Raw genomic sequence first — 57,461 nt, 5'->3', positions numbered from 1 at the left:
TGGGTGACTCGAGCACCACGCGGTCGCCGTACCGAACGATCTGTTCGAGGGTCCGGGTCACGGCGTCGGTGGCGCCGTCGACGACGGTGAGGGCTTCGGCGGGGTAGGGCCACGAGGCGGCCAGCACCGCGCGCAGCTCCGGGAGCACGGGCTCGTCCTGGTAGGTCAGCGTCCCGGCGCGTTGCGACACCCGCTGCAGGGCGGGCCCGATCGAGGGCAGCAAGCGGGGATCGGGCGTCCCGCGGGACAGGTCGAGGCGCAGGCCGTCGGGGCCGGCGCCGACCAGCTCACGTTGGCGCGGGGAGAGCCAGGGCGTCGGGGTGTCCTGGACGAACGTGCCGGACCGTCCGCGCGACACCACCGCTCCGGTACGACGCAGCGCCTGCCACGCCGCGGACACGGTGGCCGGTGACACGCCCAGCTCGGCGGCCACCGCACGCACCGTCGGGAGTCGGTCGCCGGGGAGTAGCTCACCGGCCCGGATGGCCCGGCTGAAGGCGCCAGCGATCCCGGACGGGGTGCGGTCCGTGAGGGAGGCGAGGTCGGGCGCGTGACCCATCCGGCGACCTCCTCGACCAAGTGGTTTGCCCGAGAACCTTGACAGAAAGGAAATCGAAGCGAAATGTTCAACCCGAAGGATAACGAAACATCCGGAACCGTGCTTGCCTCATCCGACCCCCGTGGAGGTGGACGTTGACCATCGTGCGTGCAGCCATCAGCCAGACGACCTGGACCGGCGACAAGGACTCGATGCTGGACCGGCACGAGCAGTTCGCACGAGAAGCCGCCGCGCAAGGGGCCCAGGTGATGTGCTTCCAGGAGCTCTTCTACGGGCCGTACTTCGGGATCACCCAGGACCAGAAGTACTACCGCTATGCCGAGTCCGCCGAAGGCCCGATCGTGCAGCGCTTCGCCGCGCTCGCCAAGGAGCTCGGCATGGTGACCATCCTCCCGATCTACGAGGAGGAACAGACCGGCGTCTACTACAACACCACGGTCACGGTCGACGCCGACGGCACCATCCTCGGGAAGTACCGCAAGCACCACATCCCGCACCTCGACCGGTTCTGGGAGAAGTTCTACTTCCGCCCGGGCAATGTCGGCTACCCGGTCTTCGACACCGCGGTCGGCAAGGTCGGCACGTACATCTGTTACGACCGGCACTTCCCCGAGGGCTGGCGCGAGCTCGGCCTCAACGGCGCGCACATCGTCTTCAACCCGAACGCCACCAAGCCGGGTCTGAGCAACCGGCTCTGGGAGGTCGAGGGTCCGTGCGCGGCCGTCGCCAACGGCTACTTCGTGCTGCAGCCCAACCGGGTCGGCCGCGAGGACAACGAGTACGGCGACCTCGCCGTCGACTTCTACGGCACCAGCCAGGTGATCGATCCGCGCGGCAACTTCGTCGGCGAGCGGGGCTCGGCCGAGAAGGAGGAACTGCTCGTACGCGACCTCGACCTCGGCATGGTCCAGCAGATGCGCGACGACTGGCAGTTCTATCGCGACCGCAGGCCCGACTCCTACACCCACATCGCGCAGGCCTGACGATGACGATCCTGATCCAGGGCGGCACCGTCGTGAACGCGACCGGCACCGTTGCGGCCGACGTCCTTGTCGACGGCGAGAAGATCGTGGCCCTGCTGACGCCCGGCACCTCGCCGCTCGGCAGCATCAACGCCGACCAGGTGATCGACGCGACCGGGAAGTACGTCATCCCGGGCGGCATCGACGCCCACACGCACATGCAGTTGCCGTTCGGCGGCACCGAGGCGAGCGACACCTTCGAGTCCGGCACCACCGCGGCGGCCTGGGGCGGCACCACGTCGATCATCGACTTCGCCGTCCAGAAGTACGGCGAGCGCGTCGAGGACGGCCTCGCGGCGTGGCACGAGAAGGCGCGCGGCAACTGCGCGATCGACTACGGCTTCCACCAGATCATCGGCGGCGTCGACGAGGAGTCCCTGAAGGCGATGGAGAGCCTGGTCGACGAGGGCATCACGTCGTACAAGCTCTTCATGGCCTACCCCGGCGTCTTCTACAGCGACGACGCGCAGATCCTGCGCGCGATGCAGAAAGCCCGAGAACTCGGGCTCCTGACGATGATGCACGCCGAGAACGGTCCGGCGATCGATGTCCTGGCGGCGCAGCTGGCGGAGGCCGGGAAGACCGGGCCGTACTTCCACGGCATCGCGCGGGCCTGGCAGATGGAGGAGGAGGCCACCCACCGGGCGATCATGCTCAGCGACCTCACCGGGGCGCCGCTCTACATCGTGCACATGAGTGCGAAGCAGGCCGTCGAGCAGGTGGCGTGGGCGCGCGACAAGGGCCGCAATGTCTTCGGCGAGACCTGTCCGCAGTACCTCTACCTCTCGCTGGAGAAGCAGCTCGGTGCCCGCAGCGAGGAGTGGGGCGACTTCGAGGGCGCGAAGTGGGTCTGCTCGACGCCGCTGCGTTCCGAGGAGGAAGGCCACCTCGAGGCGATGTGGCAGGGCCTGCGCACCAACGACCTGCAGATGGTGTCGACCGATCACTGCCCGTTCTGCATGAAGGACCAGAAGGAACTCGGCAAGGACGACTTCCGGGCCATCCCCAACGGCATCGGCTCGATCGAGCACCGCGTCGACCTGCTTTACCAGGGCGTCGTCGACGGCCGGATCACCCTGTCGCGGTGGGTGGAGCTGATCGCCACGACGCCGGCGCGGATGTTCGGGCTGTACGGCCGGAAGGGCGTGATCCAGCCGGGTGCGGACGCCGACATCGTCGTCTACGACCCTTCTGGCCACACGTCCATCGGCGTCGGCAAGACCCACCACATGAACATGGACCACTCCGCGTGGGAGGGCTTCGAGATCGACGGCCACGTCGACGTCACGATCTCCCGCGGCACGGTCCTCGTCGAGAACGGTGAGTTCAAGGGGACCAAGGGCCACGGCCGGTTCCTCAAGCGCGACCTGACGCAGTACCTGGTGTAGCCGGGGGTTTCGAGGCTCGTCGCTGACGCTCCTCGCACCTCAACCACCGGCACGACGAAAGGAAGACCATGGATTTTGGAGTCGTACTGCAGACCAACCCGCCGGCCTGGCGGACCGTCGGTCTCGCGAAGCAGGCCGAGGAGCACGGGTTCGACTACGTGTGGACCTTCGACTCGCACCTGCTCTGGCAGGAGCCCTATGTCATCTACTCGGCGATCCTGGCCGAGACGAACCGGATCATCGTCGGGCCGATGGTGACCAACCCGGCGACCCGCGACTGGACCGTCACGGCGTCCGTCTTCGCGACCCTCAACGAGATGTACGGCAACCGCACCGTCGTCGGCATGGGTCGCGGCGACTCCGCCGTACGCGTGCTCAACGGCAAGCCGTGCACGTTGCAGGAGGTGCGCGACGCGACCCACGTGATCCGCGAGCTCGGCAACTGCCGGCCCGTCGAGCACAACGGCGCGACCCTGCAGTTCCCGTGGGCGCGGTCCTCTGCGCTCGAGGTGTGGATCGCGGCGTACGGACCGCTCGCGCTGAAGGCGGCAGGGGAGGCCGGCGACGGATTCATCCTGCAGCTCGGTGACATCGACATCGCGAAGTGGATGATCGAGCAGGTCCGGACGGCGGCGTCGAACGCCGGCCGCGATCCCGATGCGCTGACCTTCTGCGTGGCCGCGCCGGCGTACGTCGGCAGCGAGGACCAGATCGACCACATGCGCTCGCAGACGCGGTGGTTCGGCGGCATGGTGGGCAACCACATCGCCGACATCGTCAACAAGTACGGCGAGGACGCGGACTTCCCGAAGGTGCTCGTCGACTACATCAAGGGCCGCACCGGCTACGACTACAACAGCCACGGCAAGGCCGACAACGACCACGTGGACTTCGTGCCCGACGAGATCGTCGACCGGTTCTGCATCCTCGGCACCCCTGAGCAGCACATCGCGAAGCTCAAGGAGCTCAAGGACATCGGCGTCGACCAGTTCGCGATCTACCTCCAGCACGACAACAAGGAGGAGACCCTCCGGGTCTACGGCGAATCGATCATCCCCGAACTGCGTGACCACGTCACGGCGAAGGCGTAGGGCGTCGCGTTGGTTCATCTTTGGAGGCGCTTCCGCGCCGTGATCCTCGGCGTCCTCGGCGTCGCCGCCGTCGTTGCGGCCTGGGACCTCTACAAGGCGCTCGGACCGGAGCAGGGGGTGCTGCTCGGCGACACCCGGATCCTGCCGCGCACGACCGATCTGGCCATGCCGCACTCGTGGGAGATGCTGCAGCGCTTCGGAGAGCCGGTGACCTCGCTCGCCGGAGCGCCCGATGCCCTGAGTGCCGTGTACGACGCCAGCCTGTTCTCGCTCGGACTGGCCGCCCGTGGCTGGCTGATCGGCGTGGTGGTCGGTCTCCTGCTTGCGCTGGTGATGAGCCGCTTCCGGATCATCGAGTCGGCGCTCCTGCCCTGGGTGGTGCTGAGCCAGACGGTCCCGCTGATCGCGATCGCACCACTCGTCCGGCGCTGGGGCTCGGCCGTCGAGATCGGCGGACACGTGTGGACGAGCGAGGACTCGGTGGCCGTGATCGCCGCGTACCTCGCCTTCTTCCCGGTGGCGGTCGGTGCGCTGCGCGGGCTGAAGTCGCCCGAGGCGACCCACCTGGACCTGATGCGTGCCTTCGGGATCGGATGGTGGCGCACGTTGCTGACCCTGCGGATCCCGGCGAGCGTTCCGTACCTGCTGCCGGCGCTGCGCCTCGGAGCCGCGAGTGCGGTGATCGGGGCGGTCGTGGCCGAGGTCTCGATCGGCCTCAAGGGCGGTCTGGGCCGGATGGTCATCGACTACGCCGTCGCTGCCAGTGGTGACCCGGCCAAGCCCTGGGCCCCGATCTTCGGTGCCGTCGCCATCGGCCTGGTGGCTGCCGGAGCCGTCGGCCTGCTGGGCCTGGCCCTCCGACCGTTCCGACTGACAGGAGTCGCCCCATGAACCCTCCGGTGAACGACCCGGCGATCGAGGCGCGTGGCGTCCACCGCATCTTCGGCAAGGGGCGCAAGCAGGTCGACGCGCTCACCGATGTGGACCTCACCGTGGCGGACGGGGAGTTCGTCTCCCTGATCGGCCCCAGCGGCTGCGGCAAGAGCACCTTGTTGCGACTCGTCGCGGACCTCGACGCAGCGACGTCGGGGACGATCACGGTCTTCGGCAAGACCGCCCGTCAGGCACGGCTGGACCAGGAATACGGCATCGCCTTCCAGCAGTCCGGCCTGCTGCCGTGGCGCACCGTGGCCAGCAACGTCGAGCTTCCCCTCAAGCTGCACGGCGTCCCCGCCGACGTACGACGGCAACGGGTGGCCGAGTTGCTCGAGCTGATCGGCCTCACCGACTTCGCGAAGAGCCACCCCGACCAGCTCTCCGGCGGGATGCAGCAGCGCGTTGCGATTGCGCGGGCGCTGGCGGAGAGCCCGCGCCTGTTGCTGATGGACGAACCGTTCGGCGCGCTCGACGAGATCACCCGCGAGCGGATGCAGAACGAGCTGGTCCGGATCTGCGCGGAGACCGGCGCAGCCGTGCTCTTCGTGACGCACTCGATCCCCGAGGCGGTGTTCCTCTCCGACCGGGTGGTGGTGATGTCTCCGCGTCCTGGCCGGATCACCGGCGTCGTCGACGTCCGCGCCGATGGCATGGTCCCCGCCCACGACCGATCGGCCGGCGCCCGCGACGAGGAGGGCTTCTTCCGTGCGGTGGGCGAGGTCCGCAGCCTGCTGCACGGCATCCCGGAGCAGGCCGTCTCTGCACGCGGGGTCGACACCCGATGACGACGGTTGCGGACGCGTCGCCCGCCAAGGACACCCGCGCCCGGCTGCCCATCGCCGAGCTGCGGTGGAGCACGGTCCTGGCGCCGCTGGTCGTCGGCGTCCTGGCGATCGCGGCGTGGGAGTGGCTGGTCGATTCCCTCGAGATCGAGCCCTTCGTCCTGCCCGCCCCCAGCGCGATCTGGGACCAGATCACCCTCAACTTCGACAGCATCGTCAAGGGCGCCACGGTCACCGGTCGCAACGCGCTCATCGGCACCGTGGCGGGTGCGGTGATCGGGGTCGGCGGCGCGATGCTGGCCGGGACCTTCCGCTTCCTGGACCAGATGGCCGCGCCCGTGGTCGCCGCCCTCGCGGTGATCCCGATCGTCGCCCTGGCTCCGGTGCTCTACTCGATGTACGGCGCCGCGGTCGACACCGGCCGGATCATCGTGGCCGGCCTGTCGGTGTCGATCCCCGTCTACCTCAACACCCTGCGCGGGCTGCGTCAGGTGAAGGCCGTGCATCGCGACCTGATGACCGCCTACGCCGCCGGGCCGTTGCAGGTGATCCGGAGCGTCACGTTGCCGACGGCGACGCCGTACGTCTTCACGGGATTGCGGGTGGCGTCCTCGCTGGCCGTGATCGCAGCGCTGATCGCCGAGTACTTCGGTGGCCCGATCGGCGGGCTGGGCAAGTCGATCACCTCCTCGGCGGCGAGCAGCAACTACCCGCTGGCGTGGGCCTATGTCTCCGGAGCGATCGTGCTCGGCCTGTTGTTCTACGTCGTCACCCTGCTCGTCGAGCTGTGGTTCTCACGGCACCACCGGCCCTAGGCCACCCCCGAGTCTCGGAACCCCCTGAGGAAACAGGAGATCCAATGAAAACAACACTGAAGCTGGGCGCCGCCGCTGCCGTCCTCGCACTGGTCACTTCCGGATGTGGAAGTGACGACGGGAAGAACTCCTCGGAGGTCGACGTCGCGGCCAACAAGGACTGCGCCGAACGCACCCAGGAAGCACGGGACGCCGGTGAACTGGACGAGGTTTCGCTCCAGCTCCAGTGGGTTTCGCAGGCGCAGTTCGCGGGGTACTACGCCGCGGTCGCCGAGTGCTTCTATGTCGACGAAGGTCTCGACGTGAAGATCGTCGAGGGCGGTGTCGACATCGTTCCGCAGGACGTACTGGCGTCGGGCGACGTCGACTACGCGATCTCGTGGGTGCCGAAGGTGCTCGGCTCGATCGAACAGGGCGCGAAGATCACGAACGTCGCGCAGATCTTCGAGCGCAGCGCAACGACCCAGATCTCGTTCAAGGACAAGAACATCACCAAGCCCGCGGACCTGAAGGGCAAGGCGGTCGGCAGCTGGGGCTTCGGCAACGAGTGGGAGCTCTTCGCCGGCATGCAGGAGTCCGGGGTGGGTGTCGGTGACATCAACCTGGTGCAGCAGGCCTTCGACATGAACGCGTTCCTCGCCGGCGACATCGACGCCGCGCAGGCGATGACCTACAACGAGTACGCCCAGGTGCTGGAGACGGTGAACCCGGACACGGGCAAGCTCTACCAGCCCGAAGACCTCAACGTCATCGACTGGAACGACGTCGGCTCCGCGATGCTCCAGGACGCCATCTGGGCGCAGACCGAGAAGCTCTCCGACGCCGCCTACGAGGCGCAGACCGTTGCGTTCATCAAGGCGTCCATCAAGGGCTGGGCATTCGTCCGCGACAACCCCGAGGACGGCGCGAAGATCGTGGCGGAGTCGGGCTCCGAGCTCGGCACCAGCCACCAGCTCTGGATGACCAACGAGGTCAACAAACTGCTCTGGCCCTCCACCAACGGCGTGGGGATGATCGATGACGCCGCCTGGAAGCAGACCGTCGACATCGCGCTCAACACGAAGAACGAGACGGGCGCATCGATCATCAGCAAGGAACCGCCGGCCTCGGCCCACACCAACGAGTACGTCGAGAAGGCACTCGCCGAGCTCGAGGCGGACGGCGTGGACACCAAGGGCGCCGGCTTCGAGCCGATCACCGTCGAGCTCAAGGAAGGCGGCAAGTAACCATGGATGACCGGGACACCCTCGCGACGGAGCTCGATCGAGAGCACGTCTTCCACTCGTGGAGTGCGCAGGCGGCGCTCGCGCCCCTCGTCGTCGCGGGGGGTCTCGGTACCCGCGTCTGGGACCACGCGGGCCGGAGCTACCTCGACTTCGCCAGCCAGCTCGTCAACGTCAACATCGGCCACCAGCACCCGGCGGTCGTCGCCGGCATCCAGGAGCAGGCGGCCACCCTGGCGACGATCGGGCCGGCCACGGCCAACCTCACCCGGGGCGAGGCTGCCCGGAGGATCGCAGCACGCGCCCCCGAGGGCATGAACAAGGTGTTCTTCACCAACGGCGGTGCGGACGCCAACGAGAACGCCATCCGGATGGCCCGGCTGCACACGGGTCGCGACAAGGTCGTGTCGACGTACCGGAGCTATCACGGCAACACCGGGGCGGCGATCGTCTCCACGGGTGACTGGCGACGGCTGCCGAACGAATACGCCCGGGGCCACGTTCACGTGTTCGGTCCCTATCTCTACCGCTCGGAGTTCTGGTCCACCACGCCCGAGGAGGAGGCGGAGCGGGCGCTGCGACACCTGCGCCGGGTGGTCGAGTGCGAGGGGCCGCAGAGTGTGGCCGCGATCCTGCTGGAGACGATCCCGGGTACGGCGGGCGTGCTGGTGCCGCCGCCCGGCTACCTCGCCGGCGTACGGGCCCTGGCCGACGAGCACGGGATCATGCTCATCCTCGACGAGGTGATGGCCGGCTTCGGTCGGGCGGGGGAGTGGTTCGCCTTCGACGCCTTCGACGTCACCCCGGACCTCGTCGTGTTCGCGAAGGGGGTCAACTCCGGCTACGTCCCCGTCGGCGGCGTGGTGCTGAGCGATGCCGTCGCTAAGACCTTCGACGACCGGGTCTTCCCCGGCGGGCTCACCTACAGCGGCCACCCGCTCGCGGCCGCATCCATCGTCGCCTCGATCGACGCCATGGAGGACGAGGGCATCGTCGAGCACGCGAAGAAGATCGGTGCCGAAGTGATCGGCCCCGGTCTCGACGCCCTGGCGGACAAGCACCCGGTCGTCGGGGAGGTCCGTGGCACCGGCGTCTTCTGGGCCGTGGAGCTGGTCGCCGACCGCGCGACCCGCGTGCCCCTGTCCGCCGCACTGATGGGACGGGCCAAGGCCGAACTGCTCGGCCGCGGCCTGATCCCGTTCACCGCCGACAATCGCATCCATGTCGTCCCGCCCTGTGTCGTGACCGCCGATGAGGTGGCCGAGGCCCTGGCGACGTACGACGCCGTACTCACCCTGCTCGACGAGGAGCTCTGACCCTGATGACTGAAACCACGCAACTGCCCGTGCTCGACCACTGGATCGCCGGCGGACCCGACACCGGCGTCTCTCCGCGCACCGGGGAGGTGTTCGACCCGGCCCTCGGTCAGGTGTCGAAGCATGTCCGCTACGGCAGCGCCGAGGACATCGCGCACGCCGTCGCGGTGGCGAAGGAAGCGTTCGCGACCTGGGGGCAGGTGTCGATCACCCGCCGCCAGCAGGTGCTCTTCGGCTTCCGCGAGCTGCTCAACTCCCGCAAGGACGAGCTCGCCGCGATCCTCACCTCCGAGCACGGCAAGGTGCTGTCGGACGCCGCGGGTGAGGTCGCCCGGGGGCTCGAGGTCGTGGAGTTCGCCTGCGCGATGCCGCAACTCGCGAAGGGCGCGTTCTCGCAGAACGTCTCGACCGACGTCGACGTCTACTCCCTCAAAGAGCCGCTGGGCGTCGTCGGCATCATCAGCCCGTTCAACTTCCCGGCGATGGTCCCGCTGTGGTTCTTCCCGATCGCCATCGCGACCGGCAACACCGTGGTCCTGAAGCCCAGCGAGAAGGACCCGAGCGTCGCGAACTGGATGGCCGAGCTCCTCAAGGAGGCCGGTCTGCCCGACGGTGTCTTCAACATCGTGCACGGCGATAAGGAGGCCGTCGACGCACTGCTCACCCACCCCGACGTCGCCTCGATCTCGTTCGTCGGGTCGACCCCGATCGCGCGCTACGTCTACGAGACCGCGACCTCGCACGGCAAGCGGGTCCAGGCTCTCGGCGGCGCGAAGAACCACATGCTGGTGCTGCCCGACGCCGACCTCGACCTGGTCGCCGACTCGGCAGTCAACGCCGGATTCGGCTCGGCCGGCGAGCGCTGCATGGCGATCTCCGTCGTGGTCGCCGTCGAGCCGATCGCGGACGACCTGATCAGCCGGATCAGCGACCGGATGGGCAAGTTGGTCATCGGCGACGGCCGCCGCTCCTGCGACATGGGCCCCCTGATCACCCGCGAGCACCGCGACAAGGTCGCGGGCTACCTCGACGTCGCCACGGCCGACGGAGCCACGGTTGTCGTCGACGGGCGCGAGGTCCAGATCGACGGAGCGGCCGAGGGCTTCTGGCTCGGCCCCACGCTGATCGACAAGGTACCGACGACCTCCACCGTCTACATCGACGAGATCTTCGGTCCGGTCCTGTCCGTGGTGCGGGTGGCGTCGTACGCCGACGGGGTGGCGTTGATCAATGCCGGGCCCTACGGCAACGGCACCGCCATCTTCACCAACGACGGCGGCGCGGCCCGACGCTTCCAGCGGGAGGTCGAGGTCGGCATGGTCGGCATCAACGTGCCCATCCCGGTGCCGGTCGCCTATCACTCGTTCGGCGGCTGGAAGGCCTCGCTCTTCGGCGATGCCAAGGCGTACGGCCCGCAGGGCGTGGAGTTCTTCACCCGGGAGAAGGCGGTCACCTCGCGCTGGCTGGACCCGTCGCACGGCGGCCTGAACCTCGGGTTCCCGCAACACACCTGAGCCTGAGACCACCCGAAAGGACTAGTCCTTCGGCGCCGCCTGACCGTTGGCCTTTCCGGGCAAACAGGTCAGGATGTGATGGTGATGGGGAGGGAAACCCAGACCGCAATTGAAGTGTCCGGCCTTCGGGTGCAATTCGGCACGGTAGAAGCGGTGACTGGAGTAGATCTGCGAGTCGAGCCCGGCCAGGCCATGGCCCTGCTGGGACGCAACGGCGCGGGCAAGTCCACGACGATGCGGGTGCTGGCCGGCGTGGTGCCGCCGACCGAGGGCACGGCCTTCGTCGGTGGGTACGACGTCCGCGACGCCACGCTCGAAGCGAAGCGTGTCGTCGGGTACTGCCCGGATGTCGGCGGCCTGGTGCCGCGCGCGACGCCGTGGGAGCACCTGCAGCTCAGCGCGCGACTGCGCAACCTCGAGGGTTGGGAGACCCGTGCCAGGGCGCTGCTCGAGCGTTTCGACCTCGGTCTCGTCGCCCACCGGGTGACCGCGGGCTTCAGCCACGGGATGTCGCGGCGCCTGAGCGTGGTCCTCGCGGCCCTGCACGAGCCGGCCGTCCTCTTGCTCGACGAGCCCTTCGACGGGGTCGACCCGGTCGGTGTCGAGGCCACGTTCGAGGTCATTGAGGACGCCCGCGCCCGAGGTGCCGGTGTGCTCGTCTCCACCCACTTGCGCGACCTTGCGGTCCAGGTGTGCGGCGAGGTCGCCGTACTCCGTGGCGGGACCCGGATGGCCACCATTTCGTCCGGCTTCATGGCGGGCGAGGATGGGGCGCGTGCCTACCGCGCACTTCTCGCCTGAACCGGCCGCGGCCGATCGTGCCAGCGAGATGCGCCGCGCCGTCGCGGACCTCCGGCACCTGCTGTGGTTCCGTGCCGCGACCCTGAAGCGGCCGCGGGCCGTCGTCGTGGCGCTTGCGATCTTCGGTGTGGTGACGGTGCTGGCGGCGACCGTGCCGGCCTGGGTCGACGTCGCCCCGGGCGCCCTCAGCCGCACGACGCGTGCGTTGCCCGCAGCCCTGGCCGCGGTCGCGGCGATCAGCGTGGCGAGTGCCATCGCCGGTGGCGGAGGCCGGGAGTTGCTGGCTCGCGACCCCGCGTCGATCCATCCGATCAGCCCGGTCACCGACCATCTCGGTGCGCTGGTGCTGGCTCCCCTCAACACGGGGTGGTTGCTGCAGACCTGGCTGCTGCTGGGCTTCACGGCCCTGGTGGCCGGCCCGGAACGACTGTTCGGCGTCCAGCTGCTCACCCTGGCCTGGGTGGTGGCCGCCACGGTCCTCGGTCAGGCGGTGGCCTGGGGCGTCGAGTGGATCCGGCGCGGCCCGCGCGGTGTGCGGGTCGTGCGGATCGCGATCACGGTCGCGCTCGCGCTGTTGGCAGCGATCGGCGCGACCCCGGATGTGCGTTCGGTGCTCGTTGCCGGCCCGGCCCGCATCTCCGCCACCGCGATCGAACGCGGGAGTGCGGGCTCCGTCGCGCTGATCACGATCGTGCTGATGGCTGTTGCCGTGGCGTTCATCGGCCTCGGTGCGCGACTCGCGACCCTCGCGGCGACCCGGCAGCCGCGGGACGAGGGCCGGCAGGAGACGCGCACCCATGCCGCCCGGCCCACACCCGCTTCCGGTCGCGCGATGCTGATCCGGACCGACCGGGCCTCGGTGTGGCGCAGCGTCCCGCTCCGGCGCGGCACCCTGCTGCTCGCCATCGCGCCCGGCCTCGTTGCTCTCGCCGGTGGACTCCTGTGGGAGACGCTGATCTTGTTGCCCGGACTGGTTGCGTCCGGTTGCGTGCTGCTCTTCGGGGTGAACCTGTGGTGCCTCGACGGCCGCGGCATGCTGTGGCGCGAGACGCTGCCGGTGGCGCCGCGGACGGTGGTGGTCGCGCGCGCCTGGGTGCTCGCCGAGGTGCTGCTCGGCGCCGCGCTGATCACGATCGCGCTCGGCGCGATCCGGGCCGGCGTACCGACGCCGTCCGAGGCACTGGCCGTCGTTCTCGCGCTGTTCACGGTCGTCGGCCAGGCCGTCTCGGCCGGCCTGCGGTGGTCGGAGAAGTCGCCGTACGCGGTTGACCTCCGCTCGGCGCGCGCGACGCCTGCCCCGCCGCTCACGATGGTTGGCTACTCGCTCCGCCTCGCCCTGACCACCACGTTCACGGGCCTGTTCTTCGCCACCCTGGCCGCCGTGGAGCGCCCGCGTCCGATGATCGCGGTCGCCGTCGTGCTGCTGGTGATCTCCGCTGTCCGGATCGCGCGGGCTGCCAGCCGCTGGTCGGATCCGGTACGCCGGGCCGCCGTGGTGGCCGTCGTCTCCGCCTGACCTCCTCGGCGATGTGATGTAGGCTTACATCATGAGCCACCGCACCCAGATCACCCTCGAGGACGAGCAGTACGCCCGTCTGCGAGCGGAGTCTGCGCATACCGGCCTGGGACTGGCCGAGCTCGTTCGTCGGGCCATCGACGAGGTCTATGGGTCCAGCACCGTCACCGAAAGGCAGTTGCGGCTGGAGGCATCCTTTGGCGCATGGGCGATCGTCGAGATGGGTGATGACGTCGACGGTGCGGAGTACGTCGAGAAACTGCGCGGCGGACTCGGCTCACGGTTGGCCCGCCAGTGACCGTGGTCGTCGACACTTCGGTGCTGATCGATCACCTTCGGGGAAAGTCGGAGGCGCGCGTCGCGCTGTCAGCGTTGGTTGAATCCGGCGAAGCGATGGTGGGCACGGTGCTGACCCGCACCGAGATCCTTGCGGGCATGCGGAGCAGTGAGGAAGCCGGCACCCTGGCGCTCCTCGACACCTTCGAGTGGGTTCCGGTGACGGTGGACATTGCCGATCGGGCCGGTCGCTTCGCGCAGACGTACCTTCGATCTCACGCTGGCGTCGACACCGTCGACTACGTGATCGCGGCGACGGTCGAGGCCGTCGGCGGGCGGCTCTGGACGCGGAACGTGAAGCACTTTCCGATGTTCGATGGCCTCGCGGCGCCGTACTGACGCCTGACCTCCCGCCTGGCCTCTGCCGCGAGTCGGACACGAAAACCCCTGGTCACGATTCGAGTCGTCCTGTCCCGGACCCTTGACGCGGCGGATCTTCGCCGGTTGGGTGACGGAGGCGGAACGATCTCCGCCTCACGGCAGGACCCCCACCCTGTCGCATCCCTCTCGGACCCGGAGGACCCCCATGCATGTCCCGCGCACGCGCGATCGCGCCCGTCGGCTTCCCGCACTCCTCGTGTTCGCCCTCGCGGCGACGCTCGGACTCACTGTCGCCCTCGGCGCACCGGCACTGGCCGATCCCAGTGACCCGGGCCCCGGTGCCGCCGACGGCGAGGGCCAGTCGGCCGTCAAGGCCGACCTGACCCGCTACAAGGCCGGTCGCTACGTCGTGATGCTGGCGGCACCGCCCGCCTCCACGGCCAACCCGACCCGCGCGGCCGCGGGCGAACAGTTCGACGCGAAGGGCGCCGCCGTGGCGCCGTACACGAAGAAGCTGCGCGCCAGCCACGACAAGCTGGGCACCGATCTCGGCTTCGACGTGAAGGTGCACTACACGATCTCGGCCAACGGCTTCGTCGCGGACCTGACCGCCAAGCAGGCCACGGAACTGGCCACCGACCGCCGCGTGCTCACGGTCCAGAAGGACTCGATCGTCTACGCCGACACGTGGAACACCCCTGACTTCCTCGGCCTCTCCGGCAAGAAGGGCGTCTGGAACCAGACCGGCGGCCAGGACAAGGCGGGCGACGGTGTCGTCGTCGGTGTCATCGACAGCGGTATCTGGCCCGAGTCGCAGTCCTTCAAGGGCGCCAAGCTGACCTCGAAGCCGCAGGGCAAGTGGGGCACCCGGATCAGCGGATCGATCACGTCGATGAAGAAGTCCGACGGCAACCTGTTCCGTGGCGAGTGCGAGACCGGCGAGGAGTTCACCCTCGCCCACTGCAACACGAAGCTGATCTCGGCGCGCTCCTTCGTCGATGGGTACGGCGAGAGCCGCACCATCCCGGAGGACTTCATCTCGGCCCGGGACGGCAACGGCCACGGCTCGCACACCGCCTCGACCTCCGCCGGCAACCCGGTCAAGGACGTCTCCACCGAGGGCGTGAACTTCGGCAACATCAGCGGGGTCGCCCCGGCCGCGAAGATCGCCGTCTACAAGGCCCTGTGGGCCACCCCCGACGGTCGCGCCTCCGGTACGACGTCCGACCTCGTGGCTGCGATCGAGCAGGCCGTGACCGACGGTGTCGACGTCCTCAACTACTCGATCTCGGGCCCGACCGACACCGTCCTGGAAGCTGCCGAGATCGCCTTCGAAGGTGCGGCCGAGGCCGGCGTCTTCGTGGCTGCCTCCGCGGGCAACGAGGGTCCGGGTGCCTCGACCGTCGCGCACAACAGCCCGTGGGTGACCACTGTCGCGGCGAGCACGCACACGAGTTTCGAGAACACCGTCGTCCTCGGCGACGGCCAGAAGATCGTCGGCGCCTCGATCAGCCGGACGGCGCTGCCGGACACCCACCTGGTCGACGCGGCGGAATCCGGCAACGGCTCGGCCCCTGCCGGCGACACGGCCCTCTGTGCGCCGAACAGCCTGGACCCGACGAAGGTGGCCGGCGCGATCGTGGTCTGCCAGCGCGGCGTCTACGACCGGGTGGTCAAGAGCGAGGAGGTCGAGCGCGCCGGTGGCGTGGGCGTCGTCCTCGCGAACATCACCGAAGGCAGCCTGGACGCGGACTTCCACGCCGTGCCGACGATCCACGTCTCGCACGTCGACTCCCCGAAGGTCTACGACTACCTTGAGGCCGCCGGTGCCGGTGCGACCGCACGCTTCGAGCTCGGCAACCTGACGGGCACGGTGACCCCCGTCCCGCAGATCGCCGGCTTCTCCTCGCGTGGCCCCGCCGCATCCGACGACAGCGACCTGCTGAAGCCGGACATCTCGGCGCCCGGTGTCAGCGTGCTGGCGGCCGTTGCGCCGCCGTCCAACCACGGCCGCGACTACGACCTCTACTCCGGTACGTCGATGTCGGCTCCGCACATCGCCGGTCTCGCTGCGCTCATCCAGGGCGAGCACCCGAAGTGGTCGCCGATGCAGATCAAGTCGGCCATGATGACGACCGCGACGGACCTCAAGACGGCCACGGGCGGCAAGTCGAACGACCTGTTCGCGCAGGGCGCCGGCCACGTCAACGCCAAGGCGTTCCTCGACCCCGGCCTGTTCGTCCTCTCGGACTGGGAGCAGTGGTACGGCTACATCACCGGACTGGGCCTCGACACCGGCGTCCCGGCGATCGAGCCGAACGCCGTCAACGTGCCGTCGCTGGCCGAGGGCCACGTGATGACCGAGGTGACCCTGAACCGCACCTTCACGGCCGCCCGCAAGGGCACCTGGAGGGTGAAGGTCGAGGTGCCCGGCTTCAAGAGCACCGCGAGCAAGTCTTCGGTGAACGCGAAGAAGGCCGGCCAGGAGACCACGGTCGGATTCACCTTCGAGCGCACCACCGCGCCGCTCAGTCAGTGGGCGTTCGGTCACGTGACGCTGACCGGTCCGACGACGGTGCGCCTGCCTGTCGCGCTGCGTCCGGTGTCGGTGAAGGCGCCGAACTCGATCGACGGCACGGGCGTCGACGGCTCGACCAACGTGCCGATCACCGGTGGCTTCACCGGTGACCTGCAGGTCTCCACGGCCGGCCTCGTGAAGGGCCAGGTCGCCGAGGGCGCCCTGCTCGTCGGGGACTACGCCCTGGAGTGCGTCACGATCGGCGAGGGCAACGACCTGGCCCAGTTCGACCTGGTCGCGCCGGACCCGACGAGCGACCTGGACATGTTCGTGTACGCCGCGACGACCTGCGACCCGGGCACGATCTTCGCGGTCGCAGGCGAGGTGGCCACGCCGTCCCCGGGCGAGACATTCTCGCTCGAGGGCGCACCGGCCGGCACCTACATCGTCGAGGTCGACGCCTTCGCGGCCGGCGACCAGGGCGCCCCGGTGCCCTACTCGCTGCGGGTCTACGACCTCGGCGGCACCCCGTCGGTCGGCAACCTGGCCGTCGACCCCAACCCGGTGCCGGTCACGACCGGTGGCGACACGAGCTTCGACGTGTCGTGGACCGGCCTCGACCCGGATGCCCACTACTTCGGGTTGCTCGGGTACGACGGCGCACCGAACTCGACGTTCGTCTACGTCGACACGGCGACGCCGTAGCGGTCTCGAGACGGTTGCTGAGCAGCCTCCTCGACCAACGATGAGGGTCGGTCCCGCACGGGGCCGACCCTTCGTCGTACGGAGGTGACATTCTGAGGCGCATGAGCTTCGACGCAGGTGATCAGGCCGATGTCGCCGAGGTGGTCCGTGTCGCCCACGCGGCCGGTGATCGCTGGGCGGCGACGTCCGTGGCCGAGAGGGTCCGGGTGCTCCGTGCCTGGCGCGGCCGGTTGTGGCGCGCTTCCAACGATCTCGCCGGAGCGCTCCACGAGGGCGGGCTGTCGATCGACGAAGCGATGCTCGAGGTGCTCCAGAGCATCGAGCACCTGAAGTGGGTCGAGGCGAATGCGGCCCGGGTGCTGAATGCGACGGCGCAGGGAGCCGGACTGCTGAACCCGGAGTTGGCCACCCGCACCAGCTACGGGGCCGAGGGTGTCGTCGCGGTCATCGCGTCGGGGTATGCCCCGCTCTACGGTCCGTCGAGCGCGGTGGTCAGCGCCCTGGCCTCGGGCAACGCGGTCGTGCTCAAGCCGGCTGCCGGGCACGAGGCCGCGCTGCTCGCCTACGCCGAACTCCTCCGCGCCGACGTCCCCCTGCTCCAGGTGGTGACGGGCGACGAGGCCACGACGGAGGCACTCGCGGCCGCCCCCGTGGACCGCGTGTGTGTCTTCGGTTCCGCTGCGGCGGCAGCGCGGATCAGCGCGGTGAGCGCACGTTCGCTGGTGCCCGTCACGGTCGTTCCGGTGGGACCCGCGGTCACGATCGTGGCCCCCGACGCTGACCTGCGGGCGGCCGCGGCCAGCGTCGCCCGCACCGTCGGACGTGCCGGGACGGGCGAGACCGGTGCCGTTCCGGAGGTGTTCGTCGCGCCGGACGTCAGCGCCGACTTCGACGTCGAACTGCAGGAAGCCCTCGCGGCGGACGGCCCGGCCCCGCTGAGCCTCGGGAGTGGGCTGGCGCGAGTGCTGGGCGTACGACGACCGCGACCAACCCACGAACTGGCCGCCGGCCCGACCGACGCGGACCCGCGGTTGCGGGTGCACGGACAGGCGGAGTTCGGCGACGTCCTCGCGCGCCTTCGCGATCGGCCCTACGCCCACGTGGCCGTCTTCTCCCGCGAGAAGGGAGCGCAGATCGGTGAGGCGCTGCGGGCCGCCCAGGTGAGTGTCAACGTGGGTGTCGGCTCGGTGGCCGGAGCTCTGCCGCGCCAGGTGCTCGGTGCTCGCGGATACGGGCCCCTCTCGGGTGATCACGGACTGCGCACCTTCGGGCGCGCGGTGTCGCTGACCAGCCGGCGCCGGCTCGCGGTGCCGTTGCCGGGCAATCCCGCCGACGTACTCCTGGCGACGCCGGCCGGCAAGATCGCGGCCCGGCTGGCGTTCCACCTGCGCCACTCGTTGACCTGACGGACGACGTCGGGCCTCGACACCTCGTTGCATATCGGGTATACATGACCATACCGAGTATGTAAGCCACCCGAAGGGGCGCGAGATGTCCGTCAAGCACGCATTGCTGGCACTGCTGGAGACCGAGCCGATGTACGGCTACCAGTTGCGCGCCGAGTTCGAACAGCGCACCGGGGAGACCTGGCCGCTGAACGTCGGGCAGGTCTACACGACGCTCACCCGCCTCGAGCGCGACGGCTTCGCGACGGGCGAGGCCGAGAACGCCGAGGGCCACGTGATCTACCGGATCACCGAGGCCGGGCGCGACGAGGTGGCGGCATGGTTCACGACACCGGTGGCGCGCACCCAGCCGCCGCGTGACGAACTCGCGATCAAGCTGGCGCTCGCCGTCACGGTGCCCGGCGTCGACGTCGGTACGGTCATCCAGCAGCAGCGCAGCGCCACGATGGCCGCGCTCCAGGACTACACCCGGTTGAAGCGCCGAGCCGTCGGCGCCGACCCGCGCGAGCTGGCGTGGAGCCTGGTGCTCGACTCACTCGTCTTCGGAGCCGAGGCGGAGATCCGCTGGCTCGACCACTGCGAGGCGCGGCTGCGACGGGCCTCCCGCGAGCAGGCGTCAGGTACGACGACGCCGAACGCGCAGCCGGTTCACGAACGGGCCGCGGACGAGAGGACGCCGCGATGAGCGACACCGGCAAGCACAGCGTGCACGACCACGCGAGCCGGCTGGCCCGCGCCGAGCGGCGCTGGCTGCTCGATGCCCGGGCCCGGCTGCGGAGCACCGCCACGGCGCGACCCGCCCCTGCCCCCACGACGCCGGACCCGACCGAGGAAGCCCGATGAACGCCATCCTGAAGCTCACCGACGTGACCCGGGTCCACGGTGACGGCGCCACCCAGGTCCACGCGCTCCGTGGCGTCTCGTTCACCGCACACGCCGGCGAACTCGTCGCCGTGATGGGCCCGTCCGGCTCCGGCAAGTCCACCCTGCTGACCATCGCCGGTGGCCTCGACCAGCCGACCGGCGGCACGGTCGCGGTCGAAGGCACCGACCTGGGCCGCCTCGACCTGCAGGGTCGGGCGCACATGCGTCGTACGTCGATCGGCTACGTCTTCCAGGGCTTCAACCTGATCCCGGCACTCACCGCCGCGGAGAACGTCGCGCTGCCGCGCGAGCTCGACGGCGTCAGTGCCCGGGCAGCGAGCAAGGAGGCCCGGGCCGCACTGGAGGAGGTCGGGATCGGCGAGCTCGCGGACCGCTTCCCTGACGACATGTCGGGTGGACAGCAGCAGCGGGTCGCGATCGCTCGCGCCATCATCGGTGAACGTCGGCTGATCCTTGCCGACGAACCGACCGGCGCCCTCGACACCGAGACCGGTGAGGAGATCCTGCAGTTGCTGCGCGCCCGCTGCGACGCCGGCGCGGCCGGCGTCCTGGTCACCCATGAGGCGCGGCACGCGGCTTGGGCGGACCGGGTCGTGTTCCTCCGCGACGGAGTCGTCGTCGACGAGACCGGTGCCGACCGGGTCGACGTCCTCACCGAGCACGCTGCGCGATGAGCCAGAACCTGTCGACCAGCGGCGGCTGGCGGGTGGCGCTGCGCCTGGCTCGCCGCGAGGCGCTGCGCCGCAAGGGCCAGACCGCGCTGATGCTGGTGCTGATCTGCCTGCCCGTGCTCGCCGTCAGCGCCGCCGCGATCGTGTGGCGCACCGCCGACGTGTCGGGCGTCGAGGGCATCGACCGCCGGATCGGCTCGGCCGAGGCGCTCATCGAGACGAGCTGGAGCGACAACATCGTCCAGAGCCCCGACCCGGAGGCCGGCGGCTACGGCAACGCCGAGAACGAGATCGACGAGGACGCCGTCCTCGACGGAACCGACCTTGCTGCAGTTCGCAAGGCCGTGGGCCCCGACCGCCCGATCACCGTCTTCGGCCACGACTCGATCGGGTTCCAGACCGACAAGGGCATCGGCGACTTCGAAGCCTTCACCACCGACCTCGCGAACCCCGTCACGGACGGGTTGTTCGAACCGGTCAGCGGTGAGTACCCGCCCGGACCCGGCGAGGTGGTGGTCAACCAGGCCCTCGCCGACCGTGGACCCGGTGTCGGCGACACCCTGACCGCGGTCCGCAAGTCCCTGGACGGGACCGAGCAGAAGTTCGAGCTCAAGGTCGTCGGCATCGCCGAGAGCGCCGGGTCGCGCGGATATCCCCTGGCCGCTGCCCTCCCCGGAGCGTTCGGAACGGGCGACAGCACGATGGGTCGCTGGTTGGTGGGCGGTGGCCCGGTCACCTGGGACGACGTCAAGGAACTCAACAGGATCGGCCTGTTGATCACCTCCCGAGCGGTCCTGACCGACCCGCCGGAGTTCACCGACTACGACGGCATCCCGGCAGGGGACGGCGTCGACGACATCACCATGACCGTGCTCGCGCTGGTCGCCGCGATGGTGCTCCTCGAGGTCGTCCTGCTCGCGGGACCCGCGTTCGCCGTACGGGCCAAGGCGCAGGCGCACACGCTGGCTCTCGTCGCTGCGGCCGGCGGTACGCCGCGCCAGGCCCGGCGGACCGTCCTCGCCTCGGGGGTGGTGATCGGTTCGATCGGCGGCGTCCTCGGCGTCGTGCTCGGCGTGCTCGTCGGCGCGGCCGCGGTACCCATCGCTCAGCGCTTCGACACGAGTCGCTTCGGCCCGTTCGAGATCCCGTGGCTGTTGCTGGTCGTCGTTGCTGCCTTCGGACTGGTCTCGGCCCTGCTCGCCGCCGTCGTACCCGCCTTCTCGGCGTCGCGGCACGACGTCGTGGCCGTACTGGCCGGGCGCCGCGGTGAGGGCAGCCCGTCGGCGCGCTCGCCGATCCTCGGACTCGTGCTGCTCGGCGGCGGCATCGTCAGCGCCGTCCTGGGCTCCGGTGGCGGGCGGGACACCGCTCCGCTGCTGATCGCGGGATCCGCGATCGTGTCCGTGTTCGGGATGATCCTGCTGGTGCCGATGGTCGTCGTGCTGATGGCCCGCCTGTCCGCGCGATGGCCGCTCGCGCTGCGGTTCGCCGCCCGCGACGCTGCCCGGCACCGCACCCGCACCGTGCCTGCGGTGGCCGCCGTCGGCGCCACCGTCGCCGGCGTGGTGGCGCTCGGGATCGCCGTCAGCAGCCAGGAGGCGTCCAACGAAGCGGGCTACATGCCGCAACTTCCCGTTGGCCAGGCCTCGATTGCCTTCCCCCACGACATGGACCGGGCCAGCGTGGACGAGACCCTCGCGCGCTACCTGCCCGGCCAGAGTGCCGAACAGGTCCAGGGCCTGCAGTCCTCGACCGACACCGGTGAACTGGAGATCGAGTTCAGTGCCGCCGGCGAGGCGATGATGCTCGAGTACTGGTCCTCGATCGGCTCGCCGTACCTCGTCGGCACGGAGGTCCCGGACTACATCGAGATGGACGCCGACGACAGGGAACGAGCCGACGCCGTGCTCGCCGACGGCGGGCTCGTCCTGCTCCGCGGCTCCGACGACGACGGACGCGACGCGAGCGAGGTGCGCGTCGACGTACGCCGCTACGTCCCGACCGAGGAACTCCCGCAGGACCTCGCATCGGCGACCGCGAAGGCGGGTGTCGTCCACGTGGCGCAGCGGACACCGCCGGCCCCGGCGCTGATGTCGCCCGAGGTCGTCAAGGAGCTCGGCCTCGAGGTCGACACCGTCGGCGTGATCCTGCCCGGTCCGATCAGCGAGAGCGTGGAGAAGGACATCCAGGAGGTGCTCGGGGCGCTCCCGATCCAGCCGTACCTCTACGTCGAGCGCGGCTACCAGGCCGATTCGGCGGTGCGGATCATCCAGTTCGTGCTCGGCGCACTCGGCGGGATCCTGATGCTCGGCGGCACCCTCACGGCGACCTTCCTGGCCCTGTCCGATGCCCGCCCCGACCTCGCCACGATGGCGGCCGTGGGCGCTCGTCCCCGCGAACGGCGGCGCGTCGCGGCGGGCTATGCGCTGTTCGTCGGCGGCATCGGTGCCCTGTTGGGAGCGCCGGTCGGCTTCATCCCGGGACTGGCGATCAGCCAGCCGCTGACCCGCGACTTCGACACCGGACTCTCCAGCATGAACGTGCCGTGGTTGCTCATCGGACTGGTCGTGGTGGGTCTGCCCCTGCTCACGGCGGCGGCCGTCGGGGCGTGTGCGCGCGGTCGGTTGCCGCTGACCGCCCGGGTGGAGTGAACACCCGGGCGGGCCAGCGGGCCGGCTACTTGCTGGTGGTGAGGCGGTACTGCCGCACGGCGAGCGGGGCGAAGATGACCAGGATGATCCCGACCCAGATCAGCGTGTAGAGGACCGGGTTCTGCATCGACCACGCGTCGGTGGGCTCGAACCCGCCGGTGTTGCCGAACAGTTCGCGTGAGGACTGGGTCAGTGTCGACACCGGGTTCCACTCGACGATGGTGCGCAGCACGCCGTCGAAGGACTCGGTCGGGACGAAGGCGTTCGAGACGAACGTCAGCGGCATGATCACGATGAACGACGCGTTGTTGATGACCTCGACGCTCGGCACCAGCATGCCGACGAACGCCATCACCCAGCTGACGGCGTAGGCGAAGAGCAGCAACAGGGCGAAGCCGAGGATCGCGTCGACGAAGCCCTCGCGGATCCGCCAGCCGACCAGCAGGCCGGTCAGCGCCATGATGATCAGCGACAGAATGTTGTAGACGACGTCGGAGGTCGTACGACCGACGAGGACCGCCGAGCTCGACATGGGCAGCGACCGGAAGCGGTCGATGATGCCCTTCTGCATGTCCTCGGCCAGACCGGCGCCGGTGAACGTGGCACCGAAGACGACCGTCTGGGCGAAGATGCCCGCGATCAGCCACTCCTTGTAGTTGACCGATCCCGGCGGATCGATCGCTCCGCCGAACACGAACGCGAACAGCAGCACGAACATGATCGGGCTGATCAGCACGAACACGAGCACTTCGGGCACGCGCTTGATCTTGATCAGGTTGCGCTGGGCGACGACCCAGCCGTCGGTGAGGGCCTGGACTGCGGTGCTCACTTCGCCAGCTCCTTGGCATCGGTGTCGGTCGCGGCGTCGGCTTCTTCAGCCGCGTGACCGGTGAGGGAGAGGAACACGTCGTCGAGGGTCGGCCGTCGCAGGCCCACATCGAGGACGGTGACGGAATCGCGCTCGAAGCCCTGCAGGACGTGCAGCAGGTGGCCCGCGCCGCGCCCGGAGACGGCAGCGCTGAGCTCGCGCCCGTTGTCACTGACCCGGACGTCGCCGACCGCGACCTCCGCGACGGTGCGGACGGCGGCGTCGCGGTCCTCGGCGTCGGCGAGGACCACCTCGATCCGCTCGCCACCGGTCGTGGCCTTGAGCTCGTCCGCGGTGCCGTGCGCGATCGCCTTGCCGTGGTCGATGACGACGATGTCGTCGGCGAGGCGGTCGGCCTCCTCGAGGTACTGCGTCGTCAGCAGCAGCGTCGCCCCACTGGCGACGAGCTCGCGGATGACGTCCCACATCTGCTGGCGGCTGCGCACGTCGAGCCCGGTGGTGGGCTCGTCGAGGATCAGCACGGGCGGCTCGGCGACCAGCGCTCCGGCAAGGTCGAGCCGGCGGCGCATGCCGCCGGAGTACGTCTTGGAGGGACGGTCGCCCGCTTCGGTGAGGTCGAAGCGCTCGAGCAGTTCGCGGGCGCGGGCCTGCGCCCGAGTCTTCCCGAGGTGGTAGAGCCGGCCGACCATGACGAGGTTCTCGTAGCCGGTCAGGTGTTCATCGACAGCGGCGTACTGCCCCGACAGTCCGATCTTGGCGCGTGCTCCGGCCGGGTCGGTCAGTACGTCGACGCCGGCGACCGTCGCCGAACCGGAGTCCGGCTTCAGCAGCGTTGTCAGGCAGCGGACCGCGGTCGTCTTGCCGGCGCCGTTGGGGCCGAGCAGCGCGAGGACCTTGCCCTCGGGGACGGCCAGGTCGAGCCCGGCCAACGCCTGCACCGCCTTGTAGCTCTTCGTCAGTCCGCTGGCGCGGATCATTGCTTCGCTCATGGTTTGCGTGTTCTCTCTCGTTGTTGCGGGTGCCCTACCTCGAACACTAGAGACCCGCACCGACATCCGGACTCATCGCAGGGAGCACTGGACATATCTGTCAATGTGTCTCATTCTGGATACATGTCAACTCAGACGTCCCGTGACTTCTATCGCCCGGGCGGCGGCGAAGCGTGGCGCGACCCGTGGTCGTCGTACGCCGTGCTGCGGGAGCAGGATCCGGTGCACCACGTCGTTCCCGTGGGCCGCCCCGACGCGGACCACTACGTGCTGTCCCGCCATGCCGATGTCCTGGCGGCCGCTGTCGACGTGGCCACGTTCTCCAGCGGGCAGGGCCTGACCGTCGAGTACGACGAGCTCGAACGGATCGGGCTCGTCGACAACCCGCCGTTCGTGATGACCGACCCGCCCGTCCACACCGCCTTCCGGCGGCTGGTCGCACGCGGCTTCACGCCCCGCCAGGTGCGCGACATCGAGCCGGCCGTGCGGTCGTTCGTCGTCGAGCGGGTGGAGCGGCTGCGGGAAGTGGGCGGCGGTGACGTCGTCGCTGAACTGTTCAAGCCGTTGCCGAGCCTGGTGGTCGGCCACTACCTCGGGGTCCCCGAAGCAGACCGGGCCCGGTTCGACGAGTGGAGCACCGCGATCGTGGGCGCCAACGTCGGCGCGGGAGACGTGAGCGGGACGGATGCTGCGAGCGCAACCGTCGAACTGATGGGCTACTTCACCGACCTGATCGAGCGCCGACGTCGGGAACCGGGCGACGACACCGTCTCCCAGCTGGTCGCGGCCGGCGTGGCCGACGGACCGGAAGCGGATGCCGGCCTGCTGTCGATCCTGGCGTTCGTGTTCACGATGGTGGCCGGCGGCAACGACACGACCACCGGGGCGCTGGGCGGAGCGGTCCAGTTGCTGTCGTCGCGTCCGGACCAGCGGGCCCTGCTCGTCGCCGACCCGTCGCTGTTGCCCGACGCGGTCGAGGAGTTCCTGCGGTTGACCTCGCCGGTCCAGGCCCTGGCGCGCACGGCGGTGCGCGACGTCGTACTGCACGACAAGCTGATCCCGGCTGGCCGCAAGGTGCTCCTGCTCTACGGCGCCGCGAACCGCGACCCGCGTCGCTACGGGCCGGACGCCGAGGAACTCGATGTACGGCGGCGGCCCAGTCAGATCCTCAGCTTCAGCCAGGGCCACCACCACTGTCTCGGTGCCGCCGCTGCGCGGATGCAGATCCTGGTGGCGCTCGAGGAACTGCTGGCGCGGATCCCCGACTTTCGTGTCGACGACGCGGCCATCACCTGGGCCCCCGGTCCCTACGTACGACGTCCGCTGGGTGTCCCGTTGGTGTCGGGATGAGCGACTGGGTGGATCGGCGTGCACCCGCCGTCGAACGGATCCTCGACGCGGCGGGTGGCCTGTTCGCGGCGAAGGGCGTTGACGTCGTGGGGATGTCCGACATCGCCGCCGCGGCGGGGTGTTCGCGCGCGACGCTCTACCGCTACTTCCCCGACCGTCCGGCGTTGCAGTCGGCGTTCGTGCAGCGGGAGGCGATCCGGGTGGGCGGGCTGGTGGCGGCCGACCTCGCCGCACTCCCTGGTGGGGCGGACCTGGTCACCGAGGCCGTGTTGTCGTCGCTGCGGCACGTGCGCGACGCACCCGCACTCGCTGCATGGTTCGGTGGCGGCGACGCCGGACGCACGGCCGATCGGGCCATCGAGTCCGAGGTGATCGAAGCGCTCGGCCTCAGCATGGCGCCCGACCCCGATGCCGCCCGCTGGCTGGTCCGCGCGATCGTCTCCCTGCTCACCGTCCCCGGCCGCGACGGTGAGGACGAGCGCAGGATGGTGGAGCGGTTCGTGGCGCCCGTGGTGGCAAGGGCCGTCTGGCACGCTTGAGCGATGCGCCTCGCCCTTCTTGCCCTGGCCCTTCCCGTGCTGGTGCTGGCGGGGTGCGCGGGCAACGATGACGCGGGCGCGACGGACGACGTGAGTGCTGTGACGTCGACGGCCCAGCAGGACACCGCGACGCCCACCCCGACCCCGTCGCCGACGGCATCGCCGCCCCGGAAGAGCTCTCCGGCGGAGGCCAGATCCGTCCGCGACGACGTCGAGACCGTCGCCGTCTCGCTGGAGAGCTTCTATCGAGGCGGCGAGTACCCGCGCGACCTCGCTGCGGTGAAGGCAACGCTGGACGACGCCGGCCTCGCGTTGTCGCCGGGCAACCGCCTGGGGAGCTACACCTACGACGCGGACCGCGTCGAGTTCACGTTGTGCGTCGAGCACCGGGGTGGCGCGTGGGCGTCGTACAACACGGCGCCGATGACGATCCAGGAATCGGGAGCGACCGGCGGCTGCCCGTGACGAAACCCGGTCGACGGCGCCGTCCGTGATGAGGTTCGATCAGGGCATGATCCTTTCCCACGACGACGAGGGCTCCGGTCCGGCGGTCGTCCTCCTGCATTCCGGTGTCTGCGATCGACGCATGTGGGACGAACAGGTCGCTGCCCTCGCGCCGTCGTACCGCGTGATCCGCGCGGACCTGCGGGGGTTCGGGGAGACGCCGATGCCGGGTGAGCGGTTCTCGTTCGCTGACGACGTGGTCGCGCTGCTCGACCATCTCCAGGTCGACCGTGCCGCGTTCGTCGGCTCCTCCTTCGGTGGACGGGTGGCACTGGAAGTGGCGGTCACCGCCGCCGAGCGGGTCGCGTCGCTGGCCCTGCTGTGCCCGGCGTTGCGGGGACTCCCGAGCACGCCTCAGGCGGATGCCTTCGACGAGGAGGAGGACCGACTGCTCACCAGCGGTGACGTGGCGGCGGCGGTGGAACTGAACGTGTCCACGTGGCTCGGCCCGGAGGCCTCTGCTGCGAGTCGTGACCTCGTCCGCGAGATGCAGGCGCACGCCTTCGCGGTCCAGTTGGCCGCCGAGGAGCAGGATCCCGAGCCCGAGGCGACGCGGGTCGACGTGGACCTGGCGCTGGTGTCCGTTCCGACGCTGGTCGTGAGCGGTGGTCTCGACGTCGACCACTTCCAGAACATCGCGCAACACATCGCCGACTCCGTGGCCGGGGCGCGCCTGGAGCATCTCCCGTGGGCCGGGCACCTGCCCAGCCTCGAGCGGCCCGCCGCGGTCAACGCGTTGCTGGCGGAGTTTCTCGCGTGATCCGGTAGCGAACGAACGACGGCACGGCGAACGCCGCCACCACGGTCAGCAGCACGACGAGCAGGCCACCTCCGGCAGCCGCGGTCGCCGTACCCACCATGGCGGCGGTGGCGCCGTGGGCGACGTCCGCGATGCGCGGACCACCCGCGACGACGACGATGAAGATGCCCTGCAGGCGGCCGCGCACCTCGTCGGCCGCGGCGCTCTGGAGCATGGACGAGCGGAAGGCAGCCGAGGCCATGTCGGCGGCGCCGCCGATGGCGAGCATCAGGACGGCGACCACCAGCCAGGCATGCGGGGACCCCGGCAGTTGGTCGGCGCCGAACACGGCCAGGCCGAACCCGACCATGGCCAGGCCCCACACCACGATGCACCAGATCACGGCGCGGCCCTGACGGGTGATGCGCGAGACCCAGCCGGAGAAGACGCCGCCGATCACCGCACCTGCGGGGATTCCGGCGAAGAGCAGGGCAAACGCCAGCCCGCCCTCCTCCGGACCGAGGAAGCTCTCGTGGGCGATCTGTGGGAACAGCGCACGCGGCATGCCGAAGACCATCGCGATGATGTCGACGACGAAGGACATCATCAGCACGGGCTGGGTGCGCAGGTAGGTGATGCCCTCGATGACCGAGCGCAGGCCGGGGGTGCCGGTCACGCCCTGGATGGGTAGCGGTGGCAGCCGGAGGACCGCGAACAGCGTCGCGAAGAGACACACCGCGTCAGCGAGGTAGAGCCACGAGAACCCGACGAACGGGATCAGGATGCCGGCGACCAGCGGCCCGCCGATCGCGCCGGCCATCATCACCGTCATGTTCAGCGAGTTGGCCGCGGGCAGTTCCTCGGGTTCGAGGAGGCGCGGAAGGATCGCCGACCGGGTCGGCTGGTTGACCGCGAAGAACGCCTGCTGCACCGCGAACAGGCACAGCAGCAACCAGACATTCTCCAGTCCCAGTGCGGCTTGCAGCCAGAACAGCACCGCCGTACCGATCAGTCCGGCCGTGGTCACCAGCAGCAGCGTGCGGCGGTCGAAGTGATCCGCCAGGGCCCCGCCCCAGAGGCCGAACACGACCAGCGGGACGAGGCCGAAGAGCCCGGTCAGGCCGACGTACGCCGACGAGCCGGTCTGCGCATAGATCTGCGCCGGGACTGCGACGACCGTCAGTTGCGCACCGACGACGGTGATGATGTTCGCGGTCCACAGCCGCCGGAAGTGCTGGTTGCGCAGGGGCCGGGTGTCGGCCAGCATCCCGCGCATCTTCACCCGGCAAGGCTACGGACGGCAGTTCCGCTGCGTGGCACCGGGAGCAGAGCGGGAAACGGGCGGCAGCGCGGCGAGAGCAGCGCCTTCTGGCAGCTTGCTGCCCGCGTCGCGGCGAAGACGCGCTCGCCCCATCAGGCTTGCACCGGCGGCCAGCAGTACCGGTAGTGCGGGATCTTGTCGAAGTCGGTGCTCTCCCAGCCGTAGCCGCTGACCACGTCGCCGACCGCCTCGGCGGTGCGGACCAGCGCGCCGAGGACCCCACGGTCCAGGGCGCTCTGCCTGTCGACAGGAGCCCGAACCGCCGTACCCACGGACAATTGGGCCTGCAGGACGTCGCGTTCGTACGACGCCCAGCGCTCCCGTCCGACGACGTACTCGGGTGCGTCGCGGTAGGCGACGACGACCCGGCTGCCACCGCGGAACCGCTTGCGCATCTCGCCGTCGGCCGCTGGTTCCTTGTCCGCGCCGGTGGAGACGGTGTGGGCGGTCCCGCCAATGATGTTGCCGGCCTGGTCCTGGGTGACCTGCGCGCTGTAGCAGTCGCGGGGCTTGATGCCGACGATCGACAGGTAGGCCTGGAGCAGCTCGGCCGCGGTGCCCGGCAGGTAGGGGAACGGCGACGGGACGAGCGGGCGCTTGTCGGTGCGGGGCATCACGACGCGGCGGATCTCCAGCCAGTTGAGCACCGCGACCTGCAGGTCGGGCGGCGGGATCACCTGCAGCGGTCGGGCCGCCCGCATCCGGTCGACGGCCCCCACGGCGAGGCCGGCCGGATGCAGGACCACGACACCCGTGACGCCGGCCAGGACGTACGGATCGCTGCCGCCACCGTCCTCGCCGCCGCTGCCTCCGCTGGCATCGACCGCCACGCGACGTGCGATGCCGAGGCACTGCTCGGGTCCGAGGTCCCCGGCCCGGAGGTACTCCACGCCGAGGTCCTCGTCGAGCACCGACGGCTCACCGGGACGTCGTGCGGCCCAGGTCTCGCGGGCATCGAAGGAGACGGCGGTCGGCGGCGGTGCGGGCGGCAGCGCGGCCAGCGAAGCGTGCGTGATCTCCCACTCGACGATCGCCGCCCGGCCGATCCCGAGCTTTCCGGGGACGTGGTCCGGGACCCGCGCGACGCCGTACACGAGGTCGGGACGGCCGGCGAGGCCCGACGTACCGAGCCAGGCGCACAGGTCGTCGAGGGGCTTCTTGCGGTCCGCGGGGATCCGCGTGAACACGACGGGGCTGCGGTCGGCGGCGAGGTACGGCGTCCGCGCCTCGTCGCGCATCGCCCGCTCGGAGGCGGACTGCTCCGCCGGGTTGTTGCTGACCGGGGGGAGGCGTGGCGGGGGAATCGGGCGGCCCTTGACCGTGTCGCGCAGGGCTTGTTTGAAGCCGTCCTTCGCCTGCGCCATCTGCTGTCCGATGTCGAAGGTCGTCATCTGCTCGCGGTCGGGCATCGGTCCGTAGACGTAGTCACCCGCGGGACCGAGCAGGACGCGTCGGGCCCGTTCGTTGGCGATCGTGTCGTCCACCGACTGCTGCGCCCGGGCCATCGCCTCTTCGTACTGCGCCCGTTGTTCGGGCGGCAGGGCCGCGAGCTGCTCGGGTGTGAGGCGCCCGCCGTTGGCCATCGCCTCGCGGCTGGCGGCCAGTCCCTGCTTGATCGCCTCGGGGCTGAACGCCTGCCCGATCTGCTTCAACTTGTTGAACACAAGCCGAGCGTCCTCCCGTCGGGGGCCGCTGTCACCGATTCCGGTTGAAAAGTTTCGTGGCAGGCTGTCGTATCGGGGGTGCCCTCTTCGTGGTGAGGGTGAGAGGCGGTCATCGGGGCCGGTTCGAACACACCAGTTCAAGGAGATCGCAATGACGCAGTACCTGTTGACCGTTCACGGCAGCGAAGAGGAGAACGCCAAGGTTCCCGAGGACCAGTGGCCCGTCCTGTTCGCCGCCGTCGAGGCCTTCAACGAGCAGGTTCGTACCGACGGCGTGTGGGTCTTCGCGGGTGGACTCGAGGGTGCCGAGACGGCGACCGTCGTCGACAACTCGGGCGACAGCCCGGTCTTCACCGACGGTCCCTACCTGGAGACCAAGGAGCACATCGGTGGCTTCTGGATCATCGACGTGCCCGACCTGGACGCCGCGCTGAAGTACGCCGCCGCCGGCTCCAAGGCCTGTCAGGGCAAGGTCGAGGTTCGTCCGTTCCAGGCCGAGCCCCCGGCCGACGCGTGAGCGAAGCTTCCCTCGCAGTCGAGCGGATCTTTCGCGAGGAGTACGGCCGCCTGATTGCCTCCCTGGTCCGCCGCTTCGGTGACATCGACATCGCTGAAGAGGCGGCCGGGGAGGCGCTGGTGACCGCCCTCGAGAAGTGGCCCGAGGGCGGCGTGCCGCCCAATCCGGGTGCGTGGTTGACCACCACGGCCGGCAACCGGGCCATCGACCGGCTCCGCCGCGAGAAGCTCCGCGATGGCAAGCACCAGGCGGCCGAGATGATTCATGACGACACCCCCCACGAGCCGACCGGCGTCATCACCGACGACCGGCTCCGGCTGATCTTCACCTGCTGTCACCCGGCCCTGGCGCCGGAGGCCCGGATCGCGCTGACCCTGCGCCTGATGGGCGGACTGACCGTCGCCGAGATCGCGAGCGCCTTCCTCGTCCAGGAGACGACGATGGGCCAGCGGATCACCCGCGCCAAGACCAAGATCAAGGGCGCGAACATTCCCTACCGGGTGCCGTCCGCGGAGGACCTGCCCGAGCGGGTCGGCGCCGTGCTCGCCGTACTGCTCCTGATCTTCAACGAGGGCTATCTGTCCGCCAGCGACGGTGACCCCATCCGCGCGGACCTGACCGGCGAGGCGATCCGCCTGGCCCGGATCCTGCACGAACTGTTGCCCGACGATCGCGAGACCACCGGCCTGTTGGCGATGTTGTTGTTGACCGAGTCGCGGCGCAAGGCGCGGGTCCGGCACGGCGAACTGGTCCCGCTCGACGAGCAGGACCGCGGCGGGTGGGACCGTGCGCTGATCGCCGAGGGGCACGCCCTGGTGCGCGAATGCCTGGCCGCCAATCGGCCCGGCCGCTACCAGATCCTCGCCGCGGTGAACGCCGTTCACACCGACGCCCCGTCCGCTGCCGACACTGACTGGTCGCAGGTCGCGGCGTTGTACGACCAACTGGTGCGCCTCGACCCGTCGCCCATCGTCGCGCTCAACCGGGCCGTCGCGATCGCCGAACTCGACGGCCCCGAAGTCGCCCTCGCCCAGGTCGACCGCCTGTCCCTGTCCGGCTACCACGCCTGGCACGCCACCCGCGCCGACCTCTTCCGTCGCCTCGGCCGCAGCGCCGAGGCGCGCCAGGAGTACGACGCCGCGCTCGCCTGCTGCGACAACACCGCCGAGCGCGCCTACCTCACCCGCAAGCGCGGCGAACTGGTTTGACGCGAGGTGCGTGGGTTTCTCACACGAAGTGCGCCGGTTTCTCTGTCGAGGTGCGCCGGTTTCTCATCTGAGGTCAGAAACTGCCGCCCCTCGACAGAGAAACCCAAGCACTTCGACAGAGAAACCTCCGCACTTCGCGCCCGCTCCTAGGCTGTGCCCATGACCACGGAGCCCCTCGCCCTCCCGACCTCGCCCGACGCCTGGCCTGCCTGGATCCGTGATCGGGCGGCGTCCGAACTGGCGCTGGCGACCGAGCTGGTCGAGGGACTCCGCACCGATCCTCCGGCCGACCCGGTCGCCGTACTCCGGCAGTGGGACCGGGCGGGTGGGCACCTCGGCAACGTCGCGGCAGTCGGCTCGCTGTTCGGCAACGTGCACCCCTCCGAGGAAGTGCGCGAACTCGCGGACAACGCCGAGCAGGAGGCCTCGCGCGTCGGAACCCGGTGGAGCCTCGATCGGGAGTTGTACGACGTCTTTGCCGCCATCGAGGACAGCGCGATCGCCGATGACCCGCTCGCCACGCGGCTCCTGGCGAAGGTGCGCGCCGACTTCCGCCGCTCGGGTGTCGACAAGGACGAGGCGACGCGCGACCGGATCTCGGCGATCCGCGAACGGATCACCGAGCTGGACCAGGAGTTCAGCCGCGTGATCCGCGACGACGTCCGCACCATCCAGGTCGCCCCGGACCAGCTCGACGGGATGCCGGCGGACTGGCTCGAGGCACACCCGGCCGACGACGAAGGCCTGGTCACCGTCACCACCGACTACCCCGACTCCGTGCCGGTGCGGATGTTCGCGCACGACCAGGACGTCCGCCGTGACATCACGATCGCGTTCCAGGAGCGCGGCTGGCCGACGACCGAAACACTCCTCGAGGAGCTGTTCAGCCTGCGGCACGAGCTCGCCACCACCGTGGGCTACGCCGACTGGCCGTCGTACGACGCCGACGTGAAGATGATCGGCACCGGACCCGCCATCCCGACGTTCATCGACAAGATCGCCGCCGCTGCCGAGGAGCCGATGCAGCGCGACCTCGGGCAGTTGCTCGTGCGCTACCGCCGCGACTTCCCGGACGCCACTGTCGTCCCCGGCTACGACTACAACTACTACGCCGAACTCGTGCGGGCCGAGAAGTACGACGTCGACTCGCAGCGGGTGCGCACGTACTTCGACTTCGGCAAGGTCCGGCAGGGACTGCTCGACGTGACCGGCCGGCTCTTCGGGTTGCGCTACGAGCAGGTCGACGTACCCGTGTGGCACGAGGAGGTGACGGCGTACGACGTGTTCGGGGCTTCGAGGCTCGCTGACGCTCGCACCTCAACCACCGGGCGGATCGGGCGGATCTACCTCGACCTCCACCCCCGCGACGGCAAGTACAAGCACGCCGCGCAGTTCACCCTCGTCGACGGGGTCGAGGGTGAGCAGGCACCCGAGGGCGTCCTGGTCTGCAACTTCGCCCGCGGCCTGATGGAGCACGACCACGTCGTCACGCTCTTCCACGAGTTCGGCCACCTGTTGCACCACGTGCTCGCGGGCCACGGCGACTGGTTCCGGTTCGCCGGGGTCGCGACCGAGTGGGACTTCGTCGAGGCGCCGAGCCAGATGCTCGAGGAGTGGGCCTGGCACGCCGATGTGCTGCGGACCTTCGCCACGGACGTCAACGACGAGGCGATCCCGGCCGACCTCGTCACCGCGATGCGCGACGCCGACGACTACGGCAAGGGGATCTTCGCGCGCACCCAGATGTTCTACGCCGCGATGTCGTACTGGTTCCACGCCGACCGCGCCCGCGCCGAGGTCCCCGACCTCACCGACCGGATGGTCGAACTGCAAGGCAAGTACGCCGCGCTTCCCTATCTCCCGAACACCCACATGTTCGCGAGCTTCGGTCACCTCGGCGGCTACAGCTCCGGCTACTACACCTACATGTGGTCGCTGGTGATCGCGAAGGACCTGTTCAGCGCCTTCGACGACACCGACGTGTTCGCCGAGGACGCGGCGACCCGCTACCGCGACCGGATCCTCGTCCCGGGCGGTGCCGGCGATGCCGCGGACCTGGTCGCCGACTTCCTCGGTCGGCCGTTCTCGTTTGACACGTACGCCGCCTGGCTGGCTCGCTGAACTCCTGGGTCTTGTGTTCGCCGAACAGTCGGCGTACGCTTGCGATATATCGCGATAGCAACACGAAACATCCCGCGGTATTCACAAGCCAGGGGCCGATCGCCCCGCCCGATACACGAGGAGGTCCTCACCATGGGACGCCACAACTTTCAGCAGAACTTCGAATCATCCGATGACCGCGACTCCTTCGGCCGTGGAGAACCCCGCGGCTTCCAGCGCCGCCAGCGCGGCGGCTTCGGCCCCGGCGGCGGTCCCTGGGGCGGTCCCTGGGGTGGCTGGGCCCAGTGGGGCGAGCCGGGACGCGGTGGCCACAGCCACGGCCCCGGTGTGCCCCCGCCGTGGCTCGCAGGTCTCTTCGGCCAGGGTCGCCCCGAAGGCGGCCGCGGTCCGCGGGTACGACGCGGCGACGTCCGCTCCGCGATCCTCGACGTGCTCCGCACCGCCAACGAGCGGGAGGAGTCGCCGAACGGCTACCAGGTGATCCAACAGATCACCGAACGCAGCGGCGGCGCGTGGAAGCCGAGCCCCGGCTCGGTCTACCCCCACGTGCAGCAGCTCCAGGACGAGGAGCTCGTCGAGCTCGACGACGCCCAGGGCCGCCGCTCACTGCGGCTCACCCCCAAGGGAGCGACCTGGTGTGCCGAGCACGCCGATGAGCTCGCGGCGGTGTGGGTGCCGTTCGACCGGAGCCGTGACGGTGCCGAGGGTCGGGGTGCTGGCGCCGCCGGTCACGCCGACCTCAAGTCCGAGATCGGACAGGTCATGGGTGCGGTCTGGCAGATCGTCAGCGCCGGATCCGACGCCCAGCGTCGGGCCGCCGTCGACGTACTCGTCGAGGCCCGCAAGGGGCTCTACGGCATCCTCGCCGCCGGCCCCCAGGCCGCCGACGACGCCGACAACGAGGCCGACGACACCGACGCCTGAGCCGCGCTCACCACAATCCCCCGCCGGGATCACTCGGCGGGGGATTGCGCATGCCTCGGCGCGGATAGGCTCCCTCCGTGTTCTCCCGTCGACTTCCCGCCGCCTTCGCCGGCGTCGCGTGCCTGTCCTGGCTGACGCTGACGACCGGGTACGGCGCCGCGGCGGCCCTCGCGCCGTCCGATCCCGTCGACCTGGGTGGCGCGAGGCTGTCGGCCACGCCGAGCACCAGCCCCGCCGAGCCGACGCCGCTCGCTCCCGGTCTGTGGAAGGCGACGCTCGCCCCGGAGTTCCCGCAGTACTTCAGTTACCAGCGCCGGATCAACGAGAGCAACGTCCACATCGGCGTGCTCGGCGCGCCGCAGGGTGTCGACAGCGACGGCATCAAGGTGACTGCCGGGGTGCGGACCGAGGGCAGCACTGACCTGACCGGTTGCGGCGACGAGAGCGACTCGTCGGAGTACGTCGTACCGCAGGCCGTGGTCGGCAACCGCGTGATCGTGGGCGACGAGGACGGCAGTACGGGCGACACCTGCCGTGCCGCCGACACGGTGTTCATCGCTGTGAGCCGGACCTCCAGCAGCGCCGAGGACCTGCCCTATGTCATCAAGATCGTCGAGGAGGCGCCCGTCTCCGACGGTGGCGGAGTCGAGCCCGACGATGCCCCGGTCTACGAGATCCCCGAGCCGGTCGGTGCCTCGGACGAGGCCGGCGCCGCGTCGTTCGACGATGCCCCGAAGGTCGACGCCCATTCCGGGACGGTCACCATCGAGACCACGATCAAGGAAGGCACCGAGCTGCTCTGGAGGGTCCCGCTGGCCTGGGGTGACCTGCCGGTGGTGCGGGTCGACGTACCGGCCGCCTCGAAGGAGCACGCCGAGGACTTCGCCCACAGCGGACCGGACCTGAGCGTGCACCTGATCGACCCGCTGCGCGGGCGCCTGCGCTACGTCAACACTGAACGCGAGGATTCCGCCACCGGCCAGTACGTCGCGAGTGAGACCGGCGAGACCGACCAGCTCGTCGCCGCCGGCTACCCGGTCCGCCGCGCCAACGGTCGCCTGCCCGGTGACTACTGGATCTCGCTCGCCGCCGAGGCCGTGCCTGAGGCCGAGGTCGAGGACCGCGACCCCGTCGACATCCCCGTGACGATCACGGTGGCTGTCGATGCGACGGACGCCGCTACGCCGACGTACGACGGCGTGGCGGTCTCGCACGACAAGTCGACCAACGTCGACGGCTACTCCCCGAAGAAGCCGTTCCTGGTCGCCGACGACACGTTCTCCGCTGCTGCGTCGGGCAACCCGGTGGTCGACAGCGACGACTCCGACGGCTGGCTCAACGGCCGCCATCTGGCTGGTCTGGGCCTCGGTGCCGCCAGCCTCGCCTGCCTCGCCGGCGGCCTGTTCCGCCTGCGCGCTCGCCGCTGACCAGCACTCAGCCCAGCAGCAGGATCAGCGCGACGATCAGGCCCACGACGCCGAGCGCGAGCAGCACGAAGGCGTCGACCGGCGGACCCGTCCGGGCTCCGTGCTGCGGGCGGGGTGCGTCGAGTCGGGTGGGTGCGGCGGCCGGGTGCGGCGGCAGCACGGCCGTGCCGATCGGAGGCGTCGACGGAGGTGCCGACGGTGGTGCCGATGGAGGAGCGTTGTAGCCCGGCGGCGGGGGCGGCGGCGGGTACGACGTCGTGGGCAGGTTGGTCGCGGAGATGTCCGGCGTGGGCGTCGGGTACTCGTCCGGGACCTCGAGATCGTCGACCAGGGCCGGGTCGTCCCAGCGTGCGGCGAGGGACACGAGGGCCGGGTGCGAACGGAGTACCGCTGCGCTCGGACGCTGCAGGGCGTCGTACGACGTCGCGGCCTCGACCACGTCGAGGATCGCGTCGTGTTCGGGGTTGCCGTTACGGAGCGCGGCGACGTCGATCGCCGGCGGCTCGCCGTCGCTGGGCGGGCGCTGGCCGGTCAGCATCTCGAGGATGACGACACCGAGCGCGTAGATGTCGGCGCTCGGATCGGGGTCGGAGCCGCGGTACTGCTCGGGTGCCATGTAGCCCGGCGTGCCGATGACCATCGCGACGTGGGTCAGGCGCGGTTCGTCGCTGGGCACCGCGATGCCGAAGTCGGTGAGGCGCAGGTGCGGTCGCGAGCGGCCGGTGGGTTCGAGCAGCAGGTTGCCCGGCTTGATGTCGCGGTGCACGATGCCCGCTGCGTGCACGGCCTCGAGGGCTTGCAGGGTCTGGTCGGCGAGGACTGCGATCCAGCGTGGCGGGAGGGTGCCGCCGCTGCGCCGAGCCAGCTGAGAGACCGAACCGCCCCGCACCAGCGGCATCGTGAACAGGACACGATCGTCGACACCAGCCCAGGACTGCGGGGTCACGACGTGCGTGTGATCGATCCGCACTCCCTGCTCGCGGACGAAGCGCAACAGCATTGCGGCGTCGGTCTGTCGCAGCATCTTGGCGGCCTTGACGTCGCCCGCCGTGCGGTCCAGGACGCGCCACACCGTCCCCATGCCACCGGTGGCAATGGGGTCGAGCAGTTCGTAGCGTCCCGCGAAGACCTCACCCATGGGAGGGAGCCTATCCAGCGCAGAGTGTCTTCACGCCTGCGCCGAGTTTCCCCGGGGTTTCGAGGCTCGCTTCGCTCGCACCTCAACCACCGGGGCTGAGTCGGATCGGGGGTTTCGAGGCTCGCTTCGCTCGCACCTCAACCACCGGGGCTGAGTCGGATCGGGGGTTTCGAGGCTCGCTTCGCTCGCACCTCAACCACCGGGGTTGAGTCGGATCGCCCGGTGCGGCCACACGGAGGCCGGGCGCATGCCGACCTTCTCGTACAGCGACAGGGCGCCCGTGCGGGAATCGGTGGACAGGCTGGACGACGTTGCGCCCCGCTCGCGACCGGCGGCGAAGACGGCCACCAGCAGCGCCTGGGCCAGGCCCCGGTTGCGATGCGAGGCGGCCACGGCCAGCTTCGACACGTAGGTGTCGAGGCCGTTGTCGACCGGGGAGTTCCACGCGTTGGCCACCCCTGCGACGGTGCCGTCCGGCGCGGTGATGACCTGCAGGTGCCACGGTTCGAAGCCGGGTCTCTGCCAGACCCGCGCCGCGAAGTCCTCGAACGGCGCGCGTGCGCGCACTGCCCACTCGAGGAACGCGTCCTCGGTCACGGTCCACACCTGCTCGTGATCGGCCGCCGTCGCCTCCCGCACCACGTAGCCGTCGGGCAGCGCGCGCTCCCGGACACTCGCGCCCGCGGGCAGTCGCAGCACCCAACTGGTCCACCGGACGTCGTACCCGAGAGCGGTGAGGAGGTGGTCGCCCGCCGAACCCTCGGGCACGGGCATGCCGAGCATCGCGGCGCCGCGGCTGCGGGCCAGGTCCTGCACCCATCCGGCGAGCCAGGTGCCGATGCCGCGTCCGCGATGCGACGGCAGTACGGCGGCGTCGTACCGCTCCTCGCCCATGTACTCGACGTACGCGACGATCCGCTCGCCGTCGAGGATGCCGATCGAGTTGGCGGAGAGGTCGTACGACGGCTGCTGCCACTCGCTGACGAGATCCTCCTCCTCGACCTCCGCGACGCCCACGTCGGTGCGTTCCTGCTCGGCGATCAGCTCGTAGACGGCTCGCGCGTCACCGGGGACCAGCGGCCGGGTGACCAGGCCGGACGGCAGGGAAATGGCGGACACCCGGGGAGTCTTGCGGACTCACCCGGGTGTCGCGAGGCGTTTTCTGGATCAGGCGTTCTTGATCGCAGAGATGTCGAACTCGAGCTTGATCTTCTCGGAGACGAGCACGCCGCCGGTCTCGAGCGCGGCGTTCCAGGTCAGGCCCCAGTCCTTGCGGTTGACGGTGACGTCGCCCTCGAAGCCCACGCGGATGTTGCCGAACGGGTCCTTGGCGGAGCCGTTCTCCTCGAAGTTGATGGTGACCGGCTTGGTGACGTCCTTGATGGTCAGGTCGCCGGTGACGGCCCAGTCGGTGCCGTCGCGCGAGACGTCGGTCGAGACGAACTTCCACTCGGGGTAAGTCGCGGCGTCGAAGAAGTCGGGGGAGGAGAGGTGGCCGTCGCGGTCGGCGTTGCCGGTGCTGACGCTGCCGGCGGCGATGGTGACGGTCACCGACGAGTTGGCCGGGGTGGCCGTGTCGATGTGGGCGGTGGCGGACCAGTCGCCGAACTGGCCGCGGACCTTGGTGACGACCGCGTGGCGAGCCACGAAGCCGAGGCGGCTGTGCGCCGGGTCGACGGTGTAGTCGCCGGTGATGTCGGAGAGGGCTGCGTTGTCGGTCATGAGGAGCTCCTTGGAGTCGGGGGATCGTTGAATCTTCAATGACTTGAACCAATGGTGACACGTCAACCATTCCCTCGCAAGGGGTGACCTGGCCCACGTTGCCACACCGGCCCACCCTCCACGGGCCCCCAAAAAGCAGGAAGCCGCCCCCGTTGGGGGCGGCTTCCTTGATGTCTTGAGTCAGGCGGCAGCGTGAGTGTGCGCGATCGCGGGCTGGCCGACCTCGATCCACACCGCTTCCATGCGGGTGCGGCCGTCAGCAGCGGTCACGGGCACCCAGCGCATTTCGAGCCTGGACGTCGTCTCGGTGTTGGTCATGGGACACCTCCTGTTCACCTTGTGTTCACCAAGATAGCACGTCCCCCACTCCGAGCCCAGAAAACGCCCAAAATCACGATGACTCGCTCCACCTGAGCACTGGATCGCTCGTTCCATCCTCACCTTTCGCTCCATTGGGGGCCGCCGTGACGACGGTCACTTCCGACAACCGGCCGGAATCTGCCCATTTCCGGGCAGGAAGTTGAGATTTGGTGGGCAAAGTTGCAGTCTCGTTCTTGTGTACGTCGACCCGCGGCTCCTGCACCACGTCCAGGAGTCCAGTGGGCTGACCGCATCCGAGGCAGAACGCCTCGTGGAGGACGTCTTGTCCTTCCATGCCGAGTCGGTGGAGGACCTGGTCCGCCGCCGCCACGGCGAGCTGAAGACCTTCGGTGCGAAGAACGCCGAGATCTTCGCCCGACTCCGCGACGAACTGAGCGGCCACCTGGTGGCCGCGCCCGATCTCTCCGAACGCCAGTTGCGTCGGATCATCTACGGATAGGAATCACCATGTGCGGCATCGTCGGTTACATCGGCACCCAGCAGGCGGCTCCGCTGCTCCTGGAAGGGCTGACCCGGCTCGAGCACCGCGGCTACGACTCCGCCGGGGTGGCGGTCGTCGGCAGCAGCGGGGTGAAGGTGGCCAAGCGGGCCGGCCGCGTCCGCGACCTCTCGGACGGTCTGCCCAAGCGGTTCTCCGGGAAGGTCGGCATCGGCCACACCCGGTGGGCGACCCACGGACCGGCCAATGACGTCAACGCGCACCCGCACACGAGCGTCGACGGCCGGGTGGCTGTCGTCCACAACGGGATCATCGACAACGCGTCGGCGCTCCGTGCCGAGCTGGCTGACCAGGGCATCGAACTGGCGTCCGACACGGACACCGAGGTGCTCGCCCACCTCATCGCCCGCTCCACCGCGTCGACGCTGGAGGCCCGGGTCGCCGAGGCACTGAGTCGGATCGACGGCACCTACGGCATCGCTGTCACCCACGCCGACTTCCCGGATCGCATCGTCGTGGCCCGCAACGGCAGCCCGCTGCTCATCGGCGTCGGCGACCACGAGATGCACATCGCGTCCGACCTGGCCGCGCTCATTCGCTACACGACGACGGTGGCGCACCTCGAGGACGGCGAGATGGCCACGGTGACCGCGGGCGGCTTCAAGACCTATCGCCTCGATGCCTCCGGGATGTCCGCTACGAACCGCAGTGCCAACGAGGTCGACATCGACCCCGAGTCCTATGAGGCCGGGGACCACGACTCCTTCATGCACAAGGAGATGCTCGAGCAGCCCGCCCGGGCGGAGGCCGTGCTGCGCGGCCGGATGGACGAGCGGTTCGGGACCGGCCACCTCGGCGGCCTCAACATGGACGCCCGCCAGTTGCGTGCGATCAAGCGGGTCAAGATCCTCGGTTGCGGTTCGGCGTACTACGTCGGCCAGATGGGCGCGGCGCTCATCGAGGAGCTGGCGCGGATCCCTGCGGATGCCGAGGCGGCCAGCGAGTTCCGCTACCGCAACCCGATCATCGAGCCCGACACCCTCTATGTCGTCGTCAGTCAGTCGGGCGAGACCATCGACTCCCTGCTCGCCGTCCAGGAAGTACGACGCAAGGGCGGCCGCGTGATCGGGCTCGTCAACGTCGTCGGCTCCGCCATCGCCCGTGAGGTCGACGGCGGCATCTACCTGCACGCCGGGCCGGAGGTGGCCGTCGCGTCCACGAAGGCGCTGACCAACATGTACCTCGCGTTCGCGCTGCTCGCCGTCCAGCTCGGTCGGGTGCGCGACCTCTCGATCTCCGACGGCCGGCGCCTGATCGCCGGACTCACCGCGATCCCCGGCCAGATCGCGGAGATCCTCGCGGCCGAGGACCAGCTCGCGAAGGTGGCACGCTCGCTGGCGCAGGCCGAGAGTCTGTTCTTCATCGGCCGCGTGCGGGGCTTCCCGGTTGCCCGTGAGGGCGCCCAGAAGTTCAAGGAGATCAGCTACCGCCACGCGGAGGCCTACCAGACCAGCGAGCTCAAGCACGGTCCGCTGGCCCTCATCTCCACGGCCGTCCCGACGATCGCGATCGTGCCGGACGACGAGCTCGTCGAGCGCAATGTCGCTGCCCTGCACGAGATCAACGCACGGGGCGGCCCGCTCACGGTGATCACCCACGCCAGCGTGGACCTCGGTGACCTCGCGGACGTGGTCGAGCGGATCGACGTACCGCGCAGCGAGCGCGAGCTGGACCCGATCCTGCTGACCATCCCGCTCCAGGTGCTGTCGTACCACGCTGCGCTGGAGCTGGGTCACGACATCGACAAGCCCCGCAACCTGGCGAAGTCCGTCACCGTCGAGTGACTCCGTAGCGGGTGGACCTCACGGGGACGGGATGATCGCCGGAGCGGCCACGGGGATGCGGAGCGAGACCAGGACCGGATGGTGGTCCGACGGCATCGGCGCGAGGTAGCGGGAGCCGTCCATCCGGTAGTCGACCTCCCAGGTGGCCACGTGTGCGCGGGCCGGAGCGAACACCCGATCGAGGTGATTGCCCCACCTCCACGACGTGCGGGGCGTCGTGCTCGTCCCGCATGCGGAGTTGCGGTACGGCCGGGAGAGGTAGCGAGCCGCCTGGTCGTAGGCGTCGTCCTGGCCGTCGGCGTACATCCGGTACAGCGGGGTGTCCCTGGCGTGGCTGCGGGTCGAGTTGAAGTCGCCGGCATAGACGATGGGCGAGCCGGGGAAAGTCGCCTTGACCGTGTCGGCCAACAGGTCGGTCTCCAGGCCTCGTCGAGTGCCGCCCGCTGTGTCGTCGCCGTTCCAGAGGTGCGCGCTGACCACGACGACGTCCTGCTGGGAGGCCTTCTCGCGCACCTTCACCCAGCACGCGCCGTGAACGGGGTCGTCGTACCGCGCGAAGGAAACACCGCCGGCGGTGCCCGGCACGACTTCGTAGGTGGCGTCGCGGACGAACAGGGACTGCAGGTCGTGGGACGGGTGGCCGGTGCCGTCACCGGTCTGGCAACCGCGGGTGAAGGTGCCGCCGAGCGCGCTGGTCAGGTAGGGCGTGGCCAGGTTGCCCTCCTGGATGGCGACGATGTCGGCCCGTCGGCCGGTGGCGCCGACATTCATCTGGAGGACCCTGTCGCGCACCCGGGGGCCGCGGGCACTCCACGCGCCCAGCGTGCTGTTGCAGGCGCTGCTGCAGGTGTTGTAGGTCCCGATCACCATCGGGATCGAGCTCGGCGGCACTGGCCGGTTCGATCGAACCGTGACCTTGCAATGGAGGCCTCCGCGATAGCCGAAGCCGCTGCGGTTGCGAGCGCGGATCTGGAAGCAGTACGTCGACCCGGCGCGGAGTCCGGTGGCGACGCCCCGCTGGACGCTGCTGCTGGTCCCGCGGACCCGCACGGTCCGCTTGGTGCTGGAGCCCTGGACCTCGGTGCTCGAGATCGCCCCGGACGAGAGGGCGAACTCGATCTCGTACGACGTCGCGCCGCGCACGCGCGGCCACTGCACCTCGACGGCCACCGACGGTCCTCGGTTGAGGATCTGCGCGTTGACCCACGAGATGCCGGCCCGGCCCGGCTTGGCAGCGAAGGCGGGAGCAGCGCTCAGACCGACCAGTGGCAGAGCACAGACGAGTGCAACGAGGGCTCCCGCCCAGCGATGTGTCCCGTGGGTTCGCATGCCGATCGTCGTGCGCATCGAGTCCCTCTCCCTGCCTCTCCCTGCCAGTCGGCAACCGGGATGACGACCTGAGAAATCCCGCCGCCGGGGGCGCCGCCGGGGAGGGTGACCCATCGCACCGCGCTGACGATCGCCCGTGATAAGCCTCACGGCCCTAGGCTGAGGGGTGTGAGTGAGCCCGCAGAGCAAGAGACCGCCACGTTTGCCGACCTCGGTCTCGGCGAGCGGATCCTGAAGTCGCTGTCGAACGTCGGCTACGAGTCGCCGTCCGCCATCCAGGCGCAGACCATCCCGCACCTCCTCGAGGGCCGCGACGTGATGGGTCTCGCGCAGACCGGAACCGGCAAGACGGCCGCCTTCGCGCTGCCGATCCTGGACCGCCTCGACATCAACCAGAAGACGCCCCAGGCGCTGGTCCTGGCGCCGACGCGTGAGCTCGCGATCCAGGTCTGCGAAGCCTTCGAGAAGTACGCCGCCACGATCAAGGGCGTCCACGTCCTCCCCGTGTACGGCGGCCAGGGCTACGGCACCCAGCTCTCCGCGCTCCGCCGTGGCGTCCACATCGTCGTCGGCACCCCCGGCCGGATCATGGACCACCTCGAGAAGGGCACGCTGGACCTCACGCAGCTGCGTTTCCTGGTCCTCGACGAGGCCGACGAGATGCTCAACATGGGCTTCGCGGAGGACGTCGAGACGATCCTCGCCGACACCCCGGACAACAAGCAGGTCGCGCTGTTCTCCGCGACCATGCCGAGCCAGATCAAGCGGCTCTCGGCGAAGTACCTCAACGACCCGGTCTCCATCTCGATCGAGCGGAAGACCCGCACGGCCGAGAACATCAAGCAGCGGTACCTCATCGTCAGCTACCCGCAGAAGGTCGACGCGCTCACCCGCATCCTCGAGGTCGAGAACTTCGAGGGGATGATCGTCTTCGTCCGCACCAAGAGCGAGACCGAGCTCCTCGCCGAGAAGCTGCGTGCCCGGGGCTACAGCGCCGCTGCGATCAGCGGTGACGTCCAGCAGGCCCAGCGCGAGCGGACCGTCAACCAGCTCAAGAGCGGCAAGCTCGACATCCTGGTCGCCACCGACGTCGCGGCCCGTGGCCTCGACGTGGAGCGGATCAGCCACGTCGTGAACTACGACATCCCGACCGACACCGAGGCCTACGTGCACCGGATCGGCCGCACCGGTCGCGCCGGCCGCAGCGGTGACGCGATCTCGTTCGTCACCCCGCGCGAGCGCTACCTGCTCAAGCACATCGAGAAGGCGACTCGCTCGACCCTCGAGCAGATGCAGCTCCCGACGGTCGAGGCCGTCAACGTGACGCGTCTGGCCCGCTTCGACGACCAGATCACCGCGGCCCTCGAGTCGCCGAGCATCTCGTTCTTCCGCGACGTGGTCAGCCACTACATCCGCGAGCACGACGTGCCCGAGGTCGACGTGGCCGCCGCCCTGGCGATCGCGATGCAGGGCGACACCCCGCTGCTGCTCGACCCGGCCGCCGAGCGCACGGTGCGCGCGAAGTCGTTCGACCGCCCCGACCAGGGCGACCACCGCAAGCGCGACGGCTACGGCTCCGACCGTGGTGGCTCGCGTGGCGACCGACCCCGCCCCGACCGGAGCGACCGTCCGCCGGCAGCCGGCCTGGCGGCGTACAAGATCCAGGTGGGCAAGCGCCACAAGGTGGAGCCCCGCCAGATCGTCGGCGCGCTCGCCAACGAGGGTGGTCTCGACCGCCGCGACTTCGGCCGGATCACGATCCGCCCGGACTACTCCGTCGTCGAGCTCCCCGCGAACCTCTCCGCCGAGACCTGGGCGAAGCTCAAGACCACGCGGATCAGGGGCAAGCTGATCGAGCTGCAGGTCGACCAGGGTCCGCCGCAGCGCTGATCGGACTGGCTGTGAAGCAATGGTCGCGTCGCGCGAGGGCAACTGCCCCCGTCGCGGTCGCGACCATTGCTGTCCTCGGCGCCGGGTGTGCGGCGACGCCGGCGGAACCCGAGGCCACGGCCTCACCCAGCGTCGCAAGTACGACGCCCGCTGCGCCCGCCTCGACCTCGGCCGTGCCGGCCCCGTCCGCACCGTCGGCGACTCCGGCGAGGCTGTCGGGTGCCCGCGCCGACGTACCCCTGATCGAGATCATGGCCCAGCTCGCCCGCCGGGCTGAGCGGATCGCCAAGAACCTGCCGAAGGTCGTCATCCCCACCGACGTCGACCGCGGCAGCAACCGGGCGCTCGGCTACCAGCTGATGATCGAGTTCGGCTTCCCTGCGGACCAGTGGCCCTACCTCGACGCGCTGTGGCACCGCGAGTCCGGCTGGAACCAGTTCGCCGACAACCCCACCTCCAGTGCCTACGGCATCCCGCAGTCCCTGCCCGGCAGCAAGATGGCCGTCGTCGGCGCCGACTGGCAGACCAACCCGGAGACCCAGATCCGCTGGGGGCTGGCCTACATCGCCGCGCGCTACGGCAACGCCCAACGGGCGTGGGCCCACTCGGAGCAGGTTGGTTGGTACTAGGCCGGTTCTGACGTGCCCTGGTGGACGTCGAGTCGGAGCGCTCGCGCGATCAGGTCGACGAGCGGGCCGAGCAGCACGATGACGGCGATCGTGCCGACACCGACCGTGGCGCCGAGCAGCCAGCCGATCAGCGCGCCGCCGCCCTGGACCGCGCTGTAGGTCCAGCGGAACGGGACCGGCGGGTCCCAGGCGAGGGCCGCGGCCTCGGTCGGGCCTGCGCCGGTCTGGCTGCCGAGGTAGGTCGCGATGCCGAGCGCGAGCACGGGGAACGCGATCGCCAGGAACACGATCCGCAGGGCCAGGTCGTCGGGCCGGTCGAGCACATCGAGAGCGACCGTGACGGTCGCGCCGACGAGGAACACCTGCACCACGGTGCCGACGCCCGGGATCACCTTCCGCAGCGCGGCCAGCGCCACGAAGACCACGCCGATGCCGAGGTTGGCGACCCAGAACTCGACGTCCAGCGACATCGCGACGCCGTTGACCAGCGTCGAGTAGCCGTCGGAGCCGAGGTCCGCGCGGAGCAGGAAGCCCACTCCGATGCCGAGGACGATGCAGCCGCCTAAGAGCAGGCCGTAGCGGCGGAGGAGGGGGGCCACGGCACCACCTTCTCAGGTGGCTCGTCAGGTGGCGGTGACGACGGCAGCCAGGTCGGACATCACCAGGTCCCGGTCGCACGCTGCGCCCGCGACCAGTCCCGCCGCCGCAGCGGTGAGCACCGAGGCCATCGGCATCGGCAGGTCGCGGTGGTGCGCGAGGTCGCCGGCGGCGTACACGCCGGGACGGCTGGTGGCGCCCATGATGTCGACGTGGATGCCGCCGAGGTCGCCGGTCTCCAGTTCCAGCTGCTCGGCGAACGGTGCGGCCTGGCGCCAGGTCGGCGCCACGAACATCCCGCCGAGGTCGACGGTGTGCTCGTAGTCGAGCAGCGCCTTGAGCCCCTTCTCTGTCTCCTCGACGCCGAGGACCGGGCCCGTGTGCATCTCCAGGCGCAGCGCCTTGATCGCGGCCAGCACCTCGGGTTCGGGCTCCGCCCCGTTGGTGAGTACGACGACCTCGCTCGCCAGACGCGACATCAACTGCGCGAGCATCGGGATGTGCGGGCCGGCGCCGAGCAGCCCGACCCGGCGGTCGGCGAACTCGTAGCCGTGGCAGTAGGGGCAATGGGCGACGACGGTGCCGAACAGGTCGGTCAGTCCGGGGACGTCGGGCAACTCGTCGGCGAGGCCGGTGGCGAGCAGCACCCGCCGCGCGGTCACGTCCGGGGATCCGTCGACCGAGACCACGAACGCGTCCGGCTCCCCGGCCACCGCCACGACCGCACGTTCCACGAACTCGACGCTCTCGTAGCGCTCGATGTCCTTGCGGGCCGCGAGTCGCAGTTCGGCCGGCGGGGTGCCGTCGTGGCCGAGGAAGTTCTGCATGTGCTCGGCGGGGTCGTTGCGGAACCGGTCGGTGCTGAACACCACCACGGAGCGCCGCATCCGGCCGAGGGTCAGCGCGGCCTGGAGTCCGGCAGAGCCGGCTCCGATCACCGCGACGTCGTACTGCTGGGTCTTGTTTGTTTGCTTCATGGGACCAGCGTGTGAGTTCATGTTCACATGAAGTCAAGCCCTCAGGACGTGCGCTGGTCGATCGGTGATCTCGCGGGCCGGTTCGAGCTCGAGACGCACGTGCTCCGGCACTGGGAGGACAAGGGCCTGCTGCACCCGGCGCGCGACTCCGCGGGACGCCGGTACTACGGCGAAGACGACGCCTACCGGGTCGCCGCGATCATCGCGAGCAAGGAATCGGGCATGAGCCTCGACCAGATCCGCACGCTCGTCGACGCATCCGCCGACGGCCGCCGTGACGCGTTGAAGCAACACCTCGTCGAGCTCGACCGCCGCGAAGCCGAGCTGGCCAGGTCGCGCCACATGACCGAGCACGCGCTGGAATGCCGCGCCCACGACATCACCACCTGCCCGTCCTTCCAGGCGCACGTCGCCGACATCGTCGAGGGCACCCGCCGCGGTTTGCCGTGGGTCAACGGGCACGGCACCCACTCTTCATGAATCAGGGGAGTGACCGGACGGGCGTTCCCGTGGTCTAGTGACCCAGGTCACATTTCTCGGCAGAAGGTGTCGCTCCATGTCCCGGTCACTGCGTCTCGTCCTCTCCTCACTGAGCGGCCTCGCGGCCTCGCTCGTCATGCTCGTCGGCGTCCCCGCGCCGGCGCAGGCCGCCGCGGCGCCGTACGTCGCTCTCGGCGACTCGTATGCCTCCGGCACCGGCACCCGCAGCTACATCAGCGACGGCACCAGTTGTCAGCGCTCCACCTACGCCTATCCCAAGCTGGTCGCTGCGCAGAAGGGCTACGCCCTGAACTTCAAGGCGTGCTCGGGCGCCACGACGAGCACGGTCACCAGCAGCCAGTTGAGCGCGCTGACCACGGGCACGGAGTACGTCACGATCTCCGTCGGCGGCAACGACGCGGGCTTCAGCAGCGTGCTCACCGAGTGCGCCCAGCCCGGCTGGATGTCCAACTGCGACGGGGCGATCAACACCGCCCAGTCCTTCATCAACAACACGCTGCCCGGCCGGCTCAACACTCTGTACGCCTCGATCAAGTCCAAGGCGCCGAACGCCGTGGTCGTCGTGGTCGGTTACCCGCGTCTGTTCCAGGGTGAGGACTGCAACGCCGGCACCTGGTTCTCCCCGGCCGAGGAGACCCGGTTGAACGCGACCGCCGACCTGCTCAACGGCAAGCTGTCCGCGGCGGCCAGCGCCAAGGGCTTCAAGTGGGCCAACCCGACGTCGCGCTTCATCGGTCACGCGGTCTGTGATGACGTCGAGTGGCTCAACGGACTGTCCAGCCCGATCTCCGAGAGCTACCACCCCAACAAGCTCGGTCACTCGTCCGGCTACCAGCCGCTGGTCGCGGGGCTGCTCGTCGGCTGACGGCGGCCGCAGTGGGTGCGTGCTGGTAGAACCATCGGCATGCGTCGGATCTCGGTGACCCTCGGCTCCCTCCTCCTCGTCAGTGGGCTCGCTGCCTGCAGCGGTCAGGGGGACGACGAGAAGTTGGGCCGTTCGCTGGCGGTCCAGTTGACGGCGGCGCTGGCCGCGGCGGCGGCGCCGGACGGTGAGGACGCCGGCAACCCGCAGCCGGACGCGTTCACCACCGTTGACTTCGGTGACGTCAAAGGGGCCACGGTGGCTGAGCAGTACGCCGCGATCATCGACGACATGGACGGCATCGTGCCGGACATCGAGGTGAAGAAGTTCAGCGCCGAGGACGGCAAGGGCACCGCAACACTCGGCTGGTCGTGGCCGGAGAGCAAGGGCGCGGCCTGGGCCTACGAGACCGAGGTCGCGCTCACCGAAGCGGACGACAAGTGGAGCGTCACGTGGGCGCCGTCGATCGTCGAGCCCACGTTGCAGGCCGGCGAGATCCTCGACGCCGTCACCCAACCGACGGATCGCGGCGACATCACCGGCGCTGGTGGCGAGGTCCTGGTCACCGAGCGCGCCGTGATCCGGATCGGGATCGACCGCACGCGGGTGGACGCAGCGAAGGCTCCCGCATCGGCCAAGGCACTGGCCGAACTCGTCGACATCGACGCGCCCCCCTTCGTCAAGGCCGTTCGGAGCGCCGGTGACCGGGCGTTCGTCGAGGCGATCACCTACCGCGAGGGCGAGGTCCCGGCCGCCGTCCAGACGGGCGTGCGCACCATCGACGGCGCCCACCAGGTCAACGACGAGATCGCCTTGGCGCCGACCCGCGACTTCGCCGCACCGATCCTGGGCCGCGTCGGACCGGTCACCGGCGAGATGGTCGAGAAGAACCCGGACAAGTACCGCACCGGCGACATCGCCGGCCTCTCCGGCCTGCAGAGCCGGTACGACGACCAGCTCCGCGGCACGACCGGCCGGGTCGTGTACGCCGTCCCCGAGGACGGCGAGACGAAGAAGCGCACCCTCTACGACCGCGAGGCCGCGGCGGGCCGACCGCTCTCGCTGACCCTCGACGCATCCACCCAGAAGATCGCGGAGGACGTGTTGTCCGGAGTCAGGGGTGTGTCGGCCGTCGTCGCGATCCGCCCCAGCGACGGCGCGATCCTGGCCGCGGCATCACCCGAGCAGAACTACGCCGCGTACGGGCAGTTCGCGCCCGGCTCGACCTTCAAGATCGTGACCTCGCTGGCGCTGCTGAGGGCCGGCCTGACGCCGGACTCCCCGGTGGAGTGTGCGCCGACCACGACCGTCAACGGCAAGCGGTTCAAGAACTACTCCGACTACCCGTCCTCGGCGCTCGGCACGATTCCGCTGAGCAAGGCGATCGCGAACTCCTGCAACACCGCCCTGATCAACGCCCGCGCCAAGGTCGACGACGGCGACCTCGCCGCAGCCGCCGCCAGCCTCGGGCTCGTCATCGACCACGACCTCGGCTTTCCCGCCTTCTTCGGCGAGGTGCCCGACCCCGCGAGCGAGACCGAGGCCGCCGCCGACCTGATCGGCCAGGGCAAGGTCCTGGCCTCGCCCCTGGCCATGGCCGCGGTGATCGCGAGCGTTCAGGCAGGCAAGACCGTCGTACCGCGACTGCTCGAACAGGTCGACGTGAGTGTGCCCAAGGAGGCCGCACCGTTGACGGCCGACGAAGCCGCGGCGCTGAAGAAGATGCTGCGCGGCGTGGTCACCGACGGCAGTGGTCGCGGCCTCGCGGACGTCCCCGGTGCCCCGGTGATCGCCAAGACCGGAACCGCGGAGTACGCCGCCGACGGCACCATCAAGACCCACGCCTGGATGGTCGCAGCACAGGGTGACCTCGCGGTCGCCGTGTTCGTGCAGACGGGCGTCTCCGGCTCGCAGACCGCCGGCCCGCTGATCGAGGACTTCCTTCGCCGCGCTGGCTGAAAAATGGAGCGAGCCCGTCATTGCATGGGGTCAACGACGGGCTCTTGTCGACTCGGTGCTCCCTCCGAAGAACGACTGCGTCCAAGATACCCCGTCAGTGGTGACTGCGGAGGGGGCCGATCGGACATTCATCCGGTCGGCCATTTCGACCCGGGACCAAAGTCCCGGGTGGCCTGACCCGAGTGGTGACGCGAGTGGTGGCAGGCTGGGGGCATGAGCTTTCGAGAGCGTCTGACCCACCTGCTTCCGGAGGCGCGACGCCAACTCCTGATCGGTGGCCACTGGGTCCCGGCCGCCAACGGTGCGCGGATCGACGTCATCGATCCCGCCGACGGGTCGATCCTCACCGACGTCGCCGACGGCACCCTGGACGACGCCCGGGCGGCCCTCGATGCGGCGGTCGCCGTGCAGCCGGCCTGGGCAGCGACGGCACCCCGCGAGCGCGGCGAGATCCTGCGCCGGGCGTTCGGCCTGGTCACCACGCACGCCGACGACCTGGCGCTCGTGATGAGCCTCGAGATGGGCAAGCCGATCGCCGAGGCCAAGGGTGAGGTCACCTACGGCGCGGAGTTCCTGCGCTGGTTCTCCGAGGAGGCGGTCCGCATCCATGGCCGCTGGATGCACAATCCCGCGGGTGGCAGTCGGCTGTTGACGGTGCGCAAGCCGGTCGGTCCGTGCCTGTTCATCACGCCGTGGAACTTCCCGCTCGCGATGGGGACGCGCAAGATCGGACCCGCCATCGCGGCCGGTTGCACGATGGTCGTCAAGCCGGCCGCACAGACGCCGCTGACCATGCTGCTGCTCGGCGGGCTCCTTGCTGAAGCCGGCCTGCCCGCAGGGGTCCTGAACATCGTGACGACCGAGGATGCTGCCGGGCTGAGCAGCACCCTGATGGCCGACCCTCGGCTGCGCAAGGTGAGCTTCACCGGTTCGACTCCGGTCGGCAAGCGCCTCGTCGAGCAGTCCGCCGGTCAGTTGCAGCGGGTGTCGATGGAACTCGGCGGCAACGCGCCCTTCCTGGTCTTCGCGGACGCCGACCTCGACGCGGCGGTCGACGGCGCGATGCTCGCCAAGATGCGCAACATGGGGGAGGCCTGCACGTCGGCCAACCGGTTCCTCGTCGAGGCGCCGGTCGCCGACGAATTCGCGACCCGGCTGGCCGAACGGATGGGCGCCTTGCGCGTCGGCCGCGGCCAGGACGTCGGGATCCAGGTCGGTCCGCTCATCGACGCGAAGGCGGTCGCTTCCGTTGCTGCGGTCGTCGACGATGCCCTGGCCCGGGGAGCGCGGGCGCTCACGGGTGGTCAGCGGGTCGACGGAGCAGGATTCTTCTACCCGCCGACGGTCCTGGTCGACGTACCAGCGGACGCGGACGCGGTGACCGCGGAAACCTTCGGCCCGGTCGCCCCGATCACGACGTTCACCACCGAGGACGAGGCGATCGCACTGGCGAACGCGACGGAGTACGGCCTGGCTGCCTACGCCTTCACCCGCGACCTCGCGCGCACCCTGCGGCTCGCTGAGCGACTCGAGACCGGGATGCTCGGCATCAACACAGGCATCGTCTCCAACCCGGCCGCGCCGTTCGGTGGCGTGAAGGCCAGCGGGTTCGGTCGCGAGGGCGGTTTCGAGGGCATCGAGGAGTACCTCGACACGACGTACGTCGCCCTGCCCGCCCCGTAGCGACGCCGTGGCTTGACCTCAAGGTTGCTTGAGGTTGTTGGCTGGATGCGCCGATGAATTCAGTGGCCGATGTCGGTCCTCACAGGCACACTTCAAAGGACCGCCATGACTGATCAGATCACCCCCCTCGCACCGCCACCCGAAGGACCCGGCCTCGAGCCCTCCGGGCGGCGCCTCCCGCGCGCGCTGACGCCGTTCCGCCACGCCGCCTACCGTCGCCTCGGCACTGCGCTCGTGCTGCAGACATTCGCGAGCGGCGTGTGGGTGGTGGCACTGGTGTGGGAGGTCATCCGGATCGACGGTGGCCCGGGGCAGCTCTCCGTGGTGTCGACGGCTGGTGCGGTCGGAGTCCTGCTCCCGGCCCTGCTCGGCGGTGTCGTGGCCGACCGGATCCCGCAGAAACTGATCCTGCTCGTCGTCGCGGCCGTCGAACTGGCCGGCATGACGGTGGTGGCGCTGCTGTCGTGGGGCGACCTCACCCAGTTGTGGCACCTAGCGGCCGTGTCGTTCAGCACCGGCGTGGCGATGGCGTTCTACTACCCGGCCTACTCCGCCTGGCTGCCGGCGCTGGTCCCCGAACAGGACCTGATGGCGGTCAACGGCTTCGAGGGCATGGTCCGCCCGACCGTGGGTCAGGCGATCGGCCCCGGTGTCGCCGGTGTCGTCGTCGGCGCCGCGTCGTCCTCGGCTGCGCTCGGGGTCGCTGCGACGTTCAGCCTGATCGGTCTGCTGGCGCTGACCACGGTTCCACTGACCCCCGTACGACGGGAGATCGCGCCTGACGACCCCGAGACCGGCCCGGCGGGTGCGGTCGCGACGGCGATCGCCGACATCCGCGAGGGCTTCGTCTACATGATGAAGACTCCGTGGCTGCTGGCCACGCTGCTGTTCGCATCGATCATGATCCTGGTCCTGATGGGCCCGCTCGAGGTCCTGGTCCCGTTCCTCATCAAGGACGAGCTCGGCGGTGGGCCGGGCGATCACGCGATCGTGCTGGCCTGCTTCGGCATCGGAGGTGCGGTCGGTTCCATGGCGATGGCCTCGATCCGGATGCCGCGCCGCTACCTCACCTGGATGAACCTGATGTGGGGCCTGGGCTGCCTGCCGTTCCTGCTGATCGGTTTCGCGCAGGACGTGTGGGTGATCGCGGCGTCAGCGTTCGTGATCGGCGCCTTCTTCTCCGCCCCGATGGTGATCTGGGGGACGTTGCTGCAGCGCCGCGTGCCGCCGCACCTGCTCGGGCGCGTCGCCTCGCTCGACTTCTTTGTCTCCGTCAGCCTGATGCCCGTGTCGATGGCGATCGCCGGCCCGGTGGCCGAACTGATCGGCCTCCAGACCACCTTCGCGATCGCGGCGATCGTGCCCGGGGTCGCGGCCATCGTGGCGGTGGTGTGGGCGAAGTTGCCTGCCGACGAACTGGCGCACCCGCTCAGCGACTGACACAGGTCCCCTGCGTGTTGATTGATATCAATCAACACGCAGACAGGGTCATCCCTTCAGGCGCGCCACCGTCGCCGCGAGGTGGCGGTGGCCGACGGACTCGTAGCCGGCGACGGTGACCCACGGGGCGAGCGACAGCACGACCAGGCACCAGGTGATGTCCACGTGGCCGGCGGCCATCAGCACGGCCGCGACCAGTGGGATCACGGTCAGGGCCATCAGGAGCAGGTGGAAGGCATCGGCCGACCGCGTGGTCACCGAGTAGAGCAGGTAGTAGGCGACGATGACGACCGCCACTGGCACCACCACGGTCAGGACCGATGCGGTGACGCCGAGCTTCGTGTGGTGTTCGAGGTAGTAGGCCGCGACGTGCAGTCCGGCTCCGATGGCGACGATGCCGCCGAAGAGCACCATGTGCCCGTAGCCCCACACGAACGAGGCCTCCCGCCGGGCCTCCAGGATCTCGCCGTGGGGGACGCCGAAGTACATCCACCAGATGCCGAACGCCAGTGCCGTGCCGGCGAACGCCAGCAGCGCCACGTCCAGGGTGAGGCCGTCCTCGGAGAGCGCGGTCAGCGAGACCATCGTGCCGATCATCCCTTCGCCCAGGGTGATGATGACCATCAGGCCGTAGCGCTCGGCCACGTGGTGTGCGTGCCAGGGAGTGCCGCCGCACCGCTTCTCGGCGTACGCCGGGCCGCCGATCTCGACCAGGAACGGGATCACCATGACGGCGAACGTCGTCGTGACCGGCAGGTCGATCAGTGCGGTGGCGCACCAGAGCACCTGCGCCACGATGATCGAGCCGATGTAGGCGCGGTGGGCGCTGAGTCGTGCGGGGTCCTGTCGACTGGCCCGCCACCACTGGAACACCATTGCCACGCGCATCACGACGTAGCCCCACACCATCACGTCGTTGTCGAGATGGTCGCCGTCGTGGATCGACTCGAACATCGGCGCCAGGCCGAGCGCGAAGATCAGCACCCCAACCATCTGCAGCATCGTCGTCAGCCGGTAGACCCAGTCGTCGGTGTCGTACGCCGACGCGAACCAGGTGAAGTTGATCCAGGCCCACGAGATGCCGAAGGTCGCGAACGCGAAGCCGGCGAGTCCGGCGCCGACATGGTCCTCCGCGAAGGCATGGGCCAGTGCGTTGGCCGCCGTACCGAAGGCCACGACGAAGGTCAGGTCGAACAGCAACTCGAGGGGAGTCGCGACCCGGTGGTGCTCGTCGGGATCCCGCCCGGTCATTCGTTGCTTGCGGTGTGCCACCACGGACTCAGACATGCGCCGCAGTTTAGGCGTCGCGGCGTCCCAGCAGGCCGAGCAATCGGCGCGCCGGTCCGGCGTCGGCGCTGACGGGCACGGGCGACCCGAACTCGCCGTGCTGCTCCAGCGCCACCGCGAGAGCCGTCGGCAGCAGGCCCTCGGCCAGTTCGTCGGGCACGGTGGCGTCGTGCCCGGTCGTGCGGGCGACGTCCCAGCCGTGCGTCGCGATCTCGAGTGCGGCGAGGCGGGAGATGGTGCCGACGGGCACCGGACGTCCGCCCACCTCCACCAACGGCGTGGTGGCCGACGCCCACGCGCCGAGCAGGCCGCACGCCTTGGTCTGCAGGGCCGCGATCTGGTCGCCGACGGGTGCCGGCGCGGCGCTGTGCAGGCTGATCACACCGGTCGCGCCCTCCGCGAAGGCGTCGAGGGAGTCCTCCATGTGGGCGAGCAGGTCGACCAGGCGCCACTGGGTGCAGGGCGTGCGGCGGCCCAGGTGCGCGGGAGTGATCGTGACGAGGGCGCCCTGCGTGTAGGCCAGCGCGCGCTCGAGCAACTCCACCCCCGGGTCCGTCGGCATCGGCTGGAGTCCGGGAACTGCGGACATGGCTCAGCCGGCCGGGGCGAGGTCCGGCACGTAGTCGGCCGGGAGCCGTTCGGGGAGACCGAACCGGGCGAACAACGCCGTGTCGAAGAAGGCCGTCACGTGCTCGACCCGGGTGTCGTCGCCCCGGCCGACCATCTGCAGGACCTGCAGGTGGAACGGCTCGAAGTGACCCTCGGGCTGGCGCATGTAGAGACCGAATGCGGGCTGCCCGTTCGCGGTCGTGGCGACCATCGGCATGTCGGCGACCCCGCCGGGGCACTTGGTGCCGATCAGCTCGCCGATGCTCGCCGGACCGCGGTAGTGGTTGAGGAACGGCGGCATGTCCCATGTGGCGTCGTACGTCAGGAGCTGGACGATGCGGTCGATGTCCTTGCGCCAGAATGCTTCGAGGTACGCGTCGAGCAGTCCCTTCTGGGCGGAGTCGAGATCGGCCTCGACCGTCTCCGGCGTCAGGCCGCGGTCGGCGAGCTGGGCGTGCGCGCGCTGCAGGGCGGAGTTCACAGCGGCCGTCGTGGTGTCGAGGGCGGTCGCGGTCTCCGCGGCCGACCAGCGCAGCACGTCGCGCAGGATCAGGACGGCACGCTGCCGGGCCGGCAGGTGCTGCAGTGCCGCGATGAACGCGAGCCGGATCGTGTCGCGCTCGGCCACCTCGACCGCAGCATCCGGGATCGGCTCCAGCCACGGGACCTCGTGGTCCTCGAGCAGTTCGTCGGCGGGAGCGGAATCCGCCGTACCGAGGCCCGTGGGGAGGGGGCGCCGCGGCTTGCTCTCCAGGTTCGTGAGGCAGACGTTCGTGGCGATCTTGTAGAGCCACGTCCGAACCGACGAGCGGCCCTGGAAGTTCGCCGACGCCTTCCATGCCCGCAGGAACGTCTCCTGGACGAGGTCCTCGGCTTCATGCACCGACCCGCTCATCCGGTAGCAGTGCGCCATCAACTCCCGCTGATAGCGGCCCGTCAAGGTGTCGAAGTCAGCGAGTTCCTCGCTGCCCACCACTGCCGTGTCGACTGCCGTCTCGATCTCGGTCACCGTCGCGCTTCCCATCGCTACCCCTGTGTGTCGCCAGTGTGCCTGACGAGTTGACCGGGGTCGACCGGAAAACTCATCGGTGGCCCCTCCGGTGGTTGAGGTGCGAGCGAAATCTGGCGAGCCCGGTGGTTGAGGTGCGAGCGAAGCGAGCCTCGAAACCGCTCAGGCGAAGGACCAGATCAGCATCTCCGTCGGCACCGCCGCCGTGACGTCGTACGACGGTTGGCCGGTGAGGCTGAACGCGTCTCCTGCCGACAGCGGCTCGGCCAGCGAGAACCGCAGCAGCGCGCCGGTGGTGATGTAGCCGTGCACCTGGTGGGCAACAGGGAGCGCGAGGACCTCGCCCGCCTCGAGACGGACCACGTCGAGGGTCGCTCCGGCGACGCCGACACCGAGCGGCCCGCCGTCGCCGACGACGCGCACGAGTCCGGCGCCGGGCTCGGCGACCACCGACGCGTGGGCGTGGGCCGGCGCGGCTTCGGGGTCGTCGGCGGTCAGCCAGACCTGCACGAAGCGGACGGGCCCGTCGGGGCCGGCGATCTCCGAGTGCCGCACGCCCGCGCCAGCGGTCAGTACT

At 69.8% G+C, this 57,461-nt stretch carries 53 protein-coding genes (2 of these 53 only partly in view); 37 read left to right on the top strand and 16 right to left on the bottom strand.

The window, feature by feature from the left end:
• Positions 1-559, bottom strand: partial view of an aminotransferase class I/II-fold pyridoxal phosphate-dependent enzyme gene (locus tag HRC28_RS02090; RefSeq protein WP_182378507.1) — the beginning only. The gene continues 791 nt to the left of window position 1, outside the view; the window shows 559 of its 1,350 coding nt (coding positions 1-559); it begins with the start codon at positions 557-559; the stop codon falls past the left edge of the window.
• A gap of 134 nt (positions 560-693) precedes the next feature.
• Here HRC28_RS02090 and HRC28_RS02085 point away from each other — a divergent pair, with 134 nt between their 5' ends.
• The 19 genes from HRC28_RS02085 to HRC28_RS01995 all read left to right on the top strand — a co-directional run bounded on the left by HRC28_RS02085 (position 694) and on the right by HRC28_RS01995 (position 22,456).
• Positions 694-1,542 carry a nitrilase-related carbon-nitrogen hydrolase gene (locus HRC28_RS02085; RefSeq protein WP_182378505.1) on the top strand — a complete coding sequence of 283 codons (849 nt, stop codon included), beginning with the start codon at positions 694-696 and terminating at the stop codon, positions 1,540-1,542.
• 2 nt (positions 1,543-1,544) lie between these two features.
• On the top strand, positions 1,545-2,969 hold the full coding sequence (gene hydA / locus HRC28_RS02080; RefSeq protein WP_182378503.1) for a dihydropyrimidinase: 1,425 nt from the start codon (positions 1,545-1,547) through the stop codon (positions 2,967-2,969).
• Positions 2,970-3,037: 68 nt separating this feature from the next.
• The gene (locus tag HRC28_RS02075) at positions 3,038-4,060 is read left to right on the top strand and encodes a TIGR03842 family LLM class F420-dependent oxidoreductase (protein WP_182378502.1); all 1,023 of its coding nucleotides are present in this window, start codon (positions 3,038-3,040) and stop codon (positions 4,058-4,060) included.
• Between the two features lie 39 nt (positions 4,061-4,099).
• On the top strand, positions 4,100-4,951 hold the full coding sequence (locus HRC28_RS02070) for an ABC transporter permease subunit (protein WP_237111660.1): 852 nt from the start codon (positions 4,100-4,102) through the stop codon (positions 4,949-4,951).
• Positions 4,948-5,781 (top strand): ABC transporter ATP-binding protein, encoded by an 834-nt coding sequence (locus tag HRC28_RS02065; protein ID WP_182378497.1) that lies wholly within the window; start codon positions 4,948-4,950, stop codon positions 5,779-5,781. Before HRC28_RS02070 ends, HRC28_RS02065 begins: the two co-directional genes overlap by 4 nt.
• Complete coding sequence (locus tag HRC28_RS02060; protein ID WP_182378495.1) at positions 5,778-6,593, top strand: ABC transporter permease subunit; 816 nt, start codon at positions 5,778-5,780, stop codon at positions 6,591-6,593. The genes HRC28_RS02065 and HRC28_RS02060 overlap by 4 nt, the downstream gene beginning before the upstream one ends.
• A 44-nt stretch (positions 6,594-6,637) precedes the next feature.
• A complete protein-coding gene (locus HRC28_RS02055) occupies positions 6,638-7,819 on the top strand; it encodes an ABC transporter substrate-binding protein (protein ID WP_182378493.1) in 1,182 nt (393 codons plus the stop codon).
• 2 nt (positions 7,820-7,821) lie between these two features.
• Positions 7,822-9,132 (top strand): aspartate aminotransferase family protein, encoded by a 1,311-nt coding sequence (locus HRC28_RS02050; RefSeq protein ID WP_182378491.1) that lies wholly within the window; start codon positions 7,822-7,824, stop codon positions 9,130-9,132.
• Positions 9,133-9,137: 5 nt separating this feature from the next.
• The gene (locus HRC28_RS02045) at positions 9,138-10,646 is read left to right on the top strand and encodes a CoA-acylating methylmalonate-semialdehyde dehydrogenase (RefSeq protein WP_182378489.1); all 1,509 of its coding nucleotides are present in this window, start codon (positions 9,138-9,140) and stop codon (positions 10,644-10,646) included.
• A gap of 153 nt (positions 10,647-10,799) precedes the next feature.
• On the top strand, positions 10,800-11,447 hold the full coding sequence (locus tag HRC28_RS02040; protein WP_237111659.1) for an ABC transporter ATP-binding protein: 648 nt from the start codon (positions 10,800-10,802) through the stop codon (positions 11,445-11,447).
• Positions 11,422-12,963, top strand: coding sequence for a hypothetical protein (locus HRC28_RS02035; protein ID WP_182378484.1), 1,542 nt, complete (start codon positions 11,422-11,424; stop codon positions 12,961-12,963). The genes HRC28_RS02040 and HRC28_RS02035 overlap by 26 nt, the downstream gene beginning before the upstream one ends.
• A gap of 31 nt (positions 12,964-12,994) precedes the next feature.
• Positions 12,995-13,261: a ribbon-helix-helix domain-containing protein gene (locus HRC28_RS02030; RefSeq protein ID WP_182378482.1), complete on the top strand. Its 267-nt coding sequence runs from the start codon at positions 12,995-12,997 to the stop codon at positions 13,259-13,261.
• Positions 13,258-13,638, top strand: a complete 381-nt coding sequence (locus HRC28_RS02025; protein ID WP_182378480.1) for a type II toxin-antitoxin system VapC family toxin — start codon at positions 13,258-13,260, stop codon at positions 13,636-13,638. Before HRC28_RS02030 ends, HRC28_RS02025 begins: the two co-directional genes overlap by 4 nt.
• Before the next feature lie 187 nt (positions 13,639-13,825).
• The gene (locus HRC28_RS02020) at positions 13,826-16,843 is read left to right on the top strand and encodes a S8 family serine peptidase (protein WP_182378478.1); all 3,018 of its coding nucleotides are present in this window, start codon (positions 13,826-13,828) and stop codon (positions 16,841-16,843) included.
• 101 nt (positions 16,844-16,944) lie between these two features.
• Entirely contained in the window at positions 16,945-18,249 is a 1,305-nt protein-coding gene (locus HRC28_RS02015; protein ID WP_182378476.1) for an aldehyde dehydrogenase family protein, read from the top strand.
• 85 nt (positions 18,250-18,334) lie between these two features.
• Positions 18,335-18,934 (top strand): PadR family transcriptional regulator, encoded by a 600-nt coding sequence (locus tag HRC28_RS02010; protein ID WP_182378474.1) that lies wholly within the window; start codon positions 18,335-18,337, stop codon positions 18,932-18,934.
• Positions 18,931-19,092, top strand: a complete 162-nt coding sequence (locus tag HRC28_RS02005; protein WP_182378472.1) for a hypothetical protein — start codon at positions 18,931-18,933, stop codon at positions 19,090-19,092. Before HRC28_RS02010 ends, HRC28_RS02005 begins: the two co-directional genes overlap by 4 nt.
• Entirely contained in the window at positions 19,089-19,808 is a 720-nt protein-coding gene (locus HRC28_RS02000; protein WP_182378470.1) for an ABC transporter ATP-binding protein, read from the top strand. Before HRC28_RS02005 ends, HRC28_RS02000 begins: the two co-directional genes overlap by 4 nt.
• Entirely contained in the window at positions 19,805-22,456 is a 2,652-nt protein-coding gene (locus HRC28_RS01995; protein ID WP_182378468.1) for an ABC transporter permease, read from the top strand. The genes HRC28_RS02000 and HRC28_RS01995 overlap by 4 nt, the downstream gene beginning before the upstream one ends.
• Positions 22,457-22,481: 25 nt before the next feature.
• Here HRC28_RS01995 and HRC28_RS01990 read toward each other — a convergent pair whose 3' ends face one another.
• The gene (locus tag HRC28_RS01990) at positions 22,482-23,285 is read right to left on the bottom strand and encodes an ABC transporter permease (protein ID WP_182378466.1); all 804 of its coding nucleotides are present in this window, start codon (positions 23,283-23,285) and stop codon (positions 22,482-22,484) included.
• Entirely contained in the window at positions 23,282-24,274 is a 993-nt protein-coding gene (locus HRC28_RS01985) for an ATP-binding cassette domain-containing protein (RefSeq protein ID WP_182378464.1), read from the bottom strand. The genes HRC28_RS01990 and HRC28_RS01985 overlap by 4 nt, the downstream gene beginning before the upstream one ends.
• Positions 24,275-24,397: 123 nt before the next feature.
• Between HRC28_RS01985 and HRC28_RS01980 the strand changes: the two genes are divergently transcribed.
• Genes HRC28_RS01980 through HRC28_RS01965 form a run of 4 tightly spaced genes read left to right on the top strand, consistent with a single transcriptional unit; the run spans position 24,398 to position 27,427 of the window.
• Entirely contained in the window at positions 24,398-25,624 is a 1,227-nt protein-coding gene (locus HRC28_RS01980) for a cytochrome P450 (protein WP_182378462.1), read from the top strand.
• A complete protein-coding gene (locus tag HRC28_RS01975; protein ID WP_182378460.1) occupies positions 25,621-26,163 on the top strand; it encodes a TetR/AcrR family transcriptional regulator in 543 nt (180 codons plus the stop codon). Before HRC28_RS01980 ends, HRC28_RS01975 begins: the two co-directional genes overlap by 4 nt.
• A 3-nt stretch (positions 26,164-26,166) precedes the next feature.
• Positions 26,167-26,628, top strand: a complete 462-nt coding sequence (locus tag HRC28_RS01970) for a hypothetical protein (RefSeq protein WP_182378458.1) — start codon at positions 26,167-26,169, stop codon at positions 26,626-26,628.
• Positions 26,629-26,674: 46 nt separating this feature from the next.
• Positions 26,675-27,427 (top strand): alpha/beta fold hydrolase, encoded by a 753-nt coding sequence (locus HRC28_RS01965; protein WP_182378456.1) that lies wholly within the window; start codon positions 26,675-26,677, stop codon positions 27,425-27,427.
• On the opposite strand, the gene HRC28_RS01960 is transcribed toward HRC28_RS01965, so the two are convergent.
• Together HRC28_RS01960 and HRC28_RS01955 are read right to left on the bottom strand one after the other, a co-directional pair.
• The gene (locus tag HRC28_RS01960; protein ID WP_182380405.1) at positions 27,396-28,682 is read right to left on the bottom strand and encodes an MFS transporter; all 1,287 of its coding nucleotides are present in this window, start codon (positions 28,680-28,682) and stop codon (positions 27,396-27,398) included. The two genes, HRC28_RS01965 and HRC28_RS01960, sit on opposite strands and share 32 nt — an antisense overlap.
• Positions 28,683-28,819: 137 nt before the next feature.
• The gene (locus HRC28_RS01955; protein ID WP_182378454.1) at positions 28,820-30,391 is read right to left on the bottom strand and encodes a hypothetical protein; all 1,572 of its coding nucleotides are present in this window, start codon (positions 30,389-30,391) and stop codon (positions 28,820-28,822) included.
• 151 nt (positions 30,392-30,542) lie between these two features.
• Here HRC28_RS01955 and HRC28_RS01950 point away from each other — a divergent pair, with 151 nt between their 5' ends.
• The 5 genes from HRC28_RS01950 (at position 30,543) to HRC28_RS01930 (ending at position 36,588) form a co-directional block, all read left to right on the top strand.
• Complete coding sequence (locus HRC28_RS01950) at positions 30,543-30,908, top strand: YciI family protein (protein WP_182378452.1); 366 nt, start codon at positions 30,543-30,545, stop codon at positions 30,906-30,908.
• On the top strand, positions 30,905-32,116 hold the full coding sequence (locus tag HRC28_RS01945) for an RNA polymerase sigma factor (protein ID WP_182378450.1): 1,212 nt from the start codon (positions 30,905-30,907) through the stop codon (positions 32,114-32,116). Before HRC28_RS01950 ends, HRC28_RS01945 begins: the two co-directional genes overlap by 4 nt.
• A 159-nt stretch (positions 32,117-32,275) precedes the next feature.
• Positions 32,276-34,237: a M3 family metallopeptidase gene (locus HRC28_RS01940; protein ID WP_182378448.1), complete on the top strand. Its 1,962-nt coding sequence runs from the start codon at positions 32,276-32,278 to the stop codon at positions 34,235-34,237.
• A 132-nt stretch (positions 34,238-34,369) separates the two neighbouring features.
• Positions 34,370-35,161, top strand: a complete 792-nt coding sequence (locus HRC28_RS01935; RefSeq protein WP_182378446.1) for a PadR family transcriptional regulator — start codon at positions 34,370-34,372, stop codon at positions 35,159-35,161.
• Positions 35,162-35,238: 77 nt separating this feature from the next.
• On the top strand, positions 35,239-36,588 hold the full coding sequence (locus tag HRC28_RS01930) for a hypothetical protein (RefSeq protein WP_182378444.1): 1,350 nt from the start codon (positions 35,239-35,241) through the stop codon (positions 36,586-36,588).
• A gap of 7 nt (positions 36,589-36,595) precedes the next feature.
• Here the strand turns inward: HRC28_RS01930 and HRC28_RS01925 are convergent, their stop codons facing one another.
• From HRC28_RS01925 to HRC28_RS01910, 4 genes are all read right to left on the bottom strand, one after another.
• Positions 36,596-37,726: a serine/threonine-protein kinase gene (locus HRC28_RS01925; RefSeq protein ID WP_182378442.1), complete on the bottom strand. Its 1,131-nt coding sequence runs from the start codon at positions 37,724-37,726 to the stop codon at positions 36,596-36,598.
• A 192-nt stretch (positions 37,727-37,918) separates the two neighbouring features.
• Complete coding sequence (locus tag HRC28_RS01920) at positions 37,919-38,845, bottom strand: GNAT family N-acetyltransferase (RefSeq protein WP_182378439.1); 927 nt, start codon at positions 38,843-38,845, stop codon at positions 37,919-37,921.
• A gap of 48 nt (positions 38,846-38,893) precedes the next feature.
• Entirely contained in the window at positions 38,894-39,448 is a 555-nt protein-coding gene (locus tag HRC28_RS01915) for a YceI family protein (RefSeq protein WP_182378437.1), read from the bottom strand.
• Between the two features lie 180 nt (positions 39,449-39,628).
• Complete coding sequence (locus HRC28_RS01910; protein ID WP_182378435.1) at positions 39,629-39,766, bottom strand: hypothetical protein; 138 nt, start codon at positions 39,764-39,766, stop codon at positions 39,629-39,631.
• A 238-nt stretch (positions 39,767-40,004) separates the two neighbouring features.
• On the opposite strand from HRC28_RS01910, the gene HRC28_RS01905 reads away from it, so the two are divergent.
• Positions 40,005-40,268 carry a hypothetical protein gene (locus HRC28_RS01905; RefSeq protein WP_182378433.1) on the top strand — a complete coding sequence of 88 codons (264 nt, stop codon included), beginning with the start codon at positions 40,005-40,007 and terminating at the stop codon, positions 40,266-40,268.
• An 8-nt stretch (positions 40,269-40,276) separates the two neighbouring features.
• Positions 40,277-42,112: a glutamine--fructose-6-phosphate transaminase (isomerizing) gene (gene glmS / locus HRC28_RS01900; protein ID WP_182378431.1), complete on the top strand. Its 1,836-nt coding sequence runs from the start codon at positions 40,277-40,279 to the stop codon at positions 42,110-42,112.
• Positions 42,113-42,130: 18 nt separating this feature from the next.
• Here glmS and HRC28_RS01895 read toward each other — a convergent pair whose 3' ends face one another.
• Positions 42,131-43,459: an endonuclease/exonuclease/phosphatase family protein gene (locus HRC28_RS01895; protein ID WP_182378429.1), complete on the bottom strand. Its 1,329-nt coding sequence runs from the start codon at positions 43,457-43,459 to the stop codon at positions 42,131-42,133.
• A 150-nt stretch (positions 43,460-43,609) separates the two neighbouring features.
• Between HRC28_RS01895 and HRC28_RS01890 the strand changes: the two genes are divergently transcribed.
• Positions 43,610-45,331, top strand: a complete 1,722-nt coding sequence (locus HRC28_RS01890) for a DEAD/DEAH box helicase (RefSeq protein WP_237111658.1) — start codon at positions 43,610-43,612, stop codon at positions 45,329-45,331.
• 11 nt (positions 45,332-45,342) lie between these two features.
• Positions 45,343-45,960, top strand: coding sequence for a lytic transglycosylase domain-containing protein (locus HRC28_RS01885; RefSeq protein ID WP_182378427.1), 618 nt, complete (start codon positions 45,343-45,345; stop codon positions 45,958-45,960).
• Here HRC28_RS01885 and HRC28_RS01880 read toward each other — a convergent pair.
• A complete protein-coding gene (locus tag HRC28_RS01880) occupies positions 45,957-46,559 on the bottom strand; it encodes a hypothetical protein (RefSeq protein WP_182378425.1) in 603 nt (200 codons plus the stop codon). The genes HRC28_RS01885 and HRC28_RS01880 overlap by 4 nt on opposite strands.
• 24 nt (positions 46,560-46,583) lie before the next feature.
• Positions 46,584-47,534: an NAD(P)/FAD-dependent oxidoreductase gene (locus tag HRC28_RS01875; protein WP_182378423.1), complete on the bottom strand. Its 951-nt coding sequence runs from the start codon at positions 47,532-47,534 to the stop codon at positions 46,584-46,586.
• Positions 47,535-47,561: 27 nt separating this feature from the next.
• On the opposite strand from HRC28_RS01875, the gene HRC28_RS01870 reads away from it, so the two are divergent.
• The 5 genes from HRC28_RS01870 to HRC28_RS01850 all read left to right on the top strand — a co-directional run bounded on the left by HRC28_RS01870 (position 47,562) and on the right by HRC28_RS01850 (position 53,979).
• On the top strand, positions 47,562-48,014 hold the full coding sequence (locus HRC28_RS01870; RefSeq protein ID WP_182378421.1) for a MerR family transcriptional regulator: 453 nt from the start codon (positions 47,562-47,564) through the stop codon (positions 48,012-48,014).
• Between the two features lie 76 nt (positions 48,015-48,090).
• Positions 48,091-48,900: an SGNH/GDSL hydrolase family protein gene (locus HRC28_RS01865; protein ID WP_182378419.1), complete on the top strand. Its 810-nt coding sequence runs from the start codon at positions 48,091-48,093 to the stop codon at positions 48,898-48,900.
• A gap of 39 nt (positions 48,901-48,939) precedes the next feature.
• Positions 48,940-50,856 carry a penicillin-binding transpeptidase domain-containing protein gene (locus HRC28_RS01860; RefSeq protein ID WP_182378418.1) on the top strand — a complete coding sequence of 639 codons (1,917 nt, stop codon included), beginning with the start codon at positions 48,940-48,942 and terminating at the stop codon, positions 50,854-50,856.
• A 213-nt stretch (positions 50,857-51,069) separates the two neighbouring features.
• Positions 51,070-52,539 (top strand): NAD-dependent succinate-semialdehyde dehydrogenase, encoded by a 1,470-nt coding sequence (locus HRC28_RS01855; RefSeq protein WP_182378416.1) that lies wholly within the window; start codon positions 51,070-51,072, stop codon positions 52,537-52,539.
• Positions 52,540-52,644: 105 nt separating this feature from the next.
• Positions 52,645-53,979 (top strand): MFS transporter, encoded by a 1,335-nt coding sequence (locus HRC28_RS01850; RefSeq protein WP_182378414.1) that lies wholly within the window; start codon positions 52,645-52,647, stop codon positions 53,977-53,979.
• Between the two features lie 48 nt (positions 53,980-54,027).
• Here HRC28_RS01850 and HRC28_RS01845 read toward each other — a convergent pair whose 3' ends face one another.
• The 4 genes from HRC28_RS01845 to HRC28_RS01830 all read right to left on the bottom strand — a co-directional run.
• A complete protein-coding gene (locus HRC28_RS01845; protein WP_237111657.1) occupies positions 54,028-55,266 on the bottom strand; it encodes a low temperature requirement protein A in 1,239 nt (412 codons plus the stop codon).
• A gap of 10 nt (positions 55,267-55,276) precedes the next feature.
• The gene (locus HRC28_RS01840) at positions 55,277-55,855 is read right to left on the bottom strand and encodes a TIGR03086 family metal-binding protein (RefSeq protein WP_182378412.1); all 579 of its coding nucleotides are present in this window, start codon (positions 55,853-55,855) and stop codon (positions 55,277-55,279) included.
• Between the two features lie 3 nt (positions 55,856-55,858).
• Positions 55,859-56,899 (bottom strand): sigma-70 family RNA polymerase sigma factor, encoded by a 1,041-nt coding sequence (locus HRC28_RS01835; RefSeq protein WP_182378410.1) that lies wholly within the window; start codon positions 56,897-56,899, stop codon positions 55,859-55,861.
• A gap of 147 nt (positions 56,900-57,046) precedes the next feature.
• On the bottom strand, positions 57,047-57,461 hold the 3' portion of the coding sequence (locus HRC28_RS01830; RefSeq protein WP_182378408.1) for a pirin family protein. It continues 275 nt past the right edge of the window; the window shows 415 of its 690 coding nt (coding positions 276-690); its start codon lies off the right edge, out of view — the gene reads right to left on this strand; the stop codon is at positions 57,047-57,049.

The sequence above is a fragment of the Nocardioides sp. WS12 genome (assembly GCF_014108865.1).
Lineage (GTDB): Bacteria > Actinomycetota > Actinomycetes > Propionibacteriales > Nocardioidaceae > Nocardioides.
Note: the sequence above shows the minus strand (reverse complement) of the source record. Positions and strands in the feature narration are given on the sequence as shown.

Coding starts and splice junctions, on each gene's coding strand:
- hydA (WP_182378503.1), top strand. CDS start 1,545: ATGACGATCCTGATCCAGGGCGGCACCGTCGTGAACGCGACCGGCACC.
- HRC28_RS02075 (WP_182378502.1), top strand. CDS start 3,038: ATGGATTTTGGAGTCGTACTGCAGACCAACCCGCCGGCCTGGCGGACC.
- HRC28_RS02065 (WP_182378497.1), top strand. CDS start 4,948: ATGAACCCTCCGGTGAACGACCCGGCGATCGAGGCGCGTGGCGTCCAC.
- HRC28_RS02060 (WP_182378495.1), top strand. CDS start 5,778: ATGACGACGGTTGCGGACGCGTCGCCCGCCAAGGACACCCGCGCCCGG.
- HRC28_RS02055 (WP_182378493.1), top strand. CDS start 6,638: ATGAAAACAACACTGAAGCTGGGCGCCGCCGCTGCCGTCCTCGCACTG.
- HRC28_RS02050 (WP_182378491.1), top strand. CDS start 7,822: ATGGATGACCGGGACACCCTCGCGACGGAGCTCGATCGAGAGCACGTC.
- HRC28_RS02045 (WP_182378489.1), top strand. CDS start 9,138: ATGACTGAAACCACGCAACTGCCCGTGCTCGACCACTGGATCGCCGGC.
- HRC28_RS02030 (WP_182378482.1), top strand. CDS start 12,995: ATGAGCCACCGCACCCAGATCACCCTCGAGGACGAGCAGTACGCCCGT.
- HRC28_RS02020 (WP_182378478.1), top strand. CDS start 13,826: ATGCATGTCCCGCGCACGCGCGATCGCGCCCGTCGGCTTCCCGCACTC.
- HRC28_RS02015 (WP_182378476.1), top strand. CDS start 16,945: ATGAGCTTCGACGCAGGTGATCAGGCCGATGTCGCCGAGGTGGTCCGT.
- HRC28_RS02010 (WP_182378474.1), top strand. CDS start 18,335: ATGTCCGTCAAGCACGCATTGCTGGCACTGCTGGAGACCGAGCCGATG.
- HRC28_RS02005 (WP_182378472.1), top strand. CDS start 18,931: ATGAGCGACACCGGCAAGCACAGCGTGCACGACCACGCGAGCCGGCTG.
- HRC28_RS02000 (WP_182378470.1), top strand. CDS start 19,089: ATGAACGCCATCCTGAAGCTCACCGACGTGACCCGGGTCCACGGTGAC.
- HRC28_RS01995 (WP_182378468.1), top strand. CDS start 19,805: ATGAGCCAGAACCTGTCGACCAGCGGCGGCTGGCGGGTGGCGCTGCGC.
- HRC28_RS01985 (WP_182378464.1), bottom strand. CDS start 24,274: ATGAGCGAAGCAATGATCCGCGCCAGCGGACTGACGAAGAGCTACAAG.
- HRC28_RS01980 (WP_182378462.1), top strand. CDS start 24,398: ATGTCAACTCAGACGTCCCGTGACTTCTATCGCCCGGGCGGCGGCGAA.
- HRC28_RS01975 (WP_182378460.1), top strand. CDS start 25,621: ATGAGCGACTGGGTGGATCGGCGTGCACCCGCCGTCGAACGGATCCTC.
- HRC28_RS01970 (WP_182378458.1), top strand. CDS start 26,167: ATGCGCCTCGCCCTTCTTGCCCTGGCCCTTCCCGTGCTGGTGCTGGCG.
- HRC28_RS01965 (WP_182378456.1), top strand. CDS start 26,675: ATGATCCTTTCCCACGACGACGAGGGCTCCGGTCCGGCGGTCGTCCTC.
- HRC28_RS01960 (WP_182380405.1), bottom strand. CDS start 28,682: ATGCGCGGGATGCTGGCCGACACCCGGCCCCTGCGCAACCAGCACTTC.
- HRC28_RS01950 (WP_182378452.1), top strand. CDS start 30,543: ATGACGCAGTACCTGTTGACCGTTCACGGCAGCGAAGAGGAGAACGCC.
- HRC28_RS01940 (WP_182378448.1), top strand. CDS start 32,276: ATGACCACGGAGCCCCTCGCCCTCCCGACCTCGCCCGACGCCTGGCCT.
- HRC28_RS01935 (WP_182378446.1), top strand. CDS start 34,370: ATGGGACGCCACAACTTTCAGCAGAACTTCGAATCATCCGATGACCGC.
- HRC28_RS01925 (WP_182378442.1), bottom strand. CDS start 37,726: ATGGGTGAGGTCTTCGCGGGACGCTACGAACTGCTCGACCCCATTGCC.
- HRC28_RS01915 (WP_182378437.1), bottom strand. CDS start 39,448: ATGACCGACAACGCAGCCCTCTCCGACATCACCGGCGACTACACCGTC.
- HRC28_RS01910 (WP_182378435.1), bottom strand. CDS start 39,766: ATGACCAACACCGAGACGACGTCCAGGCTCGAAATGCGCTGGGTGCCC.
- glmS (WP_182378431.1), top strand. CDS start 40,277: ATGTGCGGCATCGTCGGTTACATCGGCACCCAGCAGGCGGCTCCGCTG.
- HRC28_RS01895 (WP_182378429.1), bottom strand. CDS start 43,459: ATGCGCACGACGATCGGCATGCGAACCCACGGGACACATCGCTGGGCG.
- HRC28_RS01875 (WP_182378423.1), bottom strand. CDS start 47,534: ATGAAGCAAACAAACAAGACCCAGCAGTACGACGTCGCGGTGATCGGA.
- HRC28_RS01870 (WP_182378421.1), top strand. CDS start 47,562: ATGAAGTCAAGCCCTCAGGACGTGCGCTGGTCGATCGGTGATCTCGCG.
- HRC28_RS01865 (WP_182378419.1), top strand. CDS start 48,091: ATGTCCCGGTCACTGCGTCTCGTCCTCTCCTCACTGAGCGGCCTCGCG.
- HRC28_RS01860 (WP_182378418.1), top strand. CDS start 48,940: ATGCGTCGGATCTCGGTGACCCTCGGCTCCCTCCTCCTCGTCAGTGGG.
- HRC28_RS01855 (WP_182378416.1), top strand. CDS start 51,070: ATGAGCTTTCGAGAGCGTCTGACCCACCTGCTTCCGGAGGCGCGACGC.
- HRC28_RS01850 (WP_182378414.1), top strand. CDS start 52,645: ATGACTGATCAGATCACCCCCCTCGCACCGCCACCCGAAGGACCCGGC.
- HRC28_RS01845 (WP_237111657.1), bottom strand. CDS start 55,266: ATGTCTGAGTCCGTGGTGGCACACCGCAAGCAACGAATGACCGGGCGG.
- HRC28_RS01840 (WP_182378412.1), bottom strand. CDS start 55,855: ATGTCCGCAGTTCCCGGACTCCAGCCGATGCCGACGGACCCGGGGGTG.
- HRC28_RS01835 (WP_182378410.1), bottom strand. CDS start 56,899: ATGGGAAGCGCGACGGTGACCGAGATCGAGACGGCAGTCGACACGGCA.